52 protein-coding genes (1 of these 52 cut by a window edge) are annotated in these 54824 nt (G+C 62.0%); 15 read left to right on the top strand and 37 right to left on the bottom strand.

Annotation, left to right across the window (positions count from 1 at the left end):
* Window positions 1-227: 227 nt before the first annotated feature.
* The 8 genes from thiL to A4A58_RS12780 all read right to left on the bottom strand — a co-directional run bounded on the left by thiL (window position 228) and on the right by A4A58_RS12780 (window position 6773).
* Window positions 228-1226, bottom strand: a complete 999-nt coding sequence (gene thiL / locus A4A58_RS12815) for a thiamine-phosphate kinase (protein WP_068732552.1) — start codon at window positions 1224-1226, stop codon at window positions 228-230.
* Window positions 1227-1228: 2 nt separating this feature from the next.
* Window positions 1229-1741, bottom strand: coding sequence for a transcription antitermination factor NusB (gene nusB, locus A4A58_RS12810; protein WP_433993622.1), 513 nt, complete (start codon window positions 1739-1741; stop codon window positions 1229-1231).
* Window positions 1742-1744: 3 nt separating this feature from the next.
* Window positions 1745-2236, bottom strand: coding sequence for a 6,7-dimethyl-8-ribityllumazine synthase (gene ribH, locus A4A58_RS12805; protein ID WP_068732548.1), 492 nt, complete (start codon window positions 2234-2236; stop codon window positions 1745-1747).
* Between the two features lie 100 nt (window positions 2237-2336).
* Window positions 2337-2948 carry a riboflavin synthase gene (locus A4A58_RS12800; RefSeq protein ID WP_068732546.1) on the bottom strand — a complete coding sequence of 204 codons (612 nt, stop codon included), beginning with the start codon at window positions 2946-2948 and terminating at the stop codon, window positions 2337-2339.
* Window positions 2948-4102 (bottom strand): bifunctional diaminohydroxyphosphoribosylaminopyrimidine deaminase/5-amino-6-(5-phosphoribosylamino)uracil reductase RibD, encoded by a 1155-nt coding sequence (gene ribD / locus A4A58_RS12795; protein ID WP_068732544.1) that lies wholly within the window; start codon window positions 4100-4102, stop codon window positions 2948-2950. Before ribD ends, A4A58_RS12800 begins: the two co-directional genes overlap by 1 nt.
* On the bottom strand, window positions 4099-4581 hold the full coding sequence (nrdR, locus tag A4A58_RS12790) for a transcriptional regulator NrdR (protein ID WP_068732542.1): 483 nt from the start codon (window positions 4579-4581) through the stop codon (window positions 4099-4101). The genes ribD and nrdR overlap by 4 nt, the downstream gene beginning before the upstream one ends.
* Window positions 4582-4651: 70 nt before the next feature.
* Entirely contained in the window at window positions 4652-5953 is a 1302-nt protein-coding gene (glyA, locus tag A4A58_RS12785; protein WP_068732540.1) for a serine hydroxymethyltransferase, read from the bottom strand.
* Between the two features lie 193 nt (window positions 5954-6146).
* Window positions 6147-6773 (bottom strand): glutathione S-transferase family protein, encoded by a 627-nt coding sequence (locus tag A4A58_RS12780; protein ID WP_068732538.1) that lies wholly within the window; start codon window positions 6771-6773, stop codon window positions 6147-6149.
* Between the two features lie 221 nt (window positions 6774-6994).
* Between A4A58_RS12780 and A4A58_RS12775 the strand changes: the two genes are divergently transcribed.
* Complete coding sequence (locus A4A58_RS12775; RefSeq protein WP_068732535.1) at window positions 6995-7363, top strand: nuclear transport factor 2 family protein; 369 nt, start codon at window positions 6995-6997, stop codon at window positions 7361-7363.
* A gap of 700 nt (window positions 7364-8063) precedes the next feature.
* Here A4A58_RS12775 and A4A58_RS12770 read toward each other — a convergent pair.
* The 6 genes from A4A58_RS12770 to A4A58_RS12745 form a co-directional block, all read right to left on the bottom strand.
* Window positions 8064-8285, bottom strand: a complete 222-nt coding sequence (locus tag A4A58_RS12770; protein ID WP_068732570.1) for a hypothetical protein — start codon at window positions 8283-8285, stop codon at window positions 8064-8066.
* A 35-nt stretch (window positions 8286-8320) separates the two neighbouring features.
* Complete coding sequence (locus A4A58_RS12765) at window positions 8321-8551, bottom strand: hypothetical protein (protein ID WP_068732533.1); 231 nt, start codon at window positions 8549-8551, stop codon at window positions 8321-8323.
* Window positions 8552-8775: 224 nt separating this feature from the next.
* Entirely contained in the window at window positions 8776-9288 is a 513-nt protein-coding gene (locus A4A58_RS12760) for a hypothetical protein (RefSeq protein ID WP_068732531.1), read from the bottom strand.
* 550 nt (window positions 9289-9838) lie between these two features.
* Window positions 9839-10351, bottom strand: coding sequence for a transcriptional regulator LdtR (gene ldtR / locus A4A58_RS12755; RefSeq protein WP_068732529.1), 513 nt, complete (start codon window positions 10349-10351; stop codon window positions 9839-9841).
* Between the two features lie 339 nt (window positions 10352-10690).
* The gene (locus A4A58_RS12750) at window positions 10691-12256 is read right to left on the bottom strand and encodes an AMP-binding protein (RefSeq protein ID WP_192855905.1); all 1566 of its coding nucleotides are present in this window, start codon (window positions 12254-12256) and stop codon (window positions 10691-10693) included.
* A gap of 166 nt (window positions 12257-12422) precedes the next feature.
* The gene (locus tag A4A58_RS12745; protein WP_068732525.1) at window positions 12423-12902 is read right to left on the bottom strand and encodes a DUF6163 family protein; all 480 of its coding nucleotides are present in this window, start codon (window positions 12900-12902) and stop codon (window positions 12423-12425) included.
* A gap of 230 nt (window positions 12903-13132) precedes the next feature.
* On the opposite strand from A4A58_RS12745, the gene hemB reads away from it, so the two are divergent.
* From hemB to A4A58_RS12730, 3 genes are all read left to right on the top strand, one after another.
* A complete protein-coding gene (gene hemB / locus A4A58_RS12740; RefSeq protein WP_068732520.1) occupies window positions 13133-14194 on the top strand; it encodes a porphobilinogen synthase in 1062 nt (353 codons plus the stop codon).
* Between the two features lie 143 nt (window positions 14195-14337).
* The gene (locus A4A58_RS12735; protein WP_068732518.1) at window positions 14338-14919 is read left to right on the top strand and encodes an RDD family protein; all 582 of its coding nucleotides are present in this window, start codon (window positions 14338-14340) and stop codon (window positions 14917-14919) included.
* A 99-nt stretch (window positions 14920-15018) separates the two neighbouring features.
* Window positions 15019-15795, top strand: a complete 777-nt coding sequence (locus tag A4A58_RS12730) for an arginyltransferase (protein ID WP_068732516.1) — start codon at window positions 15019-15021, stop codon at window positions 15793-15795.
* Between the two features lie 59 nt (window positions 15796-15854).
* On the opposite strand, the gene A4A58_RS12725 is transcribed toward A4A58_RS12730, so the two are convergent.
* Window positions 15855-17249 (bottom strand): Nramp family divalent metal transporter, encoded by a 1395-nt coding sequence (locus A4A58_RS12725; protein WP_081421852.1) that lies wholly within the window; start codon window positions 17247-17249, stop codon window positions 15855-15857.
* 155 nt (window positions 17250-17404) lie between these two features.
* On the opposite strand from A4A58_RS12725, the gene A4A58_RS12720 reads away from it, so the two are divergent.
* From A4A58_RS12720 to A4A58_RS12700, 5 genes are all read left to right on the top strand, one after another.
* Window positions 17405-18679 carry an MFS transporter gene (locus tag A4A58_RS12720; RefSeq protein WP_068732514.1) on the top strand — a complete coding sequence of 425 codons (1275 nt, stop codon included), beginning with the start codon at window positions 17405-17407 and terminating at the stop codon, window positions 18677-18679.
* 198 nt (window positions 18680-18877) lie between these two features.
* Window positions 18878-20011 (top strand): TRAP transporter substrate-binding protein, encoded by a 1134-nt coding sequence (locus tag A4A58_RS12715; RefSeq protein ID WP_068732511.1) that lies wholly within the window; start codon window positions 18878-18880, stop codon window positions 20009-20011.
* A 131-nt stretch (window positions 20012-20142) separates the two neighbouring features.
* Window positions 20143-20811 carry a TRAP transporter small permease subunit gene (locus tag A4A58_RS12710; protein ID WP_068732509.1) on the top strand — a complete coding sequence of 223 codons (669 nt, stop codon included), beginning with the start codon at window positions 20143-20145 and terminating at the stop codon, window positions 20809-20811.
* Window positions 20808-22664, top strand: coding sequence for a TRAP transporter large permease (locus tag A4A58_RS12705; protein ID WP_068732507.1), 1857 nt, complete (start codon window positions 20808-20810; stop codon window positions 22662-22664). Before A4A58_RS12710 ends, A4A58_RS12705 begins: the two co-directional genes overlap by 4 nt.
* Before the next feature lie 140 nt (window positions 22665-22804).
* Window positions 22805-24031, top strand: a complete 1227-nt coding sequence (locus A4A58_RS12700) for a multidrug effflux MFS transporter (protein ID WP_086937045.1) — start codon at window positions 22805-22807, stop codon at window positions 24029-24031.
* Here the strand turns inward: A4A58_RS12700 and A4A58_RS12695 are convergent.
* From A4A58_RS12695 to A4A58_RS12685, 3 genes are read right to left on the bottom strand one after another with little or no spacing between them, the layout of a single operon-like run.
* Entirely contained in the window at window positions 24028-25290 is a 1263-nt protein-coding gene (locus A4A58_RS12695; RefSeq protein WP_068732505.1) for an adenylate/guanylate cyclase domain-containing protein, read from the bottom strand. The genes A4A58_RS12700 and A4A58_RS12695 overlap by 4 nt on opposite strands.
* Window positions 25291-25341: 51 nt before the next feature.
* Window positions 25342-28509, bottom strand: a complete 3168-nt coding sequence (locus A4A58_RS12690) for an efflux RND transporter permease subunit (protein ID WP_068732503.1) — start codon at window positions 28507-28509, stop codon at window positions 25342-25344.
* Window positions 28506-29651 (bottom strand): efflux RND transporter periplasmic adaptor subunit, encoded by a 1146-nt coding sequence (locus tag A4A58_RS12685; protein WP_433993621.1) that lies wholly within the window; start codon window positions 29649-29651, stop codon window positions 28506-28508. The genes A4A58_RS12690 and A4A58_RS12685 overlap by 4 nt, the downstream gene beginning before the upstream one ends.
* A gap of 408 nt (window positions 29652-30059) precedes the next feature.
* Between A4A58_RS12685 and A4A58_RS12680 the strand changes: the two genes are divergently transcribed.
* Window positions 30060-31361, top strand: coding sequence for a hemolysin family protein (locus tag A4A58_RS12680; protein ID WP_068732499.1), 1302 nt, complete (start codon window positions 30060-30062; stop codon window positions 31359-31361).
* Between the two features lie 29 nt (window positions 31362-31390).
* Here the strand turns inward: A4A58_RS12680 and A4A58_RS12675 are convergent, their stop codons facing one another.
* Together A4A58_RS12675 and A4A58_RS12670 are read right to left on the bottom strand one after the other, a co-directional pair.
* A complete protein-coding gene (locus A4A58_RS12675; RefSeq protein WP_068732497.1) occupies window positions 31391-32872 on the bottom strand; it encodes an MmgE/PrpD family protein in 1482 nt (493 codons plus the stop codon).
* Window positions 32873-33015: 143 nt separating this feature from the next.
* The gene (locus A4A58_RS12670; RefSeq protein WP_068732495.1) at window positions 33016-34494 is read right to left on the bottom strand and encodes an MmgE/PrpD family protein; all 1479 of its coding nucleotides are present in this window, start codon (window positions 34492-34494) and stop codon (window positions 33016-33018) included.
* Between the two features lie 424 nt (window positions 34495-34918).
* Here A4A58_RS12670 and A4A58_RS12665 point away from each other — a divergent pair, with 424 nt between their 5' ends.
* Window positions 34919-35887: an amidohydrolase family protein gene (locus tag A4A58_RS12665; RefSeq protein WP_068732494.1), complete on the top strand. Its 969-nt coding sequence runs from the start codon at window positions 34919-34921 to the stop codon at window positions 35885-35887.
* Between the two features lie 175 nt (window positions 35888-36062).
* Here the strand turns inward: A4A58_RS12665 and arsC are convergent, their stop codons facing one another.
* The 12 genes from arsC to A4A58_RS31260 form a co-directional block, all read right to left on the bottom strand.
* Window positions 36063-36410: an arsenate reductase (glutaredoxin) gene (arsC, locus tag A4A58_RS12660; protein ID WP_068732492.1), complete on the bottom strand. Its 348-nt coding sequence runs from the start codon at window positions 36408-36410 to the stop codon at window positions 36063-36065.
* A 13-nt stretch (window positions 36411-36423) separates the two neighbouring features.
* Window positions 36424-38682 carry a DNA topoisomerase IV subunit A gene (gene parC, locus A4A58_RS12655; RefSeq protein WP_068732490.1) on the bottom strand — a complete coding sequence of 753 codons (2259 nt, stop codon included), beginning with the start codon at window positions 38680-38682 and terminating at the stop codon, window positions 36424-36426.
* A 68-nt stretch (window positions 38683-38750) separates the two neighbouring features.
* Entirely contained in the window at window positions 38751-39500 is a 750-nt protein-coding gene (recO, locus tag A4A58_RS12650; protein WP_068732488.1) for a DNA repair protein RecO, read from the bottom strand.
* Between the two features lie 44 nt (window positions 39501-39544).
* Entirely contained in the window at window positions 39545-39937 is a 393-nt protein-coding gene (locus A4A58_RS12645) for a hypothetical protein (protein WP_068732486.1), read from the bottom strand.
* Window positions 39938-39970: 33 nt separating this feature from the next.
* A complete protein-coding gene (era, locus tag A4A58_RS12640) occupies window positions 39971-40924 on the bottom strand; it encodes a GTPase Era (RefSeq protein ID WP_068732484.1) in 954 nt (317 codons plus the stop codon).
* Window positions 40914-41735 carry a ribonuclease III gene (gene rnc / locus A4A58_RS12635; protein ID WP_081421851.1) on the bottom strand — a complete coding sequence of 274 codons (822 nt, stop codon included), beginning with the start codon at window positions 41733-41735 and terminating at the stop codon, window positions 40914-40916. Before rnc ends, era begins: the two co-directional genes overlap by 11 nt.
* Window positions 41732-42490: a signal peptidase I gene (lepB, locus tag A4A58_RS12630; RefSeq protein WP_068732562.1), complete on the bottom strand. Its 759-nt coding sequence runs from the start codon at window positions 42488-42490 to the stop codon at window positions 41732-41734. The genes rnc and lepB overlap by 4 nt, the downstream gene beginning before the upstream one ends.
* 296 nt (window positions 42491-42786) lie before the next feature.
* Window positions 42787-43206: a holo-ACP synthase gene (gene acpS, locus A4A58_RS12625; RefSeq protein ID WP_068732482.1), complete on the bottom strand. Its 420-nt coding sequence runs from the start codon at window positions 43204-43206 to the stop codon at window positions 42787-42789.
* Window positions 43203-43967, bottom strand: coding sequence for a pyridoxine 5'-phosphate synthase (locus A4A58_RS12620; protein WP_068732480.1), 765 nt, complete (start codon window positions 43965-43967; stop codon window positions 43203-43205). Before A4A58_RS12620 ends, acpS begins: the two co-directional genes overlap by 4 nt.
* A gap of 32 nt (window positions 43968-43999) precedes the next feature.
* Window positions 44000-46321 (bottom strand): RelA/SpoT family protein, encoded by a 2322-nt coding sequence (locus A4A58_RS12615; protein WP_068732478.1) that lies wholly within the window; start codon window positions 46319-46321, stop codon window positions 44000-44002.
* Between the two features lie 153 nt (window positions 46322-46474).
* Window positions 46475-46867 (bottom strand): DNA-directed RNA polymerase subunit omega, encoded by a 393-nt coding sequence (rpoZ, locus tag A4A58_RS12610; RefSeq protein WP_068732476.1) that lies wholly within the window; start codon window positions 46865-46867, stop codon window positions 46475-46477.
* A gap of 135 nt (window positions 46868-47002) precedes the next feature.
* Window positions 47003-47212 (bottom strand): hypothetical protein, encoded by a 210-nt coding sequence (locus A4A58_RS31260; protein WP_204378178.1) that lies wholly within the window; start codon window positions 47210-47212, stop codon window positions 47003-47005.
* Window positions 47213-47236: 24 nt separating this feature from the next.
* Between A4A58_RS31260 and A4A58_RS12605 the strand changes: the two genes are divergently transcribed.
* A complete protein-coding gene (locus tag A4A58_RS12605; RefSeq protein ID WP_068732474.1) occupies window positions 47237-47863 on the top strand; it encodes an NYN domain-containing protein in 627 nt (208 codons plus the stop codon).
* Complete coding sequence (locus A4A58_RS12600; protein WP_068732472.1) at window positions 47844-48551, top strand: uracil-DNA glycosylase; 708 nt, start codon at window positions 47844-47846, stop codon at window positions 48549-48551. Before A4A58_RS12605 ends, A4A58_RS12600 begins: the two co-directional genes overlap by 20 nt.
* 1 nt (window position 48552) lies before the next feature.
* Here A4A58_RS12600 and A4A58_RS12595 read toward each other — a convergent pair whose 3' ends face one another.
* The gene (locus A4A58_RS12595; protein ID WP_068732470.1) at window positions 48553-49446 is read right to left on the bottom strand and encodes a LysR family transcriptional regulator; all 894 of its coding nucleotides are present in this window, start codon (window positions 49444-49446) and stop codon (window positions 48553-48555) included.
* A gap of 109 nt (window positions 49447-49555) precedes the next feature.
* On the opposite strand from A4A58_RS12595, the gene A4A58_RS12590 reads away from it, so the two are divergent.
* Complete coding sequence (locus A4A58_RS12590) at window positions 49556-50440, top strand: NmrA family NAD(P)-binding protein (protein WP_068732469.1); 885 nt, start codon at window positions 49556-49558, stop codon at window positions 50438-50440.
* A gap of 6 nt (window positions 50441-50446) precedes the next feature.
* Here A4A58_RS12590 and A4A58_RS12585 read toward each other — a convergent pair whose 3' ends face one another.
* The 4 genes from A4A58_RS12585 to dapA all read right to left on the bottom strand — a co-directional run bounded on the left by A4A58_RS12585 (window position 50447) and on the right by dapA (window position 53009).
* Window positions 50447-51022: a peroxiredoxin gene (locus A4A58_RS12585; protein ID WP_068732467.1), complete on the bottom strand. Its 576-nt coding sequence runs from the start codon at window positions 51020-51022 to the stop codon at window positions 50447-50449.
* Window positions 51023-51060: 38 nt separating this feature from the next.
* Complete coding sequence (smpB, locus tag A4A58_RS12580) at window positions 51061-51534, bottom strand: SsrA-binding protein SmpB (protein ID WP_068732465.1); 474 nt, start codon at window positions 51532-51534, stop codon at window positions 51061-51063.
* Window positions 51535-51599: 65 nt separating this feature from the next.
* Window positions 51600-52016: a large conductance mechanosensitive channel protein MscL gene (gene mscL / locus A4A58_RS12575; RefSeq protein ID WP_068732463.1), complete on the bottom strand. Its 417-nt coding sequence runs from the start codon at window positions 52014-52016 to the stop codon at window positions 51600-51602.
* A gap of 99 nt (window positions 52017-52115) precedes the next feature.
* Window positions 52116-53009, bottom strand: a complete 894-nt coding sequence (gene dapA, locus A4A58_RS12570) for a 4-hydroxy-tetrahydrodipicolinate synthase (RefSeq protein ID WP_068732461.1) — start codon at window positions 53007-53009, stop codon at window positions 52116-52118.
* Between the two features lie 283 nt (window positions 53010-53292).
* On the opposite strand from dapA, the gene A4A58_RS12565 reads away from it, so the two are divergent.
* Window positions 53293-54824, top strand: the 5' portion of a protein-coding gene (locus A4A58_RS12565; RefSeq protein WP_068732458.1) for a lytic transglycosylase domain-containing protein. 688 nt of this gene lie beyond the right edge of the window; only the first 1532 of its 2220 coding nucleotides appear in the window; it begins with the start codon at window positions 53293-53295; its stop codon lies off the right edge, out of view.

Genomic DNA, 54824 nt, shown 5'->3' with positions numbered 1-54824 from the left:
CGGATCGAGCGCCCTTCGGCGTAAAGCTGGGCAATCCTGTAGCGGTCATCCAGCGACAGCTGGGCGTAGGTTCGGTCCATCGCAACACCCTAGTCTGGTGTTGCACTTCGTTTGAGAACTCAGCGGATCCATAACCTCCATCATATCCACTAAAGGGATGGCCTTCCCATTCCCCGTTGAACATGACGACAGCGGGGATGACGAGCCGAGTGTGTGCGACCCGCTGCTCAGAAGTGGCTGTAGGACAGGCGCTTCAACACGATGTCCCTGCCCGCCTGGTCGACGAAGCGCGGCGATGACGCACCTGCAACAATCGTCCCGATGACCGCGACCCGCACGCCCGCCTGATGCGCGGCCTGCACGAAACCGGTCGTGCGATTCTCGGGGATGGTGCAGAGGACTTCGTAATCGTCGCCGCCGGCAACGACCGTTTCGAGACCAATCACACCGCGATCCAGCAGTGCTGCCGCCGGATCCGACAGCGGAATAGCCGATGCATCGATGACGGCGGATACGCCCGACACCGCACAGAGCTTGGCGAGATCGCCAGCCAATCCGTCGGAGACATCCATCGACGCCGTCGCGAAATCGCGCACCGCCAATGCCAGCGTGTTGCGTGGCTGTGGAACGCGATAGCGTGCTACGAGCGCATCACGCGCGTTGCTGTCGCCGGCCAGCGCCGTCGCGACCGCGCCGCCTTTCAGCGCCGCAAGGCCAAGCGCGGCATCGCCGATCATGCCACTCACGACCACGCGGTCCCCCACCGCCGCGCCGTGGCGGCGGACCATCTTGCCCACCGGAACGCGTCCGAAGGCGGTGACTGACACCATCAGCGGCCCCGGCGTCGAGACCGTATCGCCGCCGAGCAGCGCGCAGCCGAATGTTGCGATGTCTTCGCCGAGACCGCGTGCGAACTCCATCAGCCACGCCTCATCATGTGTCCGCAGCGCCAGCGTCAGCACAAAGCCGGCCGGTACCGCGCCCTTGGCGGCGAGGTCTGACAGGTTCACCCGCAGCGCCTTGCGCGCGATGGTGTCCGGGGGATCATCGGGGAGAAAGTGCACGCCTTCGACGATGGCGTCGGTGTTGACGACGATATCCTCGCCGTCAGCCTTGAGCACCGCAGCGTCGTCGGTCAGCCCGAACGCGCCAGGATCACGCGCCAGCGGCTTGAAGTAGCGCGCGATCAGGGTGTCTTCGCCGGATGCGTTGGACCCGGCTGACATGATCAGTGTCCTGCGCGCGAAAACTCTTCCGCGCGAAACTGCCGGGCGATCTGGTCGAGCACGGCATTGACCATTCCGGTCTCGTCGCCTTCCACGAAAGCATGCGCGACGTCGACATATTCCGACACCACGACGCGGCCGGGAATGTCCTTGCGATGTTCCAGCTCATAGGCGCCGGCGCGCATCACCGCGCGCAGGATCGCCTCGATCCGCTGCAGCGGCCAGCCTCTGGAGAGCGCGTCGTCAATCAGCGGATCGAGCTTGTTCTGGTCGCGCACCACGCCGGACACGATGTCGCGGAAGAACGCCTCCTCGGCGGGGAGATATTGGTCGCCCTCGATCTCGCTGCCGAGCCAGAAGCTCTCGAACTCGGCGAAGACGTCGTTGATGCCGGAGCCGCCCACATCCATCTGGTACAGCGCCTGCACGGCGGCGAGACGCGCAGCGCCGCGGCGGTTGGCCTTGCGGTCGCCTTTCGGCACGGGCTTCTTGAAGTCAGCTTTCTTGTCAGCCATCATTCAGGCCTTCGCCAGACGGCGCTTGATGCGCAGCACGGACAGTGCCGCACGGGCCGCATCGCCGCCCTTGTTCAGTTCGCCGGCGCGCGCGCGCGCCCAGGCCTGCTCGTCGGTATCCACCGTGATGATCCCGTTGCCGAGGGGCAGCCGCAAATCGACGGACAGATCCGTCAGCCCGCGCGACGACTCCATCGAAACGATCTCGAAATGGAACGTCTCGCCACGTACCACGCAGCCGAGCGCGATTGCCGCTTCATAAGGCTTGCCGCTTTCCGCGGCAGCATCGACCGCAATCGCGATGGTCGAAGGAATTTCCAGCGCGCCCGGCACCGTCAACACGTCGTAACTGGCGCCGGCTCCCTTCAGCTCAACGATCGCGCCTTCCAGCAGCGCATCCTGAATGTCGTCATAGAACCGCGCCTCGACGATCAGAACGCGCGCGCCCGTGATGTCGGTCTGGTCCTGCAAATGAGCGCGTCGCGCGTCTGCCATCGGTATTCCGTCAAATTTGCGAGAATTGGTTGATTGCGCAGGGTTTTAGGCGCAGCGGCGCCATATGCCAAGGGCTGATAAGGACTGATCGAGCCTCGAATTATTTCATTTCGCTCAGCCGCGCCGCATAGCGGGCCATCAGGTCGACCTCGATATTGACCTCGCTGCCTTCATTCCATGCCTTGTCCAGCGTGGTGATGCTCAGCGTGTGCGGAATGATCAGCACGGCGAACTGGACGTCATCGACGGTATTCACCGTCAGCGACACGCCGTCGAGCGTGATAGAGCCCTTGGTGGCGATGAACCGTGCCAGTTCGCGGGTGGTGCGGAAGGTGATCCGCGCCATGTCCGGCAGATTCTCGCGCGACACGATGGTGGCGATGCCGTCGGCATGGCCGGCGACGATATGGCCGCCCAGCTCGTCACCGATTTTCAGCGCGCGCTCGAGATTAAGCCTTGTGCCGAGCTTCCAGTGCTTCGCCGTGGTCATGCCCAGCGTCTCGGCGGCAGCGTCAACGTCGAACCAGGTTTTGCCATTCGCCACGCCGGAGCCGACCACTGTGAGGCACACGCCGTTGCAGGCGATCGAGGCGCCATCGGCGATGGTGGTCTGGTCGTAGTCGCAGAGAATGCGCAGCCGGTGGAGCTGGCCCTGCGCCACGGGCGTGAGGCTCTCGATCTCGCCGATGTCGGTGACAATGCCGGTGAACATTAGCTTCTTTCGTAGATGGTCAGAGTGTCGTTCTCGATCATCTCGCTAGCACGCTGCACGAAATCCGGCGACCCGGTGATCGCCGATAGCGGCAATGCGTCCAGCGCGGCGATGCCACCCTCGCCGATCTCCTTCGGCCCGCGAAACAGCCAGACTTCATCCACCAGCCCCGCAGCCACGAAAGACGACGCGACTTTCGATCCGCCTTCCACCAGCAGCTTGGTAATGCCCTTCCCCGCCAAGCACTGCAGCACCGCCAGCAGATCCAGCCCCGGTGGCGGCGACGTCGTCACCGGCACGCGCAGCACCTGCGCGCCGGCCGCGCCCAGCGCCATCGCGGCGGGCGCCTCGGACAGGCTCGAGGTCATCAGCCATAGCGGCGTTGTGCGCGCCGAATGCACGAGCTTGCTGTTGCCCGACATGCGCAGTGCACGGTCCAGCACCACGCGCACCGGCGAGCGCTTCATCATGCCGGGCAAGCGACAGGTCAGTTCGGGATTGTCAGCAATGACGGTGCCCATGCCGACCAGCACGGCGTCGCATTGCGCCCGCAAGAGATGCACGCGCGACCGCACCATCTCGCCGGTGACGGCGACGGGCTTGTGACCGGCTGCAGCTATCCTGTCATCCGGCGACACCGCAAGCTTCAACACCACATGCGGGCGCTTGTCGCGGATACGCCGAAAATGCCCGGCGTGATCGCGCGCGGCCTGTTCGGCGCAGAGCCCGAGATCAACCCTGATGCCAGCGGCACGCAGCCGCGCATGGCCCTGCCCCGCCACGTCCGGGTTGGGATCTTCAATCGCCGCAACGACGCGCGCGATACCAGCAGCGACGATCGCATCGGCACAAGGCGGCGACTTGCCGAAATGCGAGCATGGCTCCAGCGTCACATAGAGCGTGGCGCCGCGTGCGGCCTCGCCGGCCTGCGCCAGCGCGACAGGCTCGGCGTGAGGACGTCCGCCGGGCTGGGTCCAGCCGCGGCCGATGATGACACCATCCTTGACGATGACCGCGCCGACCGCGGGATTGGGCCATGTCCGGCCCTGCCCGCGCCGGCCAAGCGTCAGTGCCAGCTGCATGAAGCGCAGGTCGGTTGCTTTCGCGTCGGCAGATTTTTGTGCGTATTGATCTTCCAGGATCCGGAAGATCATTTTCGGACGACCACCGGCCGGCCGTCGTCGTCGGCATGCAATTCGCCGAGCACCGCCTCGAAGTCCTTCGCCTCGCGAAAATTGCGATAGACCGAAGCGAAGCGCACATAGGCGACGTCATCGAGCCCGCGCAGATGCTCCATCACGATCTCGCCGATGGTCTCCGACGAAATCTCCGCCTCGCCGCCGCTTTCCAGCTCGCGCACGATCGCCGAGACCATGGTCTCCACCCGCTCCGGATCGACCGGGCGCTTGCGCAGGCTGATCGACAGCGAACGCACCAGCTTGTCGCGGTCGAACGGCACGCGGCGGCCGTTGCGCTTGATCACCGTGAGCTCGCGCAGTTGCACGCGCTCGAAGGTGGTGAAGCGGAAGTTGCAGGTAACGCAGACGCGCCGCCTGCGGATCACGGCGGAATCTTCCGCGGGACGCGAGTCCTTCACCTGCGTATCGAGGCTATTGCAGTTCGGACAGCGCATTCCAGAGAACCTTCCAGACACTCGTTCCTGCGCGACCTTCTGACCGCGCAGGCCTTACTTGTAGCAGAGCTTACTGATAGATCGGGAAACGATCCGTCAGCGCCTTGACCTTGTCCTTCACGGCCGCTTCGACCAGCGGCGCGCTGCCGTCGCCGGACTGCGCCACCGCACTCAGCACTTCGGCGATCATCTCGCCGGTTGCCTTGAATTCGGCGATGCCGAAACCACGCGTGGTCGCGGCGGGCGTGCCGAGCCGGATGCCCGACGTGATCCACGGCTTTTCGGGATCGAACGGCACGCCGTTCTTGTTGCAGGTGATGCCGGCGCGGACCAGCGCCTTCTCCGAGACGTTGCCCTTCAGGCCCTTCGGCCTGAGGTCAACGAGCATCAGGTGGTTATCGGTGCCGCCCGAGACAATGTCGTAGCCCTGCGCGCGCAGCGTTTCGGCCAGCGCCTTGGCGTTCTCGACGACGTTCTTGGCATAGACCTTGAAGTCCGGCTGCAGCGCTTCCTTGAAGGCCACAGCCTTCGCCGCGATGACATGCATCAAGGGGCCGCCCTGCAGGCCCGGGAAGATCGCCGAGTTCAGCTTCTTGTGCAGCGCCTCGTCATTGGTGAGGATCAACCCGCCGCGCGGACCGCGCAGCGACTTGTGCGTGGTCGTCGTGGTGACATGGGCATGCGGCACCGGCGAGGCATGGACGCCGCCGGCGACCAGACCGGCGAAGTGGGCCATGTCGACGAGCAGATACGCGCCGACGCTGTCGGCGATCTCGCGGAAGCGCTTGAAGTCCCACGAACGCGAATAGGCCGAGCCGCCGGCGATGATCAGCTTCGGCTTCACCTCTTCCGCCTGCTTCGCGATCGCATCCATGTCGAGCAGCTGGTCGTCCTTGCGCACGGTGTAGTGCACCGGCTTGAACCACTTGCCGGACATGTTGACGGGCGAGCCGTGGGTGAGATGGCCGCCCGCCGCGAGGTCAAGACCCATGAAGGTATCGCCCGGCTGCAGCAGCGCCAGGAACACGGCCTGGTTCATCTGGCTACCGGAGTTGGGCTGCACATTGGCGAACTGGGCGCCGAACAGCTTCTTGGCTCGCTCGATCGCCAGCGTCTCGGCGACGTCGACGAACTCGCAGCCGCCATAATAGCGCGCGCCCGGATAGCCCTCGGCATATTTGTTGGTCATCACCGAGCCCTGCGCTTCCATCACCGCCTTGCTGACGATGTTTTCCGACGCGATCAGCTCGATCTCGTGACGCTGGCGACCGAGTTCACCCTTGATCGCCTCGGCAATCTCGGGATCGGCCTGGGCAAGCGAGGCGGAGAAGAACGAGTCGGGCGCGGAGCCGGTTTTGGCCGAAGTGGTCATAGGGCAATATCTCCACCGCCGCGGCCTTCTTTCGGCGTGCGGACGGTCACGAGTGGCGATCAGGAAACGGTGCCCCGAATACCATATCTGGCTGGCGGGGCCAAGGTTTTGCGCTTCCGGGCGCGATATTTAGGCAGCAGCGGCAAATGCGGCGATTGCACATGCCGATCAGGCCTTGCAGGGTCAGATGACCCTATTTCGCCAGCCGGTATGCCCCGCCCTTCTCGACGCTGCGCTGGAACGCCGGGCGGGCATGCATCCGGCCGATCCAGGCGGCCAGATCGGGATAGGCCTTGAGCCGGTTGAAGCTGCCGGCGACCTCGGCGACGAAACTCATCTGGATATCCGCGCCGGTCAGGTTGTCGCCGACGAAGAACGCGCGGCCCTTCAGCGCCCGGTCGGCATAACCGAGATGCCGGGCCATCTCGCTGTCGATCCGCGGCTGCAGCGGCGCCCCGGCCTCCTTCAGGCGAGACACGTAGAGATTGAGCATCAGCGGCAACATTGCCGAGCCCTCGGCATAATGCAGCCATTCGAGATAGGCCTCATACTCCGTTGTCCCCTCAGCGGGCCGCATCGCGCCCTTGCCGTAGCGGCGGATGATGTAATCGACGACCGCCGCGGATTCCGCGATGGTCACATCGCCATCGACGATGACAGGCGATTTGCCGAGCGGATGCACGGCGTCCAGCTCCGGCGGCGCCAGCCGCGTCTGTGCATCGCGCTGATAGGTCTTCAGATCGTAGGGCGCGCCGAGCTCTTCCAGCAGCCAGATGATCCGCTGCGAGCGGGAGTCGTTGAGATGATGAAGCGTGAGCATGGGCGTGTCCTTGTGTTGTCCCCGGCCCGATCTGTAGACTGTCGGCGTGAGAGAAGTCTTCGAGGATTATTGCGCGGAAACAGCGAACAAGAAAAATTTCGGGAGCTTTTCCATGCTAGTTTGCCGGTAAGGCGACTGTCTGTCGTTGTGGAGAGGTTCGGCTCTCCTTCCCCTCTGCACCAAGCCAAGCCGCCACCTGAGGCCTATCGCAGGAGGTTGAGATGGACGATGTACGGGCCGCCCTGGAGCGTCATTGGACTGCATCGGACGCGAACGATTTCGATATCGAACATGACATCTACCATGAGGATGCGATGCTTTATTATCCCCAATCGGGGGAACGCATCCGCGGTCGGCACAACATTCAGATGAGCCGACTTGTCCAGCCAAACGAGAAACGCTTTACGGTTCGGCGGATTATCGGCAGCGGCGAATTATGGGTCAACGAATTCATCCTGACCTATGACGGTATACCATCCTACGCGGTGAGCATCATGGAGTTCCGCGAAGGACGGGTGGCCAACGAAACGCAGTATTTCGCCGATCGGTTTGAACCTGCAGTCTCGCGCGCGCATCTTGTCGAGCGATAGTTCGAGTAGCAGAACCGCGATGACAGTGCTTCGATGAGCACACATACGATGAGCGCATCGCGTCCCGCTCGTCATTCCCCTATCGCGCCAAACATGACAGCGGTGGGCTGACAACAGCGACAAGCATTTTTTCCTATATGCTATTGATAATATACCTAACAAGATTATCCTCCGCGTATCCGGTTCGCGAGGGGCGCTTCATGAGGCGTCTTGAAGTGGGACAGGATGCGGCGCCTGCGGGTGTGGGGTGACGTACCCTGCGCACTCGGGAGGCCTTGGGTAGCCGTCCGGGCCCACTACGGGGCTCTGCCGCTTGCGGCTGGACGGGTGCGGGCGAAGGCAGGCGAAAGCCGGCCGGATGACGGGCGCGATGCCCGTGCCCAGTACCCGGAAGCACGGCCCCAGGGACAGAAAAGTCGCGGTGGCGCGCCTGATGGCGTTGCGCGGTTGCAGCTTGCCGGCGTTCCGGCGGAGCGGATCGCGACAGTCACCAATAACTTGCGCCGTCAGGCGCGCCGCCACCCCTCGTCACTTGAGGGGCACTGCTTACACCTCGGACGCGCAAGCGCCGCGAGAATGCGAATACGTGTTTCCGGACCAGTGGCTGTTTGAAATTTGAATCTGAAGCGACGCGCCGGCGCGAGAAGTATCCCTCCCCACCGGCTTCGCCGCTTGGGGGAGGGAAAAAAGATCACGCTGGCTACAGCCCGGTAAATCCGGCCTTCACCGGATCGTTGCTGCCATCGAGCTCACGCAGATAGGTCAGTCCGAATACCGTCAGCCGGTGCGGATCTTTCTCGCCGCCATCGAACAGCGACTGCACATAATCGGTCACCTTGGTGCGGGCTTCGTCCGATGCCGCCTGGGTGCGGCTCATCATCAGGTCATAGGTGTGCATGATGCGGTCGATGGCAATCTGCATGTCGTCATTTTCCCCGTTGGACATCAGAAAACCGGCTACGCGGCTTCAGGCCGTGCAGCCTGGAATTGCGCGATCGCTCTATTCGCAAGGCGAAGCTTGTTGTCTTCGCCGCGATGAAACATCCGGACGATGATTTCGAGCAGCCGATCGTTGGTGAGATGAGTATCGGGGATCGCGCCGGACTTGCGCAGATAGTTCGCAGCGATGGCATAGGCGTCGCCCACCGCCTCGACATTCATCACTTTCAGACCGCGTTCGACCAGCATGGCTTGACCCCTTCTGATGAAGCGATAAAGCGCGAGAGGGAACTTGGTTCCATCGGGGCGAAGTAATTTCAAGAGTCGGAATAGCAAGTCAACTTGCCGTTGCCAGCGGGGGCTGGTCGAGGCCGAAGCATCGCCGCTAGCCAGCGTGTTGTTGATCAAGGAAATACACGACGACGACACAGCGGAGTTTAGGGCCGGAGTATTCTGGAGAGGTGCACTCCCTTCTAAACTGGAGTCACTCCCGCTGCGCACCTCTTTGGTATGCCGCCCAGCGCTGCGGGATCAACCATCACGAATTTTCCAAAAAGGTATGTCCCGCAGGTTACGACCACACTCGCGGCCATGATTATTGATGGCCAAAAAGCATTTTCTCCACCCTGCACCGTGAGGTAAATGAACATACCGAGCGTCGCTGCAAAGCCGCCAAAGGCGCAAATCAGGCTTCCCAAAACGGTTATCCGCTTCAATTCGTGCTCTCGCTTGGCGATTTCTCGCCGCAGCTGGGCTTCGCCATGAAGAGTGTTAAGTCTAAAAACGAGCTGCTCAAATACTGGATAAACACGTACGACTTTGTCGCCCTCTACCTCGACAAAGCGGGTAGCCATTTGTCCAAACTGGTCCTTGACCCATACTTCCCAGAACTCGTGACCCAGAACATCATTAGAGCCACAGTTCTGTTCGATAACATCTCTGGAGTTTGCGGCAATTACCGCTGCATCTACATCAGCTGGCACCATGTTCGCCCCCACAAACGATAATCGCCCACACTACCTAGAGTTGGCCTGTAGTCACAAGAAATTTTTAGGTGAAGGCGACTCGGGCCTCTCGGCCAACCAGCCCTTACGGACAACATGCTGTTGCCGTGACGCGCAATGGATCGGCTTCAGAACCATTAATTCTCAGAAGCGTCGCGCTCTGTATGGATGAGCAAGCGGCTTTTCCGATGAGTGCTCGAAATTAAGCCCCTGCTTCCGGCAAAGCCGTTCTCTCCTCAAACTGGCATTTCCGAGGGCATGGTCCTTGCCCTCACCTGTGCGGGATTTCTCCGCAAACGATGCATTCACCTAGCCGGGAGGATCGGCAATATCTTCGACCCGCATACCGCCCAAAGACAAATCGGCCCGCTGTTTCCAGCAAGGCCGATGAAGGTCGAAACATCCGCCGTTGGCTGGCGTGTTGGTTGATCAAGGCAACATGGAAGGGGACGCGTGACCGGCCTTATGACCGGAACATCTTGCGGAGGTGCATTCCCCGCATATGCGCCTTGCCGTCCCCTTTCCGGAATTCTCAGAGGCGATACAGGATCTGGTCGGTCCAGAAGCGCTCAAGGCGATGCAGCGACTTGTTGAGGGTCGCGAATTCCTCGTTGGAGATGCCACCGACCTGCTCGACCGTCTTGACGTGCTTCTGATACAGCGCGTCGACGATGTGGCGGATTTCCTGGCCCTGCGCCGTCAGACGAATGCGAACCGAGCGACGATCGACGCGCGAGCGCTGATGATCGAGGAAGCCGAGTTCGACGAGCTTCTTCAGGTTATAGGACACGTTGGAGCCGAGATAGTAACCACGGGTGCGCAGCTCGCCGGCGGTCAATTCCTTGTCGCCGATATTGTAGAGCAGCAGTGCCTGGACCGAATTGATATCAGCGCGGCCGCGGCGATCGAATTCATCCTTGATGACGTCGAGCAGGCGGCGATGCAGACGCTCCACCAACGTCAAGGCTTCCAGATAAAGCGGCTGAACCGGCGCCTGGCCCGGAACGAGATCGACGCTTTCCACCGTCGCAACGGTCTTCATCATGACACTACCCCTGTTGTCGTTTTTATCGACTTATTCGACGAAACTTGTGTCCCGTCTGATAGGGCCAACTTAAGGGGGAGCGTTTGAAGAACCGCTTAAATAAGACAATAAAGAGATCATGAATTTGAGACAGTGAATCTGAGATTAAGCCGGTGAAACAAGGGGTTTTCGCAAGGTTTGATTCACGCTGCAAAGCCCATGTTCCAGCTTTGTCCGCCCGATCTGTCGCATAGCGGAACAGCTTGCGTAAAATTCGAAACACTCGCGTAAGGTTCGTAACCGGGGCGTTAGGGTGACTGAAGTCTTACCGCCAACGCCCCGAAAATTAATTCGACAATTTTACGCAACTCCGCGCGTTCGTCCTTCCCAATATGGCGCCCGCAATGCCTTGCGATCGATCTTGCCGAGGCCTGTCACGGGGATCTCGGCGACGAAATCGATCGTCTTCGGCGACCACGGCGCGCCGCGCTTGTCCTTCACATGCGCCTGCAGTTCCTCCGCGGAATTATTCGCGCCGGCTTTCAGCACGACAAAGGCCTTCACCGCCTCGCCCCACTTCGCATCGGGAATTCCGATCACCGCGGCGGACGCCACCGCATGATGCGCCATCAAGGCATCCTCGACTTCGCGCGGATAGATGTTGAAGCCGCCGGAGATGATCATGTCCTTGGTGCGATCGACGATATAGAAGAAGCCGTCCGCATCCTTCACCGCGACATCGCCGGTGTGCAGCCAGCCGCCGCGAAACGCATCTTCGGTGGCATCCGGCCGTTTCCAGTAACCATCCATTACCAGCGAGCCGCGCACGCAGATCTCGCCGGGCTCCCCTGTCGCCACTTCGCGCATCTCGGCGTCGAACAGTTTGACCTCGACCATCGGATTGGCGCGGCCGCAGGAACCGAGACGGCCCGGCTTGCTGTCGTCGTGATCGATCTTGCGCATGGTGGTGATGATCTGCGGCGCTTCGGTCTGGCCATAGAGCTGCACGAACACATTCCCGAAGATACCGACGCCTTCGCGCAGCCGGTCCGGCGACATCGGCGCCGCGCCATAGACGATCATCTGCAATGACGACATGTCGTATTTGGCGCGCAGCTCCGGCGCGTCGATCAGCGCATAGATCAGCGTCGGCACCAGGAAGGTCGCGGTAATCTTCTCTTCATGCACCACGCGGCAATAGGTCTCCGCGTCAAAGCCCTGCACCAGCCGCGCGAAGCCGCCGCGCAGCATCACCGGAAACAGCGTAATGCCGGCGGCGTGGCTGATCGGTGTCGCGGCGAGATAGCGGATATCGGCCGGCCAGTCCCAATCCGCATAGATCGCCAGCGCCATCGCCACGATCACGCGATGCGGCAGCATCACGCCTTTGGAGCGGCCCGTGGTGCCGCCGGTGTAAGCGAGCCAGCAGATATCGCCGGTGCTGCTCTCGTCCACCAGCGGCGCCGGCGTGACGTTGGGCAATTCGGCCAGCAGATCGCGCGCGCCATCGAGCGCGCCGAAGGACAGCAAGTGTTTCAGGCCCGGCACGCGGCTGCGCAGCGCGAGGCCGCGCGCGGCGAACTTGCCGCTTTCCACGATCAGCGCGGAGATCTCGGCGTCTTCGAGAATGAAGGCGTGATCGTCTTCCGCGGCCATGGGATGCAGCGGCGTGTAGCGCAGGCCCATCACGGCGGCGGCGGAAATCGCGGCCCAGCTCTCGGCGCGGTTGCCGGAGAGGATGGACAGCGCATCGCCCTTCCTGAGGCCGAGATTGCGGAACAGGCTGATGAAGCGCGCGACCACGTCGCCGAAGTCGCGATAGCTCCAGCGAACATGGCCGTCCGCAAGCGCGGGCCGATCGCCATAGCGGGCGATGGCACTGACGATGAGGCTGCCGGCGGTGCCGCCGGAATAAAGCTGGTTCAATGGCCTCTCCCTGTGACAGGGCCGTCTGCGCGGCCTCTGCATTCGTCGCTCGAACAGTAGCCCGCATGAGCGTAGCGACATGCGGGATCTTTCATCGCCACATATCGCCGGCCCCGGATTTCGCTTCGCTCATCCGGGCTACGGGCTACTGCTTGACGTCCTGAGCCTATGGCGGCCGTTCGCGCGCCGCCATCCATGCCAGCGCAAGGTAGCCTGCGAGAAACGCGGCCTGGACGCCGACGATCAGCAGGTTGCCGCCATAGATGGTCGGAAACATCAGCTCGATAACTGCCATGGACACCACGGTCGTCAGCCAGACGACGGCGCCCCATGGCGTCGCGAGCCAGAGGCCGACGGCGCTGACCAGCTCGATAACGGCGAAATAGATCGTGGCGGTCTGCCAGCCCATGGTCTGGACTTCGAAGGCGTCATCCTCGGTGCCGACAAAGCCGGTCACCTGCGCCCAGTGATAGAGGCCCTGCATCATCGAGACGACGGCCATCACGCGCAGGAACAGGACCAGACGCCGGGTCCAGATGTTCTCGTCGGATTCGATGCGTCCGGACGAGATCGCCGCAACCGACATGGCATGGTCCCGCGACGTGGGGTCTCTCGACCCGAGGTCGCGCGGCATCTGCTCAGACATGCGAATGCGATCTCACGGGTGGGAACTGGACGTTAGGGCGATGGTTCAGGCGATTCATGGGGGCTTTTTGTGGGCCTTCGGGCCTGCAAAATCAATGACCCTGCCCATCACGTCATGCGCGCAGAACGTGCATGAGCGCGGTGACGCGGCGACGTCAAAGTGCTAGACTTAGAACAGGTCGAATTTAAGGGGCTTTCGACCTCACGAAGGCCCGCGGGAGAGACGGTATTATGGCAATCAAGTTCGGGCGCCCCATCGAATTGCGCGATCACGCCCCCCGCCCGGTCACTTATGATACCCCCTCCCTCGGCCTGACCACCCGCCCCCGCCGCAACCGCAAGTCCGAATGGGCCCGCCGGCTGGTCCGCGAGAACGTGCTGACGACCGACGACCTGATATGGCCGCTGTTCGTGATCGACGGCGACAACCAGCGCGCGGCCATCGCCTCGATGCCCGGCGTGGAGCGCCTCAGCGTCGATCAGGCGGTCCGCGACGCCGAACGCGCCATGAAGCTGGATATCCCCTGCATCGCGCTGTTCCCCTATACCGATCCGTCGCTCCGCGACGAGATGGGTACCGAGGCCTGCAACGCCAACAATCTGGTTTGCCAGTCCGTGCGCGCCATCAAGAAGGAATTCCCCGATCTCGGCGTGCTCTGCGACGTGGCGCTCGACCCGTTCACCAGCCACGGCCATGACGGGTTGATCCAGGGTGGCAAGATCCTCAACGACGAGACCGTCGCCGTGCTAGTCCAGCAGGCGCTGGTCCAGGCCGAGGCCGGCTGCGATATCATTGCGCCATCGGACATGATGGACGGCCGTGTCGGCGCGATCCGCGAGGCGCTGGACGACGCCGGATTCCTTGACGTGCAGATCATGGCCTATGCCGCGAAATATGCCTCAGCCTTCTACGGCCCGTTCCGCGACGCCATCGGCTCGGCCAAGACGCTGACCGGCGACAAGCGCACCTATCAGATGGACAGCGCCAATTCCGACGAGGCGCTGCGCGAGGTCGAACTCGATCTGGCCGAAGGCGCCGACATGGTCATGGTCAAGCCCGGCATGCCCTATCTGGATATTGTGCGCCGCGTGAAGGACACGTTCGCGGTTCCGACCTTCGCCTATCAGGTGTCCGGCGAGTACGCGATGATCATGGCCGCCGCCAACAACGGCTGGATCGACGGCGACCGCGCCATCATGGAAAGCCTGCTCGGCTTCAAGCGCGCCGGCGCCGATGGCGTGCTGACCTATTTCGCGCCGCATGCCGCGGAACGCATCAAGGCATCGCGCTGAGCGCATCCGCGCTCGGCCCTCGCCTGATTTAGATCCACGCCTGATTTACGTCATGGACAGTCTGTAACGATTCCGCGCACTTGTTGCGCGGTCCGGTGATATCCATGTGATGGACCGTGAGGATGCAAACGGAGGGATGCGTCATGTCTGATACCGGCCCGAATGCTGGCGGCCCCAACAACGGAAGCTGGCAAGGCGATACTTGGCGCAGTGCCGGTACCCCGCCCCGCGCCCATGCCTTCGATCCCTATGCGCAGCCGGATTTGTTCCGCGGCGTACTGATGCGCCGCGTTGTCTCCTTCCTGATCGATCTCGTGGTGCTGTCGATTCCGATCATACTCGCCGTCATCTTCATCGCGGTATTCGGCGTCGTCACCCTCGGCCTTGGCTGGGCGTTGTTCTGGCTGATCTCACCGGCGACGGTGATCTGGCCCGTCGTCTATTACGGCATGTCGCTGGGCGGTCCGCATTCGGCCACCGTTGGCATGCGGATGATGGATCTGCAGATGCGCACCTTCAGCGGCACGCCCGGCTACTTCGTGCTCGGCGCGGCACATGCGGTCTTGTTCTGGGCCTCGGTGTCGCTGCTCACGCCGCTGGTGCTGGTCGTCGGCCTGCTCAATGGCCGCCGTCAGTTGCTGCACGACCTCGTGCTGGGAACCGTGGTGGTGAATAACTCCGTAGTCCGGACGGCTTACGCCCAGCCGCCCGGCCGCGCCTACTAACAGCCGCGATTGACGCCAACTTGGCCGGGCAAAGCGATTGACCGTTTGCCCGGCCGGCGCGATGCTACGCCAAACTGCTTCGGAGACCGACGGCAACCCGTGACCCAGCACTCCCGCGACACTCCGCAATTCTACCTCACGGCGCCGTCGCCCTGCCCCTACCTGCCGGGCCGGCACGAACGGAAAGTTTTCACCCATCTGGTCGGCGACAAGGCCGGCGATCTCAACGACCTGCTCACCCATGGCGGCTTCCGGCGCAGCCAGTCGATCGCCTACCGCCCGGCCTGCGACCAGTGCCGCGCCTGCGTCTCCGTCCGGGTCATCGCCAATGAGTTCAAGCCGTCGCGCAACTTCCGCAAGATCCAGGCACGCAATGCCGACGTGATCGGCGAGCAGCGCAACGCGGTGCCGACCTCCGAACAGTATTCGGTGTTCCGCGCCTATCTCGACCAGCGCCATCGCCATGGCGGCATGGCCGACATGACCGTGCTCGATTACGCGATGATGGTCGAGGACTCGCATGTCGAGACCCGTATCATCGAATATCGCCGCCGCGGCCCCGATACAGGCATCACCGGCCGCGGCGAGGACCTGCTCGCAGTCGCGCTGACCGACGTGCTGAGCGATGGGCTGTCGATGGTTTATTCGTTCTTCGAACCTGGTGAGGAAAGCCGTTCGCTTGGCACCTTCATGATCCTCGACCACATCGCCCGTGCCAGGCGGCTCGGCCTGCCTTACGTCTATCTTGGCTACTGGATCGAAGGCTCCAAGAAGATGGACTACAAGGGCCGCTATCTGCCGCAGCAGCGCTTGGCGCCATCAGGATGGTTGCGCGTGGACGCGACGGGCGAGACGATGCCCGAGCCGCAGGATTAGCTGGCCCGGCTGACGATCCGCCTTCGGCATCATCCGCGGCCGTCCTGGATTTCAGGTCTTCAGCCGAAAAAAGTGTCGTAAAGCAGCTTGCAGTTCAAGATCACGATGATGCCAGCGATGATCCATGCCGCCGTGGCGACCGATCGCGAAATTACGAAGTCACCCATCTTTCGCCGATCCGAGACAAACCGCACCAGCGGGATGATCGCAAATGGCAGTTGCATCGACAGGATGACCTGACTGAAGACGAGGAGTTGTCCGGTGCCGCGTTCGCCATAGAGCGCGGTGACGACCACGACCGGGACAATGGCGATGCCGCGAGTCAGCAGCCGGCGCGCCCAGTTCGGCAGACGCAGCCGGAGAAAGCCCTCCATCACGATCTGGCCGGCCAGCGTTGCCGTCACCGTCGAGTTGAGGCCGGATGCCAGCAATGCGATCGCGAAAAGCGTCGATGCGATGCCGAGGCCTAGCAACGGCGACAACAGCTCGTAAGCCTGACCGATCTCCGCCACATCAGCATGACCGCTGGTATGGAAGGACGCCGCGGCGACAATAAGGATCGCCGCATTGATAAACAGCGCGAGCATCAGCGCGATGGTGCTGTCCGTCGTCGCCCACTTGATCGCGTCGCGGCGGCCCTCATCGGTGCGCGGATAGGCACGGGTCTGCACGATCGACGAGTGCAGATAGAGATTATGCGGCATCACGGTTGCGCCGATGATGCCAATCGCAATGTAGAGCATTTCGGGATTGGTCACGATCGCGGTGGACGGCAGGAAGCCGCTCAGCACTGCAGCCACGGGCGGCGCCGCAGCGACAATCTGAACCGTGAAACAGACTGCGATGACGATGAGCAGCGCGATCACGAAAGCTTCGAGAAAACGGAAACCCTTGTTCATCAGCAACAGCAGCAAAAAGGCATCCAGCGCGGTGATGAGCGCGCCCCCGATCAGCGGAATGCCGAATAGCAGTTGCAGCGCAATCGCGGTGCCGATCACCTCCGCCAGATCACAGGCAATGATCGCGGTCTCGCAGGCCAGCCACAGCATGATGTTGACCGGCCGGGAGAAGCTGTCGCGGCAGGCCTGCGCCAGATCGCGGTCGGTGACGATGCCCAGACGCGCGGCCAGTGCCTGCAGCAGGATCGCCATCACGTTCGACAGCAGGATCACCGAGAGCAGCGTGTAGCCGAACTTCGAGCCACCCGCGAGATCGGTCGCCCAGTTGCCGGGGTCCATGTAGCCGACCGAGACCATGTAACCCGGTCCGGCGAACGCCAGCAGCCGCCGAAACCAGTGGCCGCCGATCGGAACCGGGATCGACGAATTGACCTCCGAAAGGCTGCGCCGGAAATCCCCGCCAAGGCCGGAGCGCCAGCCGGCCGCGTCTGAAACGCTGCCGGGGATTGGAGACGTTGACGAATCGGGCGAGGTTTTGGGCGAAAGTGCATCCATCAGAGCTGCATAGAGCAATCTCCTCCTTGTTGCAACTCATTTGCAACTGCATCTAGTCGGTTGGTGAGCGCTGCCCTGTCACGGCGCACTCTCGGTAATCGGGTGGCTGCGTGCTCGTCCGGCCCCCATGGTGGCTGTCACAGACAGGAATCGCCATGTCCCACTCCTGCATTGAACGACTGCCAGACACCTTCAACCGCCTCGCCTGGTCGAACCTCGCGGCGCAGTCGGCCGAGCAGATCGCGCTGGCAGCGGCGCCGATCGTCGCCGTGCTGTTGCTCGGCGTCGGCGAAGGCCGGACGGGATTGCTGCAGACCGCGCTGACCTTGCCCTTCGTGCTGTTCGCCATTCCCGCCGGCCTGCTCGCCGACAGGATGTCGCGCCGCACGCTGATGGCCGGAGCTGAGGCGCTGCGCGCGATCGCGTTGTTGCTGACGCTGGGGCTGATCTGGGTCGGCGCGCTGACGATGCCGCTGCTCGCTTTGCTCGGCTTCGTCGCGGTGTGCGGCACCGTGGTCTACAGCGTCGCCGCGCCGTCGCTTGTGCCATCGCTGGTCGTGCCGCAATTGCTCGGCGCGGCGAATGCGCGGATCGAACTCGCGCGCACCGTGGCTTTTGCGAGCGGTCCTGCTATCGGCGGCGCGCTCGTCGGCTTCACTGGCGCCGCACCCGCCTTCGGCTTTGCCACGGCGCTGTCGATCATCGCTGTCGCCTTGCTATCGGGCATCCATGAGCCCACGCGCACGACAGTGCAGCGACGCAATCCGGTGCAGGACATCGCCGAAGGTCTGTCCTTCGTCGCACATCATCGGTATTTGCGGCCGGTCTTCATCACGCAGTTCATCTTCAGCGCCGCGTCCTTCATGGTGCTGGCAGTGTTCGTGCCTTACGCGGTTCGCCATCTCGGCCTCTCCGCCTCCGGCGTCGGCGTGACGCTCGCGATGTATGGCGTCGGCATGGTGATCGGCGCACTGCTGGCAACACGTGTGATGAAGCGGTTGCCGTTCGGCACCGTGATCGCGCTTGGCCCCATCACCGGCTTCGTTGCCTCCGTCGTGATGGCACTGACCACATGGATCCCCTCGCCGGCTTTGGCGGGCCTGAGCTTCTTCCTGCTCGGCGTCGGCCCGATCCTGTGGGTGATCTCCACGGCGACGTTACGGCAGTCGGTAACGCCGCCGAGCCTGCTCGGACGCGTCTCCGCGATCAACATCCTGAGCTATGGCGCCCGTCCGATCGGAACCGGCATCGCTGCCGTTATCGGCGGGCTCTATCACGTGGAGGCGTGCCTCTACCTCGCCGTCGCGGGTTTCGCCTGGCAGGCCATGGTGATCCTGACTTCGCCCGCAGTGACGCTCGAACGGCAGCCGGACATGGTCGGCGATACTGCTGCAACATTGCCGCAAGCGTCCCAACTGACGACCAGTTAACCGGTAGGGTAGCTTACCCACGGGACTCATAGACACCCGCGCCTTCCTTGCACTGCAACACGTTTTGATAGTTGAGTAGTTCCGCGTCCAAGCGTCGCAGGGATGCGAACATTCTTGCCAAACCCCGAGGCAAGCCTTTGTCTTGCCACCAATCAACAAGGTCAGTCCGCAAAAGGACGACCATTCGGGGAGAACACAATGACTGCATCCAAGGACAGGACTCCGTCTAGGCGCCGCTTTCTGAAAGTCGCCACAGCCGGCGCTGCCGCAAGCATAGCAGCACCGGTGATCGCCCAGGCACAGGGGCCGATCAGCATGCGCTGGCAGAGCACATGGCCGGCCAAGGACATCTTCCACGAATACGCGCTCGACTACGCCAAGAAGGTCAACGACATGACCGGCGGCGACCTGAAGATCGAGGTGCTGCCGGCAGGCGCCGTGGTGCCGGCCTTCGGCCTGCTCGACGCGGTGTCCAAGGGCACGCTCGACGGCGGCCACGGCGTGATGGTCTATCACTATGGCAAGCAGACCGCGCTGGCGCTGTGGGGCTCGGGTCCCGCTTACGCGATGGACGCCAACATGCTGCTGGCCTGGCACAAATATGGTGGCGGCAAGGAGCTGCTGGCCAAGCTCTATGCGTCGATCGGCGCCAATGTGGTATCCCTGCCCTACGGACCGATGCCGACGCAGCCGCTTGGCTGGTTCAAGAAGCCGGTGACCAAGGTCGACGATCTCAAGGGCGTGAAATTCCGCACCGTCGGCATTTCCATCGACGTGTTTACCGGCCTTGGTGCTGCAGTGAACGCATTGCCAGGCGGAGAAATCGTCTCGGCGATGGATCGCGGCCTGCTCGACGCGGCCGAGTTCAATAATGCCTCGTCGGACCGCCTGCTCGGCTTCGCCGATGTCTCCAAGACCTGCATGCTGCAGAGCTATCACCAGAACGCGGAGCAGTTCGAGATCCTGTTCAACAAAACAAAATACGACGCGCTGCCCGAGAAGATGAGGGCGATCATCGCGGGCGCGGCGGATGCCGCCGGCCAGGACATGTCGTGGAAGGCCATTGACCGCTATTCACAGGACTATGCGGAGCTGCAGAGCAAGGACAAGGTGAAGTTCTACAAGACGCCGGACTCGATCCTGCAGAAGCAGCTCGAGGTCTATGACGAGGTGGTCGCCAAGAAGTCGGCGGAGAACCCGCTGTTCAAGGAGATATCGGAATCCCAGCAGACCTTCGCCAAGCGCGCCACGCAGTGGGAGCAGGACACGGTCGTGAATCGCCGCATGGCCTATAACCATTACTTCGGCCCGAACGCGAAGAAGAAGACCTGACGCCATCAGGCACACGTATCTCGCATCATCCGGGACCCTCTCCCGGATGATGCTTTGCTGTTGCCGCTTGCAATCCATCTGCGCCGGACGAAATCTACATCGACGTTTCCTACATCAGTGGCCTGAATGACATGACTGCCGAGCGTTTCCTGCACTCCATCGACGGTATCAGCACATTCGCCGGTAAGGCCGCGGCCTGGCTCATTTTGGGATTGATGGGCCTCGTCTGCGCCGAAGTGTTCAAGCGCTATATGCTGAACATGCCGACGGCATGGATCTTCGACGCGTCGAACATGCTCTATGGCACGCTATTCATGCTGTGCGGCGCCTATACGCTGGCGCAGAACGGCCATGTCCGTGGCGACTTTCTGTACAGCTCGATGCGCCCGCGCACGCAGGCCTCGCTCGATCTCGTTCTCTACATCGTGTTCTTCCTGCCCGGCATCGCCGCGCTGGTCTATGCGGGCTGGGACTATGCGGGCGACAGCTGGCGTATCCGCGAGCATTCCAACGTCACGGCGGACGGACCACCCGTCTATCATTTCAAGGCAATGATCCCGCTGGCCGGCGCATTGCTGCTGCTGCAAGGCATCGCCGAAATCACCCGCGCAGCGATTTGCCTGAAGACCGGCGTCTGGCCCAGCCGTCTCAAGGACGTGTCCGAGATCGATGTCGTCGAGGAGCAGCTCGCGCATAGCGAACACGTCGATGACGACGTGCGCAGGAATGCCATCGCGCAGGCGCAGGAGATCGAGGAAAGTGCACGCCAGCGCGGCATGGGTGGGGAGACGCAGAAATGAGCGATCCCGCACTCGGCCTCCTGATGCTCGGCCTCATCGTCGTCGTAATCATGCTAGGCTTCCCCACGGCCTTCACGCTGATGGGTCTCGGCATGTTCTTCGGCTTCTTCGCCTATTACCGCGCAGGCGAATCCTGGGCCGACAACCACATCTTCGATCTAATGGTCCAGCGCACCTATGGCGCCATGACCAACGACGTCCTGATCTCCATCCCGCTCTTCGTGCTAATGGGCTATGTGATGGAACGCGGCGCCCTGGTCGATAAGATGTTCTATTCGATCCAGCTCGCCTTCCGCCGCGTCCCAGCGTCACTGGCGGTGGCGACGCTGATCGTCTGCACTTTCTGGGGCATCGCATCCGGTCTGGTCGGCGCCGTCGTCGTACTGATGGGCGTCATCGCCTTCAATCCGATGCTGAAGGCCGGCTACGACGTCAAGCTGGCATCGGGCGTCATCACGGCCGGCGGCACGCTGGGCATCCTGATCCCGCCTTCAGTGATGATCATTGTCTATGCCGCCGTGGCCGGCCAATCCGTCGTCAAGCTTTATGCCGCGGCGATGTTCCCTGGATTCTTTCTGGCTTTCCTCTATCTCGTCTACATCATCGGCTGGGCGCTCATTAACCCGAAGATCGCGCCGAAGCTGCCCGAGAGCGAAACGCGCGTGCCCGTTCGGCCGTGGATTGCCGATCTGCAGCAGGCCTATTCGCACAAAATGCTGCCGGCACTGCTGACGGCAGCCGTGGCGCCGGCGCGCGCGATGGCCCTGACCATGGACGGCGCGCGGGTCACCTATACGACGATCCTGAAGAATCTCGGCTTTGCTTTGGTGCCGCTGGTTCTGGCGCTGACCACGCTCTGGGCCGCGTGGTGGTATGTCGTCATCCATCCGCAGCCCGACGCCCGCGCGCCCGCCACGATCACCGAGCGGGTTCAGTCCGGCGGCACGGTCGCACCTGAAGAAGAAAAACTGGAGGAGCTGGGCGCCGCCCAGTCCGGCTCGGCAAAAGAGAGCGAACCGGAAGTGCTGCAGCAAATGGGCAATGCCGACCTGCAGAACAGCCCCGCAAATGCGCCGGTCGATGCCGGGCCGCCGCCGGAATTCTACACCTACTTCGCCTTCACGGCGGCCATCATCGCCCTGATGCTGTTCTATTACTACTGGACCATGGGCGCCGAGCAGTTCGAGGTGCTACGGCTGCTGACATCGTCCGTGATGCCGCTCGGCATCCTGACTGCCATCGTGCTGGCCGTGATCCTGCTCGGCATCACGACGGCAACGGAGTCCGCCGCCGTCGGTGCCGCCGGCGCGTTCCTGCTCGCCTTCCAGGCGCGGACGCTGGACTGGAAGCGCACCAAGGAAGCCGTGTTCCTGACCGCCAAGACCACCTCCATGGTGTGCTGGCTGTTCGTCGGCTCGGCGCTCTTTTCCGCAGTGTTCGCCATTCTCGGCGGACAGGCGCTGCTCGAGAGCTGGGTGCTGTCGCTGAACCTGACGCCGGTGCAGTTCATGATCCTGTCGCAGGCGATCATCTTCATCCTCGGCTGGCCGCTGGAATGGACCGAGATCATCGTGATCTTCGTGCCGATCTTCCTGCCGATGCTGAAGCATTTCGGCATCGACCCGATCCTCTGGGGCGTGCTCGTCTTCGTCAACCTGCAGGCCGCCTTCCTGTCGCCGCCGGTCGCGATGTCCGCCTTCTATCTGAAAGGCGTCGCGCCATCGCATGTGACGCTGAACCAGATCTTCTCCGGCATGATGCCCTATATGCTCATCGTCATCATCTGCATGGTGCTGATGTATATCTGGCCCGGCCTGACGCTGTGGCTGCCGAATTATCTGTACGGGAATTAGCCCGCTCTGATCGGCGGCTGTCTATCCTCCCAAGACAGCCACCACCGATCCCCACTCAAATACCTGTCTGGCCCTCTCGCGCACTTCCCAACCCGAATTATATGATGTACGTCATCTATTAATTCGCGAGGAGTATCCGCATGACCGACGGAACCATCCATGCCATGGCAGACGCATCGCAGCAGGAAACCTCCTCAACCGCGTTGCAGATCGCTGTCCTCGCGGGGCTGGCCTCAATGGGCACCCTCGCTACCAACATCCTGCTGCCATCGCTGCCACAGATGGCGGCGGCGTTGAAGGTGACGACGCCCGCGGTCACCGCATCGATCACTGTGTTTTTGCTGGTCTTCGCGCTTGGGCAATTGCTGGTTGGGCCGATCTCCGACCGTTACGGACGTCGCATGCCGGTGCTGGCCGGTTTCGCTGTCTTCATCATCGGCAGCATCTGGTGTGGCGTCTCGACTGATCTTCCTTCGCTTCTGGTCGGCCGCGCGATCCAGGCCGCTGGTGCCTGTTCGACCTCGGTTCTCTCACGCGCGATCGCCCGCGACCTGTTCAGCGGGGCAGCACTGGCACGCGCACTCACCTTGGTGATGATCGCGCAGGCTGCAGCCCCTGGCTTCTCGCCGCTGCTCGGCGGCGGGCTCGATTATTTTTTCGGATGGCGTTCAGAGTTTATTTTCGTCGGTGCCTTCGCTGTGTTGTCGGCTCTCAGCTATATCCTGGTGCTCGGCGAAACCCACAACACGACGCGTATCCCGCTCAATCCGCTCGCCGTCAGCGCGACCTATCTCAAACTTTCGGTGAACCGCCACTTCCTGATCCCAGCCGGCACAGTGGGTCTGATCATGGGCGGACTGTTCTCGATCTTCTCCGCAGCACCTCGCGTTCTCATTGAGGGCTACGGCTTCACACCGATTGCGCTCGGGCTGTTCTTTGCGGGCACCGTGCTGGTCGTGTTCGGCTCCGGCATGCTGGCCGCCCGCCTCGCTCCCCGCTTCGGGCTGGATCGTGCCATTCGCTATGGATTGCTGATCGCGTTCATCGGCAGCATTGCGGTGCTCGCAACCGCCTACTTCCACGGCAATGTCGTCACCTTCATCGCCGCAACCTGCGTGTTCCTGCTGGGCATGGGCGTAGTCAATCCGCTCGGCACGGCGCAGGCGCTGTCGCCGTTCGGCACCCATGCCGGCGCCGCCTCGGCACTGCTCGGCTTCTGGCAGATGATGGGGGCCGCGATCGGCGTATCCCTGTCGGCCACGATCGTGCCGCAGGCCGCATTGGCGCTCGGCATCGTTCTCGGTGCAGCCTGCCTGATCGCTATCGTGCTCTACGCGATGCGCCAGCAAACCACTGCGGTCAGCTAACGGGCCAGATAGCGCTCGTAACCACCACGTACGACCTCGTCGCTGTCGATCTCGGGATCCAGCGTGTAGAGATCCTGCGCGCGGCCGATGCCGCGCAAGGCGTAGCGGCCCGTGGACACCAGATACTTGCGGCCGGCCGCGTCGAGCCCGGCCTGAAACGCGGACGAGGTCAACAGCGGCCGATCGACCGACGAACACATGGAAGCGATGCGGCTCACCTCGTTGACCGAGGGACCGACCACGGTGAAATCGAGCCGCTCGTCGCTGCCGATATTGCCGTAGAATACTTCGCCCTCATGCAGACCGACATAGGCAGTCGTTACCGGCCGGTTCGCTGCCAATCGTTTCACATTCAGCTTGGCGATATTCTTGCGGAACTGATGTTCAGCGCGCAAGGCGTTACGCTTCGCCTTCACCATGTCGTCACCGGTGAACATCGCCAGAATGCCGTCGCCGATAAGTTTGAGCACGTCGCCGCCGACATCATGGATCGCAGCGATCGAGGCTTCGGCATAGTCATTAAGGAACGGGATGATCTCGTCCGGTCCGATCGCCTCGCTGATCCCCGTGGAATTGCGCAGGTCGGAAAACCACAACACCGCATTGATACGCTCAGTGACGCCTCGCGCGATCTTGCCGCGCAGAACCTGTTCGGCGGCATCGCGGCCGAGATAGACGCGGCCGAGCGTGCGCGCAATCTCCATCTGCGCCGCCGACTTGATGGCGAGACCGAGCATCGGCACCAGTTCGCGCAGCGCCGACATCTGGCGCTCGTCGAACCCGTCTTCATGGCGCGTGGCCCAATACGAATAGAGGCAGTCCATCTGCCCCATCGAACCGCTCTCGCCGAACTTGTGTAGGAACACGGCGCCGTGGCGGTGACCGCCTTCCTGCAAGCTGCTGACCATCGAGAAGCGGTCGGCGATCCCGGGCGCGTGCAGATCGAGCCGCAATTCGTCGTGCCCCTCTTCCAGCATGTGGAAGAAAACCGATCGTCGCCAGTTCGCGGCGGCCTCGCCGATCTCGGTCGAGCCGTATTCGAACACGTCGCTCTCGTTGCTGGCCGTATCGTTCCAGCGGAAGCCACGGCCCTCGAAGATCGGATGCAGCGTGTCAATGAAGACGAGGCCACGGGATACATCGATGCCGCCGGCACAGCAGCGCTCGCAGAAGCCACGAATCAGGTCGTTTTCCGGAAGGCCGGTCAGACCCTCGCCGACCAGCCAGCTCATCAGTTCAATACGTGCGGCAGTTTCCATGGGACACTTGTAGGATGGGTTGAGCTTTTGCGAAACCCGTCCTGCGGCGCTTTAACCATGCGCGCTTTGCTCCTTGGCGTGGATCTCGACGGAGCCGGGGAACAGGCGCCGGATCAGGATGTAGAAGACCGGCGTGAAAACGAGGCCGAAGATCGTGACGCCGATCATGCCGAAGAATACCGCGACACCAACGGCCTGCCGCATCTCCGAGCCTGAGCCCGACGAGATCACAAGTGGCAGCACGCCGAGAATGAAGGCGAAGGATGTCATCAGGATCGGACGGATACGCAACCGGCATGCCTCGATTACGGCCTCCAGCTGATCGCGGCCTTCCTGCTCGATGTCGCGGGCAAACTCGACGATCAGGATGGCGTTTTTCGCTGCCAAGCCGACCAGTACCACGAAGCCGATCTGGGTCAGGATGTTGATGTCCTGCCCCATGATCCGCACACCGATGGTCGCCGCGAACAGGCACATCGGCACGATGAGGATCACTGCAAAGGGCAGCGACCAGCTGCCATATTGCGCGGCCAGCACGAGGTAGACGAACAGCACACAGATCGGGAACACATAGAGACCCGCATTGCCGCCACTGACCTGCTGATAGGACAGATCGGTCCATTCAAAGGTGAACCCGCTCGGCAGTGTCTCGTCGGCAAGCTTCTTCATGATGTTGAGCGCCGTCGTCGAACTGACGCCGGGCAGCGTGTCGCCCTGGAGTTCGGATGCCGGATAGAGATTGTAGCGCGGCACGCGGTCGGGCCCCGCCATGTCCTTGAAGTTCACGACGCTGCCGAGCAGCACCATATTGCCATCGGCATTGCGGGTCTGCAGGCGCGCCAGATCGGACCGCTCCTTGCGGAACGGCAGATCGGCTTGCGCCGTGACATGATAGGTGCGGCCGAGAATGTTGAAGTCGTTGACATAGGCCGAGCCGAAATAGGTCTGGATCGCGTCATTGACGTTCTGGATCGGCACATTGAGCATCTGCGCTTTCTGCCGATCGATATCGACGAACACCTGCGGCGTGTTTGCCGAGAATGGCGAGAACACGGCAGTGAGGCCGGGCGCCCGGCGCGCGGCATTGACCAGTTCCTCGGTTGCCTTCTCGAGCAGATCGGGACCCCTGCCCTGACCGTCGAGGATGCGCATGGCAAAGCCGCCACCGGTACCAATGCCTGACACCGCGGGCGGCGGCACCACGATCACCAGCGCGCCCTCAATCGCGGCGAGCCGCTTGCGCAGCTCGGCAGTGATCTTCGCAGCGGTATGGCCTTCCTTGGCGCGCTCCTCCGCATCGGCGAATACAGGGAATAGTGCTGCGGCATTCGACGCCTGTGTGCGCGTCGCGCCGTTGAATCCGGCGAAGGACGGCACGCGGACGACGCCGGGAACTTCCAACGAAATGCGCTCGATCTCGCGCACGATCTCCGTGGTGCGACTGAGCGACGCCGCGCCGGGCAATTGCACGACGACGATGACATAGCCACGATCCTGCGCGGGAATGAAGCCTTGCGGCGTCGCATAGAGCAACCAGCCGGCTGTTCCGATCAATGCTGCATAGACCACAAGCATCAGCGCCAGATGGTGAATCACGAAGCCGGCGGCTGTGCCATAGGCGTGCGACAGCCGGTCGAAGCCACGATTGAACACACTGGTAAAGGCATTCCAGCCACGCGCGACCACGTTCCACTGCGCCGGCGGCTTCTTCTCGTGATGCTGTTCGAGGATCATCGAAGCGAGCGCCGGCGACAGGGTCAGCGAACAGAAGCAGGAGATCGCCGTCGCCACTGCGATGGTGACGGCGAATTGTTGGAAGAATTGCCCGGAGATGCCGCCGATAAACGCCGTTGGCACGAACACCGCGCACAGCACCAGCGCAATCGAGATCAGCGCGCCACCGACCTCCGTCATGGTCAGCAGTGCCGCGTCACGCCGGGTCTTTCCTTCGGCAAGATGTCGTTCGACATTCTCGACCACGACGATGGCGTCATCCACCACGATGCCGACCGCAAGCACGAGGCCGAACAGCGTCAGATTGTTGATCGAGAATCCGAGCGCAGCCATGACGGCGAAGGTGCCGACCAGCGACACCGGAATGGCGATAATCGGGATGATCGCCGGTCGCCAGCCCTGCAGGAACACCAGGACGACCACGACGACCAGCACCATCGCCTCGTAGATCGTCTTGATCAGCTCGCTGACTGACTGTGCGATGAATTCAGTCGGATTGTAGCCGATATTGTATTCGAGGCCTTTCGGGAAATCGGCTTTTAGCTTGACCATCGTATCGGAGATGGCCTTTGCCGTAGCGAGTGCATTCGATCCCGGCCGCTGCGAAACTGCGAGCGCCACCGCGGGCTTCTTCAAGAGGAAGCTGTTGGTCGTGTAGGACAGCGCACCGAGTTCGATCCGCGCCACATCGCGCAGGCGCACGATGCGGCCGTCGCTACCGGCCTTGATGACGATATTACCAAATTCCGACTGATCCTTGAGACGGCCAGTGAAGGTCAGGTTCGGCGAGAAGGCACGATCGGAAATCGGCGGCTCGGCGATCTGGCCGCCGGCGATCTGGATGTTCTGCGCACGGATGGCGGTAATGACGTCGCCGGCGGTCATGCCGAGATTGGCGATCTTGTCCGGGTCCAACCACAGCCGCATCGAATAATCGCGTGCGCCGAAGATCTGGATGTCACCAACGCCGTCAAGACGCAGCAACTGGTCGCGCACCTGCCGCAGCGCGTAGTTGGAAATGTAAAGCTGATCATAGGTGTCGTCCGGCGACAGCATGAACACGACCATCATCAGATCGGGCGAGTTCTTGCGGGTGACGACGCCGTTGCGCTGGACTTCTTCCGGCAGACGCGGCTGCGCGATGGCGACGCGGTTCTGCACCAGAACCTGCGCTTTATCCAGATCGGTGCCGAGCTTGAAGGTAACGGTGATGTTGAGCTGGCCATTCGAGGTCGCCTGGCTGTAGAGATACAGCATGTCCTCGACGCCGTTGATCTCCTGCTCGATCGGTGTCGCCACGGTCTCAGAGACGGTCTGCGCAGACGCACCGGGATACTGCGTGGTGATCACCACGGTCGGCGGCGCGACTTCCGGATATTCCGATACCGGCAATGTGGTGTAAGCGAGTGCACCGACGATGATCAGCACGATGGACAGCACCATCGCGAGGATCGGGCGATTGATCGACAGGCTGCCCAGATTCATGGCTTGGCGCCGGCAGCTGGAGTGGCAGGCTTGGCGTCCGCCATCTTCGGCGACACCTTGGCTCCGATCCGCGCCCGCTGCAGTCCGTCGACGATCACACGATCATCGGGTTTCAGCCCCTCTCTGATGACGCGCAGTCCGTCATCGAGCGGCCCCAGAACCACCGGCCGCGCTTCAACCGTATCGTCGGCTTTCACCACCATCACGATCTTGCGTGACTGGTCGGTCGCGATAGCGGTGTCGGGCACCAGCAACGCCTCGTATTCGCCGCTGGCAATGACGCGCAGGCGCGCGAACTGGCCCGGCAGAATCGACAGATCGTGATTGTCGACGATGGCGCGGCCGCGCAGCGTACCGGTACCGACATCGAGACGATTGTCGAGGAAGTCCATCTTGCCTTCCTTGCTCGGTTTATTGTCGCCAGTCAGGGTGATCTGTACGGCATTAGGCGTATCGCGCGAACTCGGCCGCCGGCCCTCGAACCACAGCCGGCTGTTTCGCTGATAGATCGATTCGTCCATGTCGAAATAGAGATAGATCGGGCTCATCGAGACGATTGAGGTGAGCACCGTCGCGCCGGAGTCGCTGCCCTGAACAAGATTGCCGACGCTGATCAGATGGCGGCTGACACGGCCGTCGATGGGTGCGACGACCTTGGTATATTCGAGATTGAGCTTGGCGAGCTTCAAGGCGCCTTCGGCCTGCAGCACTGCAGCCTGCGCTGCCGCAAGCTGCTGGGTCCGCTGGTCGACGATATTCTCGGAAATGGCCTGGGTCTTGATCAGCGTCGTGGCGCGCTCAAGTTCTTTCTCTGCCAGAACGACCTTGGCCTTGGCATCGTCAAGCTGCCCCTGCGCCTGCTCCGCCGTCGCCTCGTATTGCCGCGGATCGATCTCGTAGAGCACATCGCCGGTCTTGATGACAGCGCCGTCGACAAAGGTCACCTTGGTGATAAAGCCCGTGACCCGCGCACGCACCTGCACCTGGTCGACCGCATCGAAACGACCGGTGAATTCATCCCAGTCGGTGGTGAGCTTCTTGGTGGGATTCGCGACCGTCACAGGTGGCGCGGGCGGTGCCGCGGCCTCTTCCTTCTTGCCGCAGCCCACGAGCAGAAGAAGCGCTACGACGGGCGTCGCCAAGGACAAGCACGACGCAAAGGCATTGCCACTGTCATATAATCGAGAAAAACTGCGAGAAAAACCGATTGAATTCTTCAAAACCAGACCCCCGCGGCGACATCCGATATCGCCGCATCATGCGCTATATCAATTTGACATCAAGCGAAATAATAGATGCCGGAATGCGCTGCTATCCTGCGGCCATTGTCTTGCCACATCCACGCGACGCCTCGCGTCATACCGACGTTATAATAACGTCCTGCTGCGGGACGCACGCGCCCGCGCGCAAGGCGTCGGTCCAGGGTAGCGACCTATGGGCGCACCGAAGAATTCAACCAGCCCGACGGAGTGTCGCAACGCCCCTTGCCACCATGGCGCGAGAGCAGCAGATCGACTATGATACCTGCTCATCATCCAGAAGGAACAAGCGTGTTATCTCTCGAACTCGGGATCGTTGCGATCCTGATCGTCGTCAACGGCCTGCTCGCAATGTCGGAGCTGGCGATCGTATCCTCCCGCCCTGCCCGCCTCGCCGCTTTGGTTGAAAAAGGTGTGACAGGCTCTCGCCGCGCTCTGGCGCTGGCCTCCGATCCCGGCAAGTTCCTCTCCACCGTGCAGATCGGCATCACGCTGATCGGCGTATTGTCGGGCGCCTTCTCCGGTGCGACGCTGGGCCAGCGTCTCACGATATTGTTGCTTGACCTTGGCCTATCAAAAGGCCTCGCCGATACGCTCGGCGTCGGCCTCGTCGTATCGGTCATTACTTACGCCTCGCTGATCATCGGCGAACTCGTGCCGAAGCAGATCGCGCTGCGCGATCCCGAAGCCGTGGCCGTGCGCGTTGCGCCGGCCATGGTACTGCTCGCAAAAATCTCGCTGCCGCTGGTGTGGCTGCTCGATCGTTCCGGCAAGGCGATCCTGTTTCTGTTGGGCCAGCGCGGCGAAGCCGAGGAGAAGGTCAGCGAAGACGAAATCCGCACGCTCGTGACCGAAGCGGAAACCGCCGGCGTACTCGAGCCCGGTGAAAAGGAAATGATCGCAGGTGTGATGCGCCTCGGCGACCTGCCCGTCGGCGCCGTGATGACGCCGCGCCATGAAGTGGCGATGATCGACCTTGCCGATCCCATCGAGACCATCCAGGCCGAACTCGCGGGCAGCTCGCATTCACGCTTTGCGGTGTTCGATGGCGACGGCGATTCCGCCATCGGCATCGTGCAGGCCAAGGATCTGCTTGATGTGTATTTGAGCGGCAAGACGCCGGATATCCGCGCGCTGGTGCGCGAGGCGCCGGTCATTCCCGACACCGTCGATGCGCGCGACGTCGTGGCGATCCTCAGGGACTCGCCATTCCATATCGGCCTCGTGCATGACGAATATGGCGTGTTCCAGGGTGTGGTGACATCAGCGGATATTCTGGAGTCGATCGTCGGCGCCTTTCACACCGAGGAAGGCCCGGCCGAGGTCGCCTTCCACAAACGCGAGGACGGCTCCTACCTCATCTCCGGCTGGATGCCCGCGGTGGCGTTCGCTGCCCTGCTCGGCATCGAACTGCCCGCGCAGTCGCGCCCCTATCAGACCTTCGCCGGCTTCCTGCTGCAGGAATTCGGCAAGATTCCCGAGGTCGGCGACGAGATCGTCTCGCATGCATGGCGGTTCGAGGTCATGGACCTCGATGGGCGCCGCATCGACAAGGTGCTGGCGAGCCGCGTCAAGGAAGAAGCGCTGGGGTAAATTCATCCCAGCGCTTCAGGTATCGGGTATCAGGCCGTAAACAGTGGCCGCAGCGAGCGGATATCCTTGACCTTCTCCAGATTGTTGATCTGATCGATCAGCTTCTTCGCCTTTTCGGCCCCGAGAACTGGCGCGATGAGATCGCGTGTCTTCGCACTCACCGCATCAGTGCTCAGCGGATTTTCCTTGGTGCCGGGCGGAAACTTGGTGAAGTGCTCCACCTTCTTGCCATCCATCATCTCCACCTCGACGATGGCGCCGCGTGGCGCGGCAGGGTCCATCAGGGCCTTATCGCCGACCACGGTTACCTTGGCGCGCTGCTCAAGGATTTTGGAATCCTTCATCAGTGCCTGGTCATGGCTGTCGACGAACGACACGGCGCCCTTGACGAGCGCGACCGCCACCAGATGCGGGCAGTTGACGTCGGGCATCGCGCTGGTGCCGACGATCCCTGTCGCATCGGTCGGAATCTTGACAAGGATGCTCTTCACATTGCCCGGTGTCAGGCCATTCTGCTTGCGCAGAGTCAGGATGGCGTCGAGAGGCGACTGGATGGGATAGCCGACCGAGAATGTCTTGATCGCCGTTTCAGTGACGTAGAAGCGGCTGCCGAGACCGGCGAGCATCTCTTCCGGCTTCGGATCCGTGGACAGCGCAATGAACAAGTTATGCGTGCCATCGAGGACGTCATGAACGCCGGTCAAACCGGCCTGAACCATGGTCACGGCGGTCAGGCCGTTGCGGGCGCCCATGCCCGCGAAGTCGAAAGCCTTCTCGACGTGATCCTCGTCCTTCACCCAGCTCCACAGACCAGCCACCTGCTGCGAGGAATAGGAGATCGCATAACGCATACCCTTTTCGTCCAGCCGAGCCAGCGACGCCGCTGCACCAAGAGAACCGAAGGTGGAGCTGGTCCCCTCCGCACTGCGGTGCGAACCACGGACGAGATCCGGTCCAAGCGCCATCAGCAGCCGGCAAGTGAGATCATATCCGAGCGTTACGGCCCGAATGAATTCGATGCCCGACCGGCCACCTTCCTTTTCCGCCATGGCCAGCGCGGACGGCACGACAGCGCTTCCCGGATGCGCCTTGGTGACCGGCTCGAAATCATCGGTCTCGTCCGCATGCGCGCACATGGCATTGGCCAGCGCGGCGTTGACGGCGGTAGTGCGGAAACTGGATCCGATCACCGACGCCTGCTGTTCGCCGCCGAGCCCGCGAACATATTTCAGGGCCATCTCGCCCGGATGCATCCGCGCACCGGAGACCATCGCGCCGAACGTATCGAGGATGCGGTGTTTGCATTCGGTCATCACCACATCGGGAAGCGCATTGTCGCGCGCCGAAACCATGTAGCGCGCAAGACGTCCGGTGACATCCGCGCCCGCTGCGGCGCCCTTGGCGTCGACCGCTGCGGCCTGGCGGATGATGGACGGCGAAAGCGTCAGTGCAGCGAGAGCACTGGCGGACTGAAGAACGCGACGGCGTGAAGGCGTACGGCGCTGAGTCATGTCATCCTTTAAAGAGTGTTAGCCGCAAGGCTCCCCTGGAGGAATGCGGCGAGGTTTCTGCTCACAATACTGACGGCGTGACGATTGACGTACGTTCAGGCCACCTCGCGAAGGCCTCAATGCTTCATCGCGGGCAACGGCTGTCAGGCAGTGGATCGCGCGCCTGCCCTTGCAATATCTCCGGCGCTCGCCAAGCCCTCCACCTTCCAGCACAGCTCCATGACCTTTGCCGCCTGCTCTCGCGGCAGAATTCCCTCGGCGAGATCGGCGAACTTGCGTTCGAGATCTACATCGCTCATGGGCTTCTCCAGACTGCCGACGGCGTGTTCGATCCGCTTCTTCAGGACACGACCGTCAGCGAGCTGGACGGACATTTCAACCTGCTCCGGTTTGATCGATGGATCGACCACGGGCACAACTTTCTGGCGCAATTCGACTGTCTTCGCGTCCTGCACCGCACGATCGCTAAACTGTTTCTCACCACCGGCTCCCTCGATGAACGCGATGGCGACCGCGTGGTAGACGCTGAACTTCCCTTCCAGGCCTTCCTTCGGCGTCTTCTTGCCGGTCAATTCGAGCACCAGCGGATGAACCTTCACGTTGACCTGCTTGATCATATCCGGCGTCAGCTTGTTCTCATTCCTAAGCTGGATCGCCGCGTCGATCAGCGGATGCAGGACGATGCCGCAGGCAAACGGCTTGTAGGTGTTGAGCGCTGACTCGTAACGCTTGCCGAGCCCCTCGGTGATCTCGGCATAGTCCTGCTTGGTGCTGATAGCATTGGCCCAGCCGCGCTTGGCCTCGATCATGCCGTCGGAGCTGGTGTAATTCTTCGACGCCAGAATGGCGGCAAAGATGCCGTTGCTGGCAGCACGGCCGGGATTGAAGCTCTTGTTCATCGAACCGAAGGACTCCCGCAGGCCGACAGGCTGCGAGGCCGCGAGCCCCAGCGCCCAGATCATCTGCTGTTCGTTGAGACCGAGCAGCTTGCCGGCCGCGGCGGCCGAGCCGAATACGCCGGCGGTGCCGGTGATGTGCCAGCCGACGTCATAGTGGTTCGGATAAACGGCATTGCCGATCCGGCATTCGGTCTCGATACCGAGCACCAGCGCATTGAGGAAATCCTTGCCGGACACCGGCTTCATTTCCGCAATCGCCAGAAGCGCAGATGCGACTGGACCAGCCGGATGAATGATCGTCTTCAGATGGGTGTCGTCATAATCGAAGATGTGGCTCGAGACACCATTGATGAAAGCGGCGTTCATGATGTCGAAGCGTTCGTTGCGCCCGAACAGCGAGGCCTTCGCCGGACCGGAGAATGGCGCCAGCGCCGACGCCGCGATGTCCACCGTCTGATGATGCGAACCGCCAATGGCGACACCGACCCAGTTCAACAGGGTGCGCACGCCTTCCTTGCGGACATTAGCCGGAAGGTCATCGTATTTGGCGTTGACGATGTAATGCGCGAGAATCTGCGTCACGTGCGGCGGAGCAACTGATGCGACTTTCTTCGGTGCCTCACTGGCAGCTGGCTCTGCAGCCAAGGCACCACGCCCCGCCGCAGCCAGAGCCGGGAGCGCAGCAGCTGCCTGCAAGATGGTCCTGCGATTGGTGTACGCCATAGGATTTCCTCCGAACTATCATTCTTCGCGCGATCGACGCGCCGCTTCGTCGGGCTGCGGCGATACGCCTATTACAATTCGATAGCAAGCTGTTCAAATTCAAGCGACCTTACGGATTTGCAATATATGCACGAGATAGCGCTATTATCCCGAATTTCTCATTTGTTTCATAAATTCACCCCCACTAGCTTTGATGCGATCTGTTTCCGTTGCACGTCATGCGCGCTCTGGATTCCAACAAAGAACTTTCAGGGTGAAACGCTGCAGAGATTCATCATCCGGCCATCAGCGCTGCTCGCATTCCCGCAGAGACATATATCGTTTCGACAGCCAACAAATTTGCAGGTGCCGCTCTACGGCGACACATGCACCGATGATTCACGTCTGGTGCATGCCGCAGCGCATGCAGACGCAAGGAGATTAAATGCACCGACGTGACATTCTGGCCGCGATGGCATCACTTGGCCTCACAAATGTGATTGGAAGCCGAATAGCGCAGGCTGCCGACGAACCCGCAATCCCCACGATTGCCGGCCCCGATCTCAACACGATCCCGCCGACCTTCCGCGCGCCCGCCGGAAGCGTCGATACGCATACGCATATCTTTGGCCCCGCCGCGGTCTATCCGTTCTCGCCGAAGCGACCGTATTCACCGCCTGACGCGCCGCTTGAGATGTTTCGCAAGCTGCATGAAGCAATCGGCGTCGAACGCGCCGTCATCGTCAATGCGACGGTGCACGGCTTTGACAACCGCGTCGTCACTGACGCGATTGCGCAAAGCGGCGGAAAATATCGCGGCGTCGCCAATGTGAACAACAGCATGTCGGATGCCGATCTCCTGGCGCTCGACAAAGCCGGCATCCGTGCCTGCCGCTTCGCCTTCCTCAAACGACTTGGCGGCGTCGGCGACATGAAGGTCTTCCGTACGCTGGTCGACCGCGTCGCCGCCATCGGCTGGCATGTGGACATTTATCTCGAAGCCGGCACAGTCCGTGAGTTCGTGCAGATCCTGAAAGCGCTCCCGGTGACTTACGTGATCGATCACATGGGGACGATCAGCGCCGCCAAGGGCCTCGACGATCCCGAATTCAAGGCACTGCTCGATCTGCAAGCCAGCGACGATAAGTGCTGGATGAAAATTACAGGTCTCGAACGCGCCTCGGCTGGCGCAGCGCCATTCCATGACTCCGTGCCGTTCGCAAAGCAGCTGATCGACAATGCGCCGGATCGCGTGTTGTGGGGCACCGACTGGCCGCATCCGAATGTCAAGATCATGCCCAATGACGGCACGCTGGTGGATCTGATCCCGCTTTATGCGCCGGATCCTGCGGTTCAGCGCAAACTGCTGGTGACCAATCCAGAGAAGCTGTTCAAGTTCGCGCCGGTGACGTAATTGCCGCGGCCCATCTAGCGCCGAGATCTGCAGCCCTCATTGTGAGGAGCGCGCCCTTTGCGCTCGTCTCGAACCATGGGCTCGTTGACACCAACCTTGCCGCCATCCTTCGAGACGCCGCGCAAGAGCGCGGCTCCTCAGGATGAGGCTGTCGTTTGATCGGTGAGTTGGATCTCTAGAGCAGCCCCAGCACCACATCCGCCGGCCGGCACAGTCGCGTGCCTTTGGGTGTCTCGACGATCGGCCGGTTCAGCAGAATCGGATGCGCAATGATGGCGTCGATCAGGGCGTCATCGCCGAGCGACAGATCGGCGAGACCAAGTTCAGCGTAGGCCCGTTCCTTCTCGCGCAGCAACGCGCGAGCGCCGCCACCCACGTTATCGATCAGCGTGCGCAGACGCGCGCGATCCGGCGGCGCCTTGAGATAGTCGATCACCACCGGCTCAATCCCTCTCTCGCGGATCATCGCGAGCGTATTGCGCGATGTCCCGCAGGAGGGATTTTGGAAGATGGTGACCGTCATGACGCGGGTGATGTTACTCGATCACCCGGCCGAACTTGTTCGACTTCGGCAAGCCGGTCGCGAGGCGGCCGGCATCCGCACGGTTGCCGCGCCAGTCCGCCAGTTCCTTCCAGGTCAGACGATGCTCGCGGTCGGACGAATCCTTCCAGGTCAGGCCTTCCTTGGCCACGAAAGTGGCGACGTCTGACAGACCTGCGCTGGTGTACTTCTGCAAACGTACGCCGCGGCCACGCGCCATTTCCGGCACCTGATCGAGCGGGAAGATCACCATCTTGTGGTTGGTGCCGATGACAGCGACCTGATCGCTGCCCTCGCCGACCACCGTGAGCACGCGCGCCTCGTTCGGCATCTCGACATTCAGCACCTGCTTGCCCTTGCGGGTGGTGCCGACGCAGTCGTCCTCGTTGACGAGGAAGCCCTGCCCGTCATGGCTGGCAATCAGGAACTTGCGGCCGCCCTTGTGCACGAACATCGAAACGATGGCAGCATCGCCTTCCATATCGATGAACAGGCGGATCGGCTCGCCATGACCGCGACCGCCCGGCAGCTTCGACACGTCGAGCGAATAGAACCGGCCATTGGTGGCCAGCAGCATCAGCTTCGAGGTTGTTTCGGCGAAGAACGCCTTGTCGAGCTTGTCGTCGGTCTTGAAGGTCAGATTGGAGAGATCTGCGACCTGGCCCTTCAGCGTGCGGACCCAGCCCTTCTCAGAAATCACGACGGTGACGGGCTCGCGCTCGACCAGCGACTCTTCGAGTGCTGCGAGATCGTGCTCCGGCGCATCGGCGAACACCGTGCGGCGCTTGCCGAGCGGCGTCTTCGGGCCGAACATGTCGCGCACTTTGCGGACCTGCTCGCCGACCTTGGCCCACTGCTCGCTCTCGGACTTCAGGATCGCGTTGATGCCCTTCAGCTCCGCGCGCAGCTCCTTGTCTTCTTTCCTGATCTCAAACTCTTCGAGCTTGCGCAGACTGCGCAGCCGCATGTTCAGGATCGACTCGGCCTGCAATTCGGTGAGGCTGAACGCCTTCATCAAAGCCGGCTTCGGCTCATCCTCGGTGCGGATGATCCGGATAACTTCATCGATATTGAGATAGGCGATCAGGTAACCGCCGAGCACTTCCAGCCGATGTTCGATCTGGTTCTTGCGGAAGTTGGAGCGGCGCAGCAGCACGTCGCGCAGATGGTCGAGCCATTCGCGCAGACATTCGGCAAGGCCAAGCACCTTGGGGATGCGGCCCTTGACCAGCACGTTGAGGTTCAGCGGAATCTTGCTTTCGAGCTCGGTGAGCTTGAACAGCGACTCCATCACCAGGCCGGCATCGACATTGCGCGTCTTCGGCTCGATGACGACGCGGATGTCTTCGGCCGACTCGTCGCGGATATCGCCGATCAGCGGCAGCTTCTTGTCGTTGAGCAGCTCGGCGATCTTCTCGATCAGCCGCGACTTCTGCACCAGCCACGGAATCTCGGTGACGACGACATTCCAGGCGCCGCGGACGCCCTCCTCTACATGCCACTTGGCGCGGGTGCGGAACGAACCGCGCCCGGTCATATAGGCTTCGGCGATGCTTTCCTTGGAATCGACGATGATGCCGCCGGTCGGGAAGTCCGGCCCCTTCACCCAGCGCATCAGCGATTTCGACTTGGTGTCGGGCTTGTCGATCAGATGCAGCGCGGCGTCGCAAAGCTCTGCGACGTTGTGCGGCGGGATCGAGGTGGCCATGCCGACCGCGATGCCCTGCGCACCATTGGCCAGCAGGTTCGGGAAACCGCCCGGCAGCACCGCCGGTTCCTTGGTCTGGCCGTCGTAGTTCGGGCGCAGCTCGACCGCGTCTTCGTCGATGCCTTCGAGCAGCAGCCGCGCGACATCGGTCATGCGCGCTTCGGTGTAACGATAGGCCGCAGCACTATCGCCGTCGATATTGCCGAAATTGCCCTGGCCGTCGACCAGCGGGTAGCGCGACGAGAAGTCCTGCGCGAGACGCACCAGCGCGTCATAGATCGACTGGTCGCCATGCGGATGGAACGAGCCCATCACGTCGCCGACGATCTTGGCGGATTTCTTGAACGGCGTGCCCGGATCGAGCCGCAGCAGGCGCATGCCATAGAGGATGCGGCGGTGGACCGGCTTCAACCCGTCCCGCGCATCTGGCAGCGCCCGGTGCATGATCGTGGAGAGCGCGTAAGCGAGATAGCGCTCCTCGAGCGCGTCCCGCAGCTGCACTTCGTGAATTTCAGCCGGCTCCGGCGGAATCAGTCTTTTTCCCATGGCGAGGGGTTAGCGCCTCCCGGCGAATCGGGCAAGAAATGAATCAAAAGCCAGTGGGCTTGATTGGACTATGGCGCCGCGATCCGTGCCAGATGCCGCGTCACCGCATTGATGAACCCTTCGCGGGCGTCGGAATGGCCCTGCCCGCGCGGTTCCAGCACGTTGCGGAGCAGAAAGCGGCCGGTCAGGTCGAAGCCGTCCTGCAGGTCGCGGTCGGAGATGCTGTTTTGGCCGTCTTCACTCTCGCGCAGGAATGACGGCAGCCGCATCAGCCGGTCGCGATACGGTTCACCCGCGGTCCGGGACACTGCGTTGCCAGATTTGGGTGACACGTAAATCAGGTCAGAGATCACGCCGGTGGCGGCGCAATTCTCCAGATCGAGGCCGAAGCCGAGTTCGGTCAGCATCGCCAGCTCAAACCGGATCACATGGAGCGCGGCTTCGCCGACATCATCGAAGTCATCCAGGATGCGCTCCAGCGTCTCGTAGATGTCTTCATGCGGATCGCGCTCCGGCAGCAACCGCGCCAGCGACGCGAGATGGGTAATGCCGTAGACTGCATGAGACGAGCCCAGCAGCGTCGCGGCGCGCATCAGCGTGCCTTCCATCAGGTAATAGCCGAGTTGCTCGTCCAGCCGCGCCCGCCATATCGCCTGCACGCTATTACCGGGCTGCAGCAGCGGTCGCATCTTTGACCCCGCACCACCGCGTACCAGGCCGAGATGACGACCATGGCTACGCGTCAGCAATTCGACGATGGCGCTGGATTCGCCATGTCGCCGCACGCCCAGGATGATGCCTTCATCGGTCCATTCCATGGGGGCAGTTTACAGGAATTCGGCAGCCGCCGCAGTAAATGGGATCAGGCCTTGAACCAGTCCTTCGCGTCGCCGCTGAACGCGCAATATAGTCCGAGCCCAGTCAGGATGCAGGAGACGATCTCGATCCCGCTGTCGAATTGCAGCCCGTAGACGCCGAGCACCTGGAACAGCGACAATACCGAGAAGGCCAGCGACACCACCAGTACCCAGCGCGGCCAGCCTTTGCGACGATAGGCGGCGAGCCACACAAGCCAGACGAAGAACAACAGCATACAGGCGGCGACGAGATTCGCCGCCATGATGGTGCTCTCGGACATCGTGAGGTCCGGTGTGCGGTCCTGGAACGCGATCGACAGCGCGTCGAGGATCAGCGACATGTAGAGCAGCGCTTCAAAATAGAAGACGTTCTTCGGAAGGTCGGCGGGAGCGGTCATCGTGTCGGCTGCACTTCCATCATCGCTCCTCGATTAATCGTGAGGAAATTCGAGACCCATTTCACGATAACGATTGGGATCGTCGCCCCAGTTCTCGCGCACCTTCACGAACAAAAACAGATGCACGGGATGCCCGACGATCTCGGTGATTTCCCTGCGCGCGTCCGCGCCGATCGACTTGATCGTGGCACCGCCCTTGCCGAGCACGATCTTGCGCTGGCTGTCGCGCTCGACGAAAATCGTCTGCTCGATCCGCACCGACTTGTCCTTGCGCTCGGTCCAGCTATCGGTCTCTACCGTCGACTGATATGGCAGTTCCTGATGCAATTGGCGGAAGATCTTCTCGCGCGTGATTTCCGCTGCGAGGTGCCGCATCGGCGCATCCGACATCTGGTCTTCGGGATAATGATACGGGCCGGCGGGAACGTCGGCTGCGAGCCGGCGGCGCAGGTCATCCACGCCGTCGCCAGTCATCGCCGAGATCATGAAGGTCTCTTCGAACTTCAGCCGCTCATTGGCCATTTGCGCCAGCTTCAGCAGTTTTTCCTTGGAGACGATATCGACCTTGTTGATCACGAGGATCTTCGGGTGATTGACGCTGGCAAGCTGCGCGAAGATCGCCTCGGCCTCTTCGTTGATGCCCGCCTTGGCATCGAGCAGCACGCAGACGACGTCGGCATCATGCGCACCGCTCCACGCCGTCTTGACCATCGCGCGGTCGAGTCTTCGTTTGGGCAGGAAGATGCCGGGCGTATCGACCAGAATGATCTGGGCGTGGTTCTCGATCACGATGCCGCGGATCAGCGCGCGCGTGGTCTGCACCTTGCGCGAGACGATAGTGACCTTGGAGCCGACCAGCGCATTGACGAGCGTCGACTTGCCGACATTGGGCGCGCCAATCAGTGCGACAAAGCCACAGCGGGTCTCGGCTGGTGTCCCTTCGGACTCATGACCTGGTTCAGCATCGTTCACGACATCATCCTTCATTGCCGCCACTGCTGACGCCTTCACGCGCAATCATCGCCTGCGCCGCGGCTTTTTCGGCAGCACGCTTGCTGCCACCCTCGCCTTCGGCCGGCGCAAAACCCTTCACATCCACCTCGATCTTGAAATGCGGATCGTGGTGCGGACCGGAACGCTCCACCTCCCGATAGGCCGGCGTCGGCAGACCACGGCCCTGGGCCCATTCCTGCAGCACCGTCTTCGGATCGCGCAGCGGGCGCACCGGCTTGCGCATGCGCTCGGTCCAATTGCGCTGCACGAAACTTTCCGCAGCCGGATAGCCACCATCGAGAAAGATCGCGCCGATCACAGCTTCGCAGATATCCCCGAGCACAGACTTGCGCAACCGCTGACCGGCACCCGCACCGACGGTACCAAGCTTGATCCCCTCGAGAAGGCCGAGCAACCGCGCTACGTCGGCGCAGGCTTCCTTGCGAACGAGGTCGGCGAGCCGCTTCGACAGCTCTCCTTCATCCGCGTTCGGGAAAGCGCGAAACAGCATGTCGGAGACCACGAGGCCGAGCACGTGGTCGCCGAGAAATTCGAGACGCTGGTAGCTCTCGGTCCGGCTGCGCTGCGACTTCAGGGCTGAGACGTGAGTAAAGGCCGTCGCCAGCAACAACGGATCCTTGAAGCTGTGGCCGATGCGCGTTTCGATCTCGGCAGCAGCAGCCTTCGCCGCGGCGCGCGCCTTTTTCTTGCGGGCAGCAGCCGTCTCCGGCGTAGCCTCGGTCGTCGAGCTCAATTCGTCGGTTTTCGGCACGCTCTCGATGGGGTTGTTGGAGTCGTCGGTCATCGCACGATGGAGAAAATTCGATTCCAGCGCACGGCGGTCGGCCAGCGCCAGATCTGCCAGGCATGTTCGCCTTCGGCGATCGAGAAGAAAATCATCTGCGCGCGACCGACGAGATTCTCGAACGGCACATAGCCGACGGCCGACAGCACGCGGCTGTCCGTCGAATTGTCGCGGTTGTCGCCCATCATGAAGAAGTTGCCGGGCGGCACGGTGTAGACATTGGTGTTGTCGTAGAAGCCGTTATCGACGCAATCGAGCGTCTCATAGGTGATGTTATTGGGCAGCGTTTCCTTCCAGCGCTTGACGCGCGCCGTGGCGTCGGAACCGCAGGGATCTTCGCCGACGAAGTCGCTCATGCGCTCGCGCTGCACCGGCTTCTCGTTGATGTAGAGCAGCCCCTCTTTCATCTGGACGCGGTCACCGGGCAAGCCGATCACGCGCTTGATGTAGTCGGTGGAGTCGTCCTTCGGCAGACGGAACACCACGACGTCGCCGCGCGATGGCTCGGAGCCGAAGACGCGGCCGGAGAAGATATTCGGCGACAGCGGGATCGAATAGTGGCTGTAACCGTAGGAATATTTCGAGACGAACAGGTAATCGCCGACCAGAAGCGTGGCCTTCATCGAGCCCGACGGGATGTTGAAGGGCTGGAACAGGAAGGTTCGGATCACCAGCGCGATCAGCAATGCGTTGATGACAACACGGATGGTCTCGCCGACGCCGCTTTCAGTCTTGGTCCCGGATGTCACGCTCATCGCTTTCCCGATTCCCGCAGCGTTGCCGCGCGGCTGGTAGCGCATTTTGGGACAAGGCGGCTCCGCGCCCCGCACATAAAATGCACTAAATTCATATAGTTACGGCAAAGTCCTGCAAATGCCATGAGCGGCGTCAGCGAGAATTGGCGTCGGTTCGGTGTCGTCGCAGGTTTAAACGGTTGTTGGTAACGGTGCAATGAACCGCCCCGAAAAGCCGCTATTTCCTGCCAGTTTGGCGTGCGGGCCGCCGTCGCACCGATTCCGGCGCGGCGCTCAGCCTGCCCTCAGGGCTTGGCTCAGGATTTGGGCGAAGGGACGGCCGAAATTATGACGAAAGCTTGCGCCAGGGGCCAATCGTCCGTGATCGACAGATCGATCTGCGCGTCGTGGCCGGGCGGTATCAGGGCCTGCAGACGGGTCAGCGCACCGCCGGTGAGCTTCATGGAGGGCTTGCCCCCGGGCAAGTTCACAACCCCCATATCCCGCCACCAGACCCCCTGCCGGATGCCGGTGCCCAGCGCCTTGGAGCACGCCTCCTTGGCGGCAAAACGCTTGGCATAGGTCGCGACCACCATTCTCTCGCTCTTGGCGCGGCGCTGTGCCCTCGCCCGCTCGGCCTCGGTGAAGACGCGATCGAGGAAGCGATCGCCATGGCGTTCGATCACCTTGGCAACGCGCGTAATGTCGATCAGATCGGAACCGATGCCAATGATCATGGCGCGCTCTTAGACTGCATCCGCCCGCGATCCATCGCCGCGCGCATCAGACGCACCGTATCGGACAGACCGATGAACAGTGCCTCGCCAATCATATAGTAGCCGATGTTCAGCTCCATGATTTCGGGCAGCGCCGAGATCGTCTCGGCGGTCGCATAGTCGAGGCCATGGCCGGCATGCACTTCCAGGCCTGCGGATTTCGCCAGCCTGGCGCCGGCGGCAATGCGCTGCCACTCGTTGGCGGCCTTGGCCGTATCGCCATCGGTGATGGCATCGCACCAGGCACCCGTGTGGAGTTCGATGACGGGCGCCTTCAGTTTCGCTGCCATTTCGATCTGCTTGGGGTCCGCGGCAATGAAGAGCGACACCCGCACGCCGGCCTCGGAGAAGCGCGCAATCGACGGCTCCAGCGATTCACGCTGGCCGACCACATCGAGTCCGCCTTCGGTGGTCAGTTCTTCGCGCCGCTCCGGCACCAGACAGACGGCATGAGGCTTCACCGCCAGCGCGATCCGCACCATGTCCGGCGTCGCTGCCATTTCGAAATTCAGCGGCTTGGAGATCTCCGCTTTCAGTCGCTCCATGTCCGCGTCACGAATATGCCGGCGATCCTCGCGCAAATGCGCCGTGATGCCGTCGGCGCCCGCCGAAATGGCTTCCAGCGCAGCGCGGACCGGATCCGGGTGCTTGCCGCCCCGCGCGTTGCGCAGGGTCGCGACGTGGTCGATGTTGACGCCGAGGCGCAGCGAGGATGAGGACATGACGGAATTCCAGAAAACCTTAAGGGAAGACGCTATCCATTGACCCGTTCGACCTTGGCCACAACGGCCTTGGCGCGCAACTGATTGATGATCGCGCTGAGATGTTTGAGGTCGTAGACACCGAGATCGATGGTCTGTTCGGTGAAATCGGGCGAGCGGCGGTGCATGCTGATATTGTCGATGTTGCCGTCATGGTCGGCGATCACCTGGGCGATCTGCGCCAGACTGCCGGGCTCGTTGACATTCTGCAAAAAGAGTCTGGCCGGGAAACGCTGCGGCGAGGATTCATCGATATCCCAGCGCACGTCGACCCAGCGCTCGGGCTCTTCCTCGAAATCCTTCAGCGCCGGTGACTGGATCGGATAGATCGTGATGCCCTCGCCCGGCGTGACGATGCCGACAATACGGTCGCCCGGCACGGCGCCACCGTTCGGAGCGAATTTCACCGGCAGATCGGAATTGACGCCGCCAATCGAGATGATCGAGGTGAAGCGCGCCGCGCCATCTGGCGTTCTGACCTTGTCCGCCGTGGACTTCTTGTTGTTGGCCGAAAAACGGCCGATGCGTTCTTCCTTGTAGTCGGGATACATCGCGCGCGCGACGTCCGCGGCGCGGAGCTCACCGCGGCCGACCGAGGCCATCACATCGTCGATAGATGTGCGCGCCAGACGCGGCAGCGCGCCCTTCAACTGGTCGTCCGAATATTCCATCTTCGCACGCACGAACAGGCGCTCGACGATGCGGCGGCCAAGGCTGGCATATTGATCACGGACCGCTGTTCGCGTCGCACGGCGAATGGCGGCGCGCGCCTTGCCAGTGACCGCCAGGCCTTCCCATGCGGATGGCGGCGCCTGCTGTGCCGCCGATGTCAGTACTTCGACCTCATCGCCGTTCTGCAGTTCGGACGACAGCGGCGCGAACTTTCCGTTGATCTTGCAACCCACCGCACTGTTGCCGACGTCGGTATGCACGGCATAGGCGAAGTCGACGACATTGGCGTTGCGCGGCAGCGCGATCAGCTTGCCCTTCGGGGTGAAGCAGAACACCTGATCGTGGAACAGTTCGAGCTTGGTATGCTCGAGGAATTCTTCCGGATTGGTGCTCTCGGAAAGAATGCCGATGGTGTGGCGCAGCCATGAAAACGCGTTGGACTCGCGCTTGAGCATTTCGGTCGGCGAGCCGATACCGTCCTTGTAGAACGCATGCGCGGCGATGCCGTATTCGGCGATGCTGTTCATGTCCTCGGTGCGGATCTGCAATTCGACGCGCTGGTTGCCGGGGCCGATCACCGTGGTGTGGATCGAGCGGTAGTCGTTCTGCTTCGGCGTCGAGATGTAATCCTTGAAGCGGCCCGGCACGACGGGCCAGGTCGTGTGCACGACCCCGAGTGCGCGGTAGCACGCCTCCATGTCCTGCAGCACGACGCGGAAACCGTAAATGTCCGACAGCTGTTCGAAGCCGACCGACTTGCGCTTCATCTTGGTCCAGATCGAAAACGGCTTTTTGCGTCGGCCGGTGACCCGCGCCGTGATGCCGTTCTTCTCCAGTTTCGTGGAGAGATGACTCTCGATCATGTCGATGAGGTTGCGATTGCGCTCGGTCAGCGAGTCCAGGCGCTGCATCACCACCAGATAGGCGTCGGGATCGAGCACCTTGAACGACAGTTCCTCGAGCTCCTCGCGCATCGTCTGCATACCCATGCGGCCGGCGAGCGGCGCATAGATGTCGAGGGTCTCCTCGGCGATGCGGCGGCGCGAGGCCGGCGGCATGAACTCCATCGTCCGCATATTGTGCAGACGGTCGGCGAGCTTGATCAGCAGGACCCGGACGTCGTCGGCGATCGCCAGCAGCAGCTTGCGCAGGTTCTCGGCCTGCTTGGCCTCGCGCGACACCAGTTCGAGCCGCTTCAGCTTGGTCAGGCCCTCGACCAGCGCGCCGATTTCGGCGCCGAACAGCTTGTCGATTTCGGTCCGGGTGGCCTCGGTGTCCTCGATGGTGTCGTGCAGCAGCGCCGCCACGATGGTGGCGTCGTCGAGCTTGAGGTCGGTGAGGATCGCCGCCACTTCCAGCGGGTGGGAGAAATACGGATCGCCTGATGCCCGCGTCTGCTCGCCATGAGCGACCATGGCATAGACATAGGCGCGGTTGAGCAGGTCCTCGTCGGTGTTCGGATTATAGGCCCGGACGCGGTCCACCAGATCATATTGCCGCATCATCCGGACACGGGACGTCCGCGGCACCTTGGCCGGAGTTGGCGTCTCTGCAGACAGTGCCTCAGGCGAAACTGGCGAGACCGCGGCGACCGTGTCGTTCGCAGCCTGCATCTGCCGTTTATTACGGCGCGAAGTCGCCATCCTAGCCTCGTTCGATCCGGTCAGCAGCGACCTGGATTCTTCATCTCAAGTTTGCCCCGAAACGGACTGCAAAAGCAAAGGCCCGGACGCATGTCCGGGCCTTTGTGATGACTGATAATCAAAACGGTTAAGCAAAAAACCGTGTGTATCGCTTTACTCGTCTTCTTCGGGCTGCTCTTCCGGCGGAGCGAGGCCTTCGAGACCCTTGAGGAGCTCTTCTTCGGTCATGCGCTCGACGGCCACTTCGGTGTCGTCAGCATCGACGCTGGCGCCGGCGGAGCCGATCAGCGGAATCGTATCCGGCTCGGGCTCGTCGACTTCCACGAACTTCTGCAGCGAATGGACCAGTTCCTCACGGAGATCTTCCGGGGAAATGGTCTGATCAGCGATTTCGCGCAGCGAAACAACGGGATTCTTGTCGTTGTCGCGATCAATCGTAAGTTGTGAACCGGACGAGATCATTCGTGCCCGGTGTGCTGCCAGCAACACCAGGTCGAACCGGTTGTCGACCTTATCGATGCAATCTTCGACGGTTACGCGCGCCATAAAATGTCGCTCCGTTTGTTGTGGGACCGAATATGATGATTAAGTGCCGTAGGTATAGGGGCTTTGCGGCATTCGCAAGGACCAATTTGGAATTGCACCCTTCTTGGCTTGGTTTTCTGCCGCACTATGGTACCCTCAAAAAACCGCAGAAGCGGTGGCATCCATCTGGCCAGAAGCGGATATCTCGACACCAAAAGGCTTCATTGCAAGGGAAGATGGATCGGCATATTCGGACAGTTCCAGACCAGCTGATTGCGTGGCGTCAATAAAGCCGATCCGACGAAGAGCGGACGACAAATGTGATTCAAATGCGCAACGACGAAGTCGCGCCAAAAACGCTAACAACAACAAACCACATGAGAAAACTTGATGTCCCTCACATCTAACAAGATCGCACTCTTCATCGACGGCGCCAACCTGTACGCCACCGCCAAGACCCTCGGCTTCGACATCGACTACAAGCGCCTCCTCAAGGAATTTCAGAGCCGCGGTACCCTCGTCCGGGCCTTCTATTACACCGCCATTATCGAGGATCAGGAATACTCGTCGATTCGGCCGCTGATCGATTGGCTCGATTACAACGGCTATACGGTGGTAACCAAGGCCACCAAGGAATTCATCGATGCGTCCGGCCGACGCAAGGTGAAGGGCAATATGGACATCGAGCTTGCCGTCGATGCCATGGAACTGGCCGAACATGTCGACCAGATCGTGCTATTCTCGGGCGATGGCGACTTCCGCTCGCTGGTCGAAGCCGTGCAGCGCCGCGGCGTCCGCGTCACCGTGGTGTCCACCATCTCGAGCCAGCCACCCATGATCGCCGACGAGTTGCGCCGGCAGGCAGACGTGTTTACCGATCTCATGGAACTGCAGAGCAAGCTTGGCCGCGATCCGGCAGAGCGCCCTGCTCCGCGCGAGCCGCGTCACCAGACGCCGCAATTCCTGCAGCGCGCGACCACCATGGCGCCACGAGGCGATGAAGATTTCGAAGACTAAGACGCAACTCAGCAGACAACAGCCGGCGGTGGTCGCCTCCGCGATTTCCGCCGGTACTCCCACCGACCCCGGGCGTGATTGTCCTCTTTGCCCACGCCTCGTCGACTACCGTATGGCGGTGCGCGAGAAGGATCCAAGCGGCTACAACGGCCCCGTGCCGTCGTTCGGCACCTCGGATGCAGCACTGCTGATCGTGGGCCTCGCTCCCGGCGTGCAGGGCGCCAATCGTACCGGGCGTCCCTTTACCGGCGACTATGCCGGCGACCTACTCTACGAGACCTTACTCGATTTCGGCTTTGCCTCAGGCATCTATGAAGCACGTCCTGATGACGGGCTCATGCTGCAGGATTGCCGGATCACCAACGCCGTGCGCTGTGTGCCCCCACAGAACAAGCCCCTGCCCGTCGAGATTACCACCTGCCGGCCGTTTCTGATTGCCACGATGGACACCATGCCGCGATTGCGCGCCATCGTGCTGCTGGGTCGCGTCGCCCACGACACGATGCTGAGGACGCTCGGCATCCGCGCCGTCACGGCGCCCTTTGGGCATGGCGCCGTCCACGACGTCGGCCGCTTCAAGCTCTACGACAGCTATCACTGCTCGCGTTACAACACGAATACGCGGGTGCTGACGCCCGAGATGTTTCGTGCAGTATTTGCGCGGGTGAAGGCGGATCTGGCGCAGTAAGTCAGTGAACCGTTCGCGACACAAAGTCGATGAAGGCGCGCACCTTCGCCGGCGGATGATGCCGCGAAGGATACAGCGCGTAGAGCGGAAACGTCTCGTCGGCCCAATCCGGAAACAGGTTGACCAGGCTGCCTTTCGCGAGTTGGTCCTTCACGGCAATGGCGAGCACCTGGCAAATCCCGGTCCCCGCCAGGCACTCGGTCAGCATGGTCCCCGCATCGCTCAACACCAGCCGGCTCGAGATCCTGACAGGAAGGACCTTGCCCTTGCGATGAAACTCCCAGTCGTAGGGGCGACCGGTCTGCGGATCGCGAAAATCGATGCATTGGTGCTTCAGCAAATCCAGTGGCGCCTGCGGTCGGCCATGGCGTTTCAGATAGCGCGGTGACGCAACGGTCAGCACCTGAATATCCGCAAGCTTGCGCGAGATAAGAGATGCGCCGAGTGGCTCGCCGAACCGCACGGCCACATCAACACCATCAGCCACCAGATCGCCAACGTGTTCGCGGGTGATCGTCTCCAGTGCCAATTCAGGATAGGTCGCGAGAAACCCGCCGAGATGCCCGGCCAGCACCAGGCGTGAGAAGAACGGATCGATATTGACCCGGAGCCGACCTCGCACCCGAGCCGAAGCGCCGGAGGCATCGACGGCCGCCTCCTCGATCTCCTCCAGCGATGGCCGCACCCGCTCGTAAAACCGCCGCCCCTCATCGGTGAGCGCAATCGAACGCGTCGTGCGGTCTAGCAGCCTTACGCCGAGCCGGGCCTCCAGCCGCGCGATCGCGTGACTGACGCCGGATGCCGACATACCCAGCGCCTCTGCCGCCCGCGAGAAGCCCCCACTTGCGATCACAGCATCCAGCACGGTCACGCCGGTCAAAAGTCGTCCGTCCATCGCAGCATAATTCCTGATATTTTGTCAGCAATGATGTGACGTGTTCTCGTTTCAGTCAAATATCGAAAAATGGGACAAACCGGCATTCCCACCCATTCGGAGAGCCACCATGTTCGCCATCACAGGAGCCACCGGCAAAGTCGGCGGCGCTGTCGCCCGCACGCTGCTTGCCGCCGATCAATCCATCCGCGTCGTCGTTCGAGATCTCAGCAAAAGCAAGACGTGGACAGTACGTGGCGCGGATATCGCCCTCGCCGACACCCGCGACGCCTCGGCGCTGACAAAAGCTTTCTCGGACGTCGACGGCGCGTTCGCGTTGCTGCCGCCGACATTTGACCCGAGCCCCGGTTTTACCGAGGGCCGCGCGATGATCGAAGCGCTGCACAGCGCACTCCGCGTGGCGCAACCACCGAAACTGGTTGTGCTCTCAACTATTGGAGCGGATGCACCGCAGCCGAACCTGCTCAACCAGCTCGGACTGCTGGAACACGCACTCGCCGACCTGCCGATGCCCGTTACCTTCCTCCGCGCGGCATGGTTCATGGAGAACGCGGCGTGGGACGTCACACCTGCACTCACGGATGGCGTCATTTCGAGCTATCTCCAGCCGCTGGATAAAACCTTCCCGATGGTCTCCGCGGAAGACGTCGGCCGCACTGCTGCAGATCTTTTGCTCGAAAGCTGGACGGGTCATCGCGTGATTGAACTCGAAGGTCCACGCCGCGTGTCGCCGAACGATATCGCCAACGCGTTCACGAGGGCGCTCCGCGGGCCTGTCACGGCCCGCGTCGTTTCGCGCGCTGGCTGGGACAGGCTATTTCGCGAACAAGGCATGATGAATCCGGTGCCCCGGATGCAGATGCTCGATGGCTTCAACGAAGGCTGGATCGACTTCCCCAAGCGCGATGCAGAATCGCGCAAGGGCACGATCACGATCGACCAAGCGATCAAAGCGCTCGTTGTCGAGACACCCGTCAAAGCCGGCTCTTCCTAGCCCGGGCTAGACCGGGTTCGCCTTCAGCCATTCCAGCACATCGCCCGCGTTCCGGTCCGGTGGAAACACCGGATAAAACACATGGGAGATCTTGCCGTCGTCGATGATCATGGCCATGCGCTTGATCATCGTGAGATCGGCAACCTCCATGGTCGGCAGGCTGAGTGCGTCACTCAGCTCAAGTTGCTCGTCGGACAACACCGGAAACGGCAGATGCAGCCGCCCGGCCATTTCGGTCTGATATGCGTTGCTCTGCGTCGACAGGCCAAATACATGTTTAGCGCCAGCGGCCTTCAGCTCCGCGAACAGATCACGGAAGGAACAGGTTTGCGGTGTGCAACCACGCGCGCCCGGAATCATGTCCCAGTCATCGACCAGCCCAATCTTGCCGGGCTCGCCGGTGCGCGGATAGCCGAACACCACAGTGCGGCCGGTGAGTTCGGACAGCGTAACCGCGGTATCGTTCGTGGCGCGCAGGCTGACCGGCGAGATCGTCATGCCGGTCAGATGATTGGCGGCGCCGTCGTCTTCCGGCGCCGGGATCTTGCTCCAGTCGACTTCGAGCAGGTTGCCTTGCGTCATCTCATCCTCTTGTTTGCGGGGATGGGCGACGCCCAGCCTCAGCCTCTCGCGCGGAGCAAACGCCCCTTCTCGCGACCCCAATCGCGGTCCTTCTCGCTCGCACGCTTGTCGTGGAGCTGCTTGCCCTTGGCCAGCGCCAGCTGCAGCTTAACCCGGCCGCGTTCGTTGAAGTACATCTTCAACGGCACAAGGGTCATGCCCTGACGTTCTACCGCACCCATCAGCTTGTTGATCTGCTTGCGATGTAGCAGCAGCTTGCGCGGCCGCTTCGGCTCGTGGTTGAAGCGGTTAGCCTGCAGATATTCAGGGATGTTGCAGTTGATCAGCCAGATCTCGCCGTCCTTGGGATCGGCATAGGATTCCGCAATCGTGCTCTTGCCGTTGCGGATCGACTTCACCTCGGTGCCGGTCAAGGCGATACCCGCCTCGACCGTATCCTCGACGGCATAGTTGAACCGCGCCTTGCGGTTCTCGGCGATCACCTTGATCGGGCGTTCGTTCTTTTCGGCCATCGTTCAATACTTTCAGCGTGCTGACCGAATATAGGTGCCGCGAATGCCCGACCCAAGCCTTGGGCTCAGGCCTTCTTGAGCAGGTCGCGGATCTCGGTCAGCAATTCTTCTTCGCGGGTCGGCTTCGGCGGTTCGGCCGGCTTGGCGGCATCGTTGCGCTTCAGCTGGTTCATGGAACGGATGACCAAGAACAGGACAAAGGCGACAATGATGAAGTTCAGCGTCAGGGTCAGGAAGCTGCCCCAGGCCAGCACGGCGCCCTGCTTCTTGGCATCGGCCAGATTGGTTGCCGTAACGGATTTCGAGAGACCCGTGAAGTAATTCGAGAAATCGAGACCGCCGGTGATCGCACCAATGATCGGCATGATGACGTCGGCCACCATCGACGAGACAATCGCACCGAAGGCTGCGCCGATGATCACGCCGACGGCGAGATCGACGACATTGCCCTTCATCGCGAAATCGCGAAACTCCTTCAGCATCTGCAATTCCTTTTGTTTTCAACGAACGACGGGTACGCGCTTACAAATAAGGAGAGATGGCGCAGCCAAAGTCACCCAACATCCGGTTGACGCAGATGCCTAGTTGATGAGGCCGGCAAAAACCATGGCGTCGCGGATCACCTTGCCGGTCGGCGGCGTCACCGTCACCAGCGGCAGACGCACCTCTTCCGTGATGCGGCCCAGCAACCCGAGCCCATGCTTGGCGCCGGCAACGCCAGGCTCCTTGAAGATCGCATCATGCAACGGCGTCAGACGATCCTGAAGCTTCAGCGCACCGGCGTAGTCGCCCTTGAGCACTGCGTTCATCAGATCGGCGCACAGCTTCGGAGCGACGTTCGCAACCACCGAAATGCAGCCATGACCGCCGGCCGCCATATAGGCCAGCGCGGTCATGTCCTCGCCGGACATCTGCAGGAAATCCGGCCCCATGGCATGGCGCTGCTGCGACACGCGCGCGAGATTGGCGGTGGCATCCTTGACCCCGGCGATGTTCTTCAATTCGAACAGCCGGGTCATCGTCTCGACGGACATGTCCACCACCGAACGTGGCGGAATGTTATAGATCAGGATCGGAATGCCGATCGCGTCGTTCACCGCCTTGAAGTGCTGATACATGCCCTCTTGCGTAGGCTTGTTGTAATACGGCGTCACCACCAGCACCGCATCGGCGCCGGCCTTCTCGGCATGCTTTGCCAGTGCCACCGCTTCCTTGGTGGAGTTCGACCCGGCGCCAGCGATCACCGGCACGCGGCCCTTGGCTTCGTCGATGCACCATTCGACGACCTTGTAGTGCTCTTCGTGGCTCAGCGTGGGGCTCTCGCCCGTGGTGCCGACCGGAACGAGGCCGTTGCTACCTTCCGCGATCTGCCAGCTGACGAGTGCGCGAAAGCCTGCCTCGTCCAGCGCGCCATCTTTGAACGGCGTGACCAGAGCTGTGTAAGACCCCCGGAAATTCGTCTTGGTGGCTGCCATGGTCTGCTCCGAACACGATGCGGCTTTAGCCGTCTGCTTGAACCGATTGATTGAACAGCAAGTCTTATCGAGTCTGCGGCTGCTGCGAAAGACCGCCCAAGGCAGTTTCAGGTCGGTTTCCGGCGGGTTTCAGCGCGGTTTGCCGCCTGTTCAGCCGTGATTTCGCCGCCGTGGCCGGGCAGAGAGGAGCAAGCGGTTACAGAAATTGACGATTTGGTCACCGTTTCAATCAAATACATCATGGGAATGCGTGCGATTGTCTGATTCGCCGCGGGGGAATGCCGTGAAGCACCTGCTCCTCACCACAACTGCGCGGCGGACGGCCTTGGGCTCCGGTCTGGCGCTGGCGGTCGGGGTATCGGTGCTGGCCGTCGAGGCCTGGGCGGCCACCAAGGTTCCATTGCCGAAAGCGCGCCCCATTGCGCGCAGTGCCGCACAGGCCCCTACTGCCGTGGCTGCGCCTGCAAAGCCGCTTGCACCGGATGCCGCGAGCCCGGCCCCCGCGATCCAGCCGGCCACCCGCCAGCACGCTGCAATTCCTCCTGCTGCCAAGAAGCCGGTCGCCCGCGCTGCCGTCGCGGCGACGACATCCACTCCACAGGCGGATGCCGAAACGCTCGAAAACGTCATCGAGCTGATCCGCAAGCGCAAGGGTTCGGAAGCCGCGCAGGTCGTGCAAACGATTGGCGATCCGGTCGCGCGCAAGCTTGGCGAATGGATCTATCTGCGCAGCGATGACAATGGCGCCTCTGTCGAGCGCTACCGCGCTTTCGTCGCCGCCAATCCGAGCTGGCCGTCGCAGACCTTCCTGCGCCGCCGCATCGAAGCGGCGCTGTGGGACGACAAGCGCGACGACTCCGCGGTCCAGTCTTATTTCGAGAGCGAGAAGCCGATTTCCGCCAAGGGCAAGTTCGCGCTCGCCAAGTCGCTGCTCGCGCGTGGCGACCGCGCCGGCGCCGAGCGCCTGGTGCGCGACGCATGGCGCAGCGATCCCATCTCGGGCGATACCGAAAACATGGCCATCGACATGTTCGGCCCGCTGATCACGCCCGGCGATCACAAGGCGCGTATGGACATGCTGCTCTATGGCAGCGACTCTGACGCGGCGCTGCGATCCGCAAAGCGTCTCGGCAGCGCCGAGATGGCATTGGCAAAGGCACGCATCGGCGTCACCAAGAAAGCTTCGAACGTCAACGCGCTGTTCGCTGCGGTGCCCTCCGAACTGCACAGCGATCCCGGCTATATGTTCAGCCGTATTCAGCAGCTGCGCCGCGAAGAGAAACTCGGCGAAGCTGCGCGGCTGATGATCGCAGCGCCGCGCGAGCCGCACCGTCTGCATAATCTCGATGAATGGTGGATCGAGCGGCGTCTGCTCGCACGCAAACTCCTCGACGTCGGCGAACACCGCTCGGCCTACCTCGTGGCACGCGATGCTGCGCTGCCCGCCCGCGACATCTACAAGACCGAGCAGGAATTCACTGCCGGCTGGATCGCGCTGCGCTTCCTGAAAGATCCCGCAACTGCCGCACAGCACTTCGCACGTATCGGCGTCGGCAGCGTCAATCCGACAGCTCTCGCCCGCGCCGGTTACTGGCAGGGCCGTGCTGCGGAAGCCGCAGGCCGCAGCCAGGAAGCGCGTGCCGCCTATACGCGCGCAGCAGAGCAATCCACCAGCTATTACGGCCAGCTCGCGCGCGCGAAGCTTGGCCTGCAGCAGCTCGACATCAGCGGTGCATTGACCGCCCGCGCACGTGGGCTCGATCGACTGGAAATCGTCCGCGCGGTGCAACTGCTCTACGCCATCGACGAGCGCGA

Source organism: Tardiphaga robiniae (genome assembly GCF_001618955.1).
Taxonomy (GTDB): domain Bacteria; phylum Pseudomonadota; class Alphaproteobacteria; order Rhizobiales; family Xanthobacteraceae; genus Tardiphaga; species Tardiphaga robiniae_A.
Note: the sequence above shows the minus strand (reverse complement) of the source record. Positions and strands in the feature narration are given on the sequence as shown.

Bases quoted from the DNA above. Each gene is read 5' to 3' on its own strand.
- thiL (WP_068732552.1), bottom strand. From the start codon at position 1,226: ATGTCAGCCGGGTCCAACGCATCCGGCGAAGACACCCTGATCGCGCGC.
- nusB (WP_433993622.1), bottom strand. From the start codon at position 1,741: ATGGCTGACAAGAAAGCTGACTTCAAGAAGCCCGTGCCGAAAGGCGAC.
- ribH (WP_068732548.1), bottom strand. From the start codon at position 2,236: ATGGCAGACGCGCGACGCGCTCATTTGCAGGACCAGACCGACATCACG.
- A4A58_RS12800 (WP_068732546.1), bottom strand. From the start codon at position 2,948: ATGTTCACCGGCATTGTCACCGACATCGGCGAGATCGAGAGCCTCACG.
- ribD (WP_068732544.1), bottom strand. From the start codon at position 4,102: ATGATCTTCCGGATCCTGGAAGATCAATACGCACAAAAATCTGCCGAC.
- nrdR (WP_068732542.1), bottom strand. From the start codon at position 4,581: ATGCGCTGTCCGAACTGCAATAGCCTCGATACGCAGGTGAAGGACTCG.
- glyA (WP_068732540.1), bottom strand. From the start codon at position 5,953: ATGACCACTTCGGCCAAAACCGGCTCCGCGCCCGACTCGTTCTTCTCC.
- A4A58_RS12780 (WP_068732538.1), bottom strand. From the start codon at position 6,773: ATGCTCACGCTTCATCATCTCAACGACTCCCGCTCGCAGCGGATCATC.
- A4A58_RS12775 (WP_068732535.1), top strand. From the start codon at position 6,995: ATGGACGATGTACGGGCCGCCCTGGAGCGTCATTGGACTGCATCGGAC.
- A4A58_RS12770 (WP_068732570.1), bottom strand. From the start codon at position 8,285: ATGCAGATTGCCATCGACCGCATCATGCACACCTATGACCTGATGATG.
- A4A58_RS12765 (WP_068732533.1), bottom strand. From the start codon at position 8,551: ATGCTGGTCGAACGCGGTCTGAAAGTGATGAATGTCGAGGCGGTGGGC.
- A4A58_RS12760 (WP_068732531.1), bottom strand. From the start codon at position 9,288: ATGGTGCCAGCTGATGTAGATGCAGCGGTAATTGCCGCAAACTCCAGA.
- ldtR (WP_068732529.1), bottom strand. From the start codon at position 10,351: ATGATGAAGACCGTTGCGACGGTGGAAAGCGTCGATCTCGTTCCGGGC.
- A4A58_RS12745 (WP_068732525.1), bottom strand. From the start codon at position 12,902: ATGTCTGAGCAGATGCCGCGCGACCTCGGGTCGAGAGACCCCACGTCG.
- hemB (WP_068732520.1), top strand. From the start codon at position 13,133: ATGGCAATCAAGTTCGGGCGCCCCATCGAATTGCGCGATCACGCCCCC.
- A4A58_RS12735 (WP_068732518.1), top strand. From the start codon at position 14,338: ATGTCTGATACCGGCCCGAATGCTGGCGGCCCCAACAACGGAAGCTGG.
- A4A58_RS12725 (WP_081421852.1), bottom strand. From the start codon at position 17,249: ATGGATGCACTTTCGCCCAAAACCTCGCCCGATTCGTCAACGTCTCCA.
- A4A58_RS12720 (WP_068732514.1), top strand. From the start codon at position 17,405: ATGTCCCACTCCTGCATTGAACGACTGCCAGACACCTTCAACCGCCTC.
- A4A58_RS12715 (WP_068732511.1), top strand. From the start codon at position 18,878: ATGACTGCATCCAAGGACAGGACTCCGTCTAGGCGCCGCTTTCTGAAA.
- A4A58_RS12710 (WP_068732509.1), top strand. From the start codon at position 20,143: ATGACTGCCGAGCGTTTCCTGCACTCCATCGACGGTATCAGCACATTC.
- A4A58_RS12705 (WP_068732507.1), top strand. From the start codon at position 20,808: ATGAGCGATCCCGCACTCGGCCTCCTGATGCTCGGCCTCATCGTCGTC.
- A4A58_RS12700 (WP_086937045.1), top strand. From the start codon at position 22,805: ATGACCGACGGAACCATCCATGCCATGGCAGACGCATCGCAGCAGGAA.
- A4A58_RS12695 (WP_068732505.1), bottom strand. From the start codon at position 25,290: ATGGAAACTGCCGCACGTATTGAACTGATGAGCTGGCTGGTCGGCGAG.
- A4A58_RS12690 (WP_068732503.1), bottom strand. From the start codon at position 28,509: ATGAATCTGGGCAGCCTGTCGATCAATCGCCCGATCCTCGCGATGGTG.
- A4A58_RS12675 (WP_068732497.1), bottom strand. From the start codon at position 32,872: ATGACTCAGCGCCGTACGCCTTCACGCCGTCGCGTTCTTCAGTCCGCC.
- A4A58_RS12670 (WP_068732495.1), bottom strand. From the start codon at position 34,494: ATGGCGTACACCAATCGCAGGACCATCTTGCAGGCAGCTGCTGCGCTC.
- A4A58_RS12665 (WP_068732494.1), top strand. From the start codon at position 34,919: ATGCACCGACGTGACATTCTGGCCGCGATGGCATCACTTGGCCTCACA.
- arsC (WP_068732492.1), bottom strand. From the start codon at position 36,410: ATGACGGTCACCATCTTCCAAAATCCCTCCTGCGGGACATCGCGCAAT.
- parC (WP_068732490.1), bottom strand. From the start codon at position 38,682: ATGGGAAAAAGACTGATTCCGCCGGAGCCGGCTGAAATTCACGAAGTG.
- recO (WP_068732488.1), bottom strand. From the start codon at position 39,500: ATGGAATGGACCGATGAAGGCATCATCCTGGGCGTGCGGCGACATGGC.
- A4A58_RS12645 (WP_068732486.1), bottom strand. From the start codon at position 39,937: ATGACCGCTCCCGCCGACCTTCCGAAGAACGTCTTCTATTTTGAAGCG.
- era (WP_068732484.1), bottom strand. From the start codon at position 40,924: ATGAAGGATGATGTCGTGAACGATGCTGAACCAGGTCATGAGTCCGAA.
- rnc (WP_081421851.1), bottom strand. From the start codon at position 41,735: ATGACCGACGACTCCAACAACCCCATCGAGAGCGTGCCGAAAACCGAC.
- lepB (WP_068732562.1), bottom strand. From the start codon at position 42,490: ATGAGCGTGACATCCGGGACCAAGACTGAAAGCGGCGTCGGCGAGACC.
- acpS (WP_068732482.1), bottom strand. From the start codon at position 43,206: ATGATCATTGGCATCGGTTCCGATCTGATCGACATTACGCGCGTTGCC.
- A4A58_RS12620 (WP_068732480.1), bottom strand. From the start codon at position 43,967: ATGTCCTCATCCTCGCTGCGCCTCGGCGTCAACATCGACCACGTCGCG.
- A4A58_RS12615 (WP_068732478.1), bottom strand. From the start codon at position 46,321: ATGGCGACTTCGCGCCGTAATAAACGGCAGATGCAGGCTGCGAACGAC.
- rpoZ (WP_068732476.1), bottom strand. From the start codon at position 46,867: ATGGCGCGCGTAACCGTCGAAGATTGCATCGATAAGGTCGACAACCGG.
- A4A58_RS12605 (WP_068732474.1), top strand. From the start codon at position 47,237: ATGTCCCTCACATCTAACAAGATCGCACTCTTCATCGACGGCGCCAAC.
- A4A58_RS12600 (WP_068732472.1), top strand. From the start codon at position 47,844: ATGAAGATTTCGAAGACTAAGACGCAACTCAGCAGACAACAGCCGGCG.
- A4A58_RS12595 (WP_068732470.1), bottom strand. From the start codon at position 49,446: ATGGACGGACGACTTTTGACCGGCGTGACCGTGCTGGATGCTGTGATC.
- A4A58_RS12590 (WP_068732469.1), top strand. From the start codon at position 49,556: ATGTTCGCCATCACAGGAGCCACCGGCAAAGTCGGCGGCGCTGTCGCC.
- A4A58_RS12585 (WP_068732467.1), bottom strand. From the start codon at position 51,022: ATGACGCAAGGCAACCTGCTCGAAGTCGACTGGAGCAAGATCCCGGCG.
- smpB (WP_068732465.1), bottom strand. From the start codon at position 51,534: ATGGCCGAAAAGAACGAACGCCCGATCAAGGTGATCGCCGAGAACCGC.
- mscL (WP_068732463.1), bottom strand. From the start codon at position 52,016: ATGCTGAAGGAGTTTCGCGATTTCGCGATGAAGGGCAATGTCGTCGAT.
- dapA (WP_068732461.1), bottom strand. From the start codon at position 53,009: ATGGCAGCCACCAAGACGAATTTCCGGGGGTCTTACACAGCTCTGGTC.